The organism is Streptomyces sp. NPDC059256 (genome assembly GCF_042753785.1).
GTDB lineage: Bacteria > Actinomycetota > Actinomycetes > Streptomycetales > Streptomycetaceae > Streptomyces.
Genome location: NZ_JBHYZO010000003.1, coordinates 720,745 through 776,627 on the forward strand (window position 1 = coordinate 720,745; position 55,883 = coordinate 776,627).

The following is a 55,883-nucleotide window of genomic DNA, read 5'->3' on the forward strand; positions in this document are numbered from 1 at the left end:
CGTGCCCTGGCTCGTGGCGGGAACGCTGGTGGAGGTCTTCACGCTCTGTGCGTCGATCACACATGCCGAAGGCTCGGCAGTGCGGCCCTCCCGCTCGCGCACCAGCTTCCGCAGGAGGCCGTTGAGCTGGGCGAAGACGCCGTCACGCTGCCACTTGGCGAAGTAGCCGTAGACGCTGTTCCAGTGCGGGAAGTCGTGCGGCAGGTAGCGCCACTGGACGCCGGTGCGGTCCACGTACAGGATCGCGTTCATGATCTCGCGCAGGTCGAGATCGGCGGGCCGGCCGAAGCCCAGCGCCCGACCGTGGCGCTCGTAGCGCCACGCGGACAGCACCGGCTCGATCAACTCCCAGCGGGCATCGGACAGATCACTCGGATACGCACGACGGTCAACCATGAACTGGGCATACCGCCAGTTTGGGGCGTGCGCCCAGGCGTGCGTTCGCTCGCATGGAAGCACGGAACAGACCCGGGCGTCCTGGAATGAGACAGGCGCAAGCCGCTCTCTGCCCCAGGTGCCACACCACTCGTCACCACATCCACGACCAACCCGACTACTTCACCAGCACCAGATCGCCGGATGATAGAAAAGCGTCTATATAGCAATCATTAAGGTGAAAACGACCTCATAGAGGTCGTTTCTTATGGTGTGATCGTTCGTTGAACCGTGCATGACGGATCTCATCGAGCGGCTGGTGCCGGACGAGTTGTGGGTGCTGTTCCGGCGGGTGGTGCCACCGACGGTGGTGATACGTCCGCAGGGCGGTGGCCGGCGTCGGGCGGGTGACCGCGAAGCCCTGGCGGCGATCATCTTCGTGGCGACCTCGGGCTGCACCTGGCGGCAACTGCCGCCAGTATTCGGCCAGAGCTGGCAGACGGTCTACCGCCGGTTCGCCCAGTGGAGCCGGGACAGAGTCTGGGCGAAGCTCTACCGCGTGATCCTCGACGAACTCGGAGCGAGAGGTGAGCTGGACTGGTCGCGGTGCGCAATCGACTCGGTCGGCCTGCGGGCCGCAAAAGGGGGCCACTGACGGGACCGAATCCGACCGACCGTGGCAAGCTGGGATCGAAAATCCACCTGATCTGCGACCGGAACGGGCTGCCGCTGTCCCTGGGCATCTCCGGCGCGAACATGCACGACAGCCAGGGCCTGGAGCCGCTCGTGCGCGGCATCCCACCCATCCGCTCCCGCCGGGGCCCGCGGCGCCGGCGGCCGGCGAAACTGCACGCCGACAAGGGCTACGACTACGACCACCTGCGCCGATGGCTCCGTCAGCGGGGTATCCGTCCTCGCATCGCCCGCAGGGGCGTCGAGTCCTCGCAGCGGCTGGGCCGGCATCGGTGGGTGGTCGAGAGAACCGTGTCCTGGCTGGCCGGTTGCCGACGGCTCCACCGCCGCTACGAACGCAAGGCCGAACACTTCCTCGCCTTCGTCGGCATAGCCGCAACCCTCATCAGCCACCGCCGACTCGCCCGCCTGGATGCGCAAGGGCATTCAGTGTGAGGTTCCAACGCTGCTGGTCCAGACGCGCAAGGGCGTGATCTCAGGCTCTGGCATGGCCTGCTCCAAGCGGCTCTCCGCGTCGTCCAGGTCCGCCCAGGCGACGACGCCGGGCATGCTGTCGGCCAGAAACCCCTCGACGACCGGACCAAGATGGTCGGAAACCACATAGGTGCCGTTGAAGGGCAACTCATCCGGAGGGACAGAGCCGGTCGAGCACCGGAGCTGCCCGGCCTGCCTGTCGTGCCACACATAGAACGTCGCTACTCCGGAAAAGCCCAGCTCGCGAATGCGTTCCCGGATGCCGGCAGCAGTCTGCTCGAAGGCAGCGGCCACCTCGACAGAGGACAACGACCGCCGGTCCTCGTCCTCTGCATCCAGCGACCAGGTGTTGGTCTCCCACTCCACCCGCCGGTCACCCGGCTCCAACACCAACGGCTCTTCGGCCACCTCAGCGATCCATGTCAACAGCACTGAAGCAGTATCCCCGCATGGAGTGACCCAAGCACCACCATAAGAAACGACCTCTTATGCCCCACGGGCCTATCCAGTTGTGGGCGCGCGACGGCGGCGGCAGCGCCGAGCGGGCCGAAGGCAGGAGCGCGGGCGCAGCCAGAGCCGGGAAGCGCGCCCGGCGGAGCGGAGCGCAGCCGGGTGCCTTGAACCCGTAGAGAAAGTTTGAATCATGTGTGGCGCCTGGGCCGTCGACGGTTCTTGATCCGGGCTCTGTTCGCGGGTGGTGTAGAACCCTGGGTATGGGGAGTGAACGACAGGAGCGGCTGAATGCCCTGGGGGCTCGGCTTCGGGCTCTGCGGGCTGATGCCGGTATGACAGGTGCGGTGTTGGCTGGGCGGGCAGGGGTTGGTCAGCCGACCGTGTCCAAGGTGGAGAACGGCCGGATGGTGCCGAGTGTCGATGTCCTCGACCGGCTGTCGCGTGCTCTCGAACTCGATGGGACCACAAGCGGCGAAGTGCGTGAATTGCTGGATGCCGTCGAACGCGCGTCGGCCACCGCTCTCGATGGTTCAACCTCGCCACTCGACGAAGCGATTCGTGGCTCACGCCTGGTGCGGTCGTTCCAGTGCGTCGTTCTACCAAGTCTTCTTCAAAGTGCCGAGTACGCACGACATGTATTTGCGAGCCGGCCCAATCTTGATGCTGAGGCTGTCGGCCGTGCGGTCGCCGACCGAGTCGAACGCCAGAGTCTGTTGTACGAGCCGGGTCGCGAGTCCGTGTTCGTGCTGACCGAAGGGGTGCTGCGGACATGGCCAGGCACTCCGGCGCTGATGCTCGCGCAGTTTGATCGGCTCCTCGCAGTCGAGAGTCTGACGACCGTTCGGCTCGGCGTCATCCCCTGGGACCGACCGGTTCCGGTGCTCCCACCGCACGGGTTCACTCTCTGCGATGCGGGCGCGGTCGTTGTGGAGGAGTTCCGAGGGGAGCACGTCACCTCGACCCCGGACGAAGTTCGGAGCTGCGAGGGACAGTTCGCCCAGTTGCAAGCCGCTGCCCTCTTCGATGGTGACGCACGTCAGCTTCTGTTGCGGGTGATGGAGGAGTTTCGACAGATGGACAACCCGATCACCCCTTAGAGGAATAATTCCTCTACATGCCTGGATGGTCGCCGCATCTAGGCATACTCTGCGCCTCGTGCTGTCTAGCCCCCTGGACGAGGAGTGTGCTCGTGTTCGCACATTGGTTCCGCGCCTTCCCTGGCCGGCCTGAGCAAGTGGCCGAAGCGCGTCGATTCGTCGCAGCCTTACTTCAAGGCTGGGGTTCCGTCGACGACGCCGTCCTCGTGGTCAGCGAGCTGGCCGCCAATGCCGTCAACCACACGGTGAGCGGGGCGGAAGGGGGGAGATTCCTCGTCTCCGTGAACTTCAGCCCCGACCATGTCCGGATCGCGGTTGAGGACCAGGGCGCCCCGTCCATCCCGCGCTTGAAGGAAGCCAGCATGAGGGATGAGGGCGGTAGGGGCCTGGTGCTGGTCTCCGCGTACGCGAAGGACTGGGGCGTGGAGCCGTCTCCTCACGGCACGGCGGTCTGGGCCGATTTCGTCCGGGACCCTTCATGACCGAGTCGCCGTCCATGGGTTCCTGGCGTCGGCGAGTGGGCCGGTCTTGAGTCCTCGGGGCGTACCTCGCTACAGATCGGGCCTCTACGTCGTCTGCGCTCACTCCGGCGCCCGCCTACACCCCATTCCGTCTAGGGCCCTAGACTCGCCTGTGAGGCTGAGAGGTGAGGCGATGTCCGACGAACTGCGGCGCATCATGGCGATCGATGACCCCTATCGGTTGCTGCGTGAGGTCACGACCCGCCTTGCCGAAGCTCAGCAGGAGGTCACAGAGCTTGCCCGGCTCCGTCGGCGCGTGGTCCAGGATCTTCACGCGCAAGGGCTGTCGTATGCACAGATCGCGACGGAAGCCGGTCTGAGCCGTGGTCGCATCCACCAGATTCGGCACACCGGGCCAGCGCCTGAGGGTGCCTTCCTTGGCACTGGCCCGGTCAGGATCGCCACGCCACTGCGGCGAGACGATGATCGCGGTCGCACGGTTGTCGCCGTGGACGATGTGACATCGGGCAAGGGGCTTGAGGATCTGGCCCGGTCCTTCGGCTTCGATGTGGTCTCCGAGCATGTTCCCGTTGATGGCGGCATCGATCTCGACCGGGACGGCCTTGTCGTCGTCTGCGGACCCCGGATGTCTCAGGCCATGTGGGACACCTATGCCAAGGACCCCGTTCTGCGCTGGGAGCGGGCGGAAGACGGGCCGTGGACCATCGTCGACAGCCGTACCGGCAAGGTGCACCGCTCGGGGCAGGACAGTCACCCGTCCGGGCCCTATGACGTGGGGTATCTCGGGCGCCTGCCACGCCCTGACGGTCAAGGCTCCCTGCTAGCCATTGCCGGCATCCACACTCAGGGTTCACTCGGCGTCGTCCAACTGCTGGCGTCTGACCTGAGCGCGCTGTGGGGGCAGGTCGGTGAGCGCCGGTTCTCCACGCTCGTGGGTGTCGAGTACGACCCCGAGACGAGTGAACCGCGGTCCGTTGAACTGCTCTGCCCGCTCTACCAGCATGAGGAGAGCGAGGGGTGAGGATCACCCTCGGTTCGGAGCCAGGTGTTCCGGACCGGGAGAACGAGGATTTCGCCGCCGCGGTGTTCGGTGCGGCGGTTCTCCTCGACGGGGCGGGCGTGACCGAGGGAACTCCCATCGGCTGTACGCACGGGGTCGCCTGGTTCTCCGGGACGCTGGGCGCCCTCCTCCTCCGCTCGATCGCAGCGACTCCGCGACGGTCCCTCGTCAACTGCCTGGCGGACTGCCTGCGGGAGGTCCGGGCCATGCATGAGGGGACCTGCGACCTCTCCCATGCCGCGAGTCCTTCCAGTACGGTCCTCGCCGTCCGGCGCTATAGGGGCTTCTTCGAGTACCTGGTCCTGGGTGACTCGTCCATCGTCCTTGCGGACGGTGAGGGTGATTGCACCGCCGTCACCGATCGTCGCCTCGACGAAGTGGGCGCACCGTTCCGCAGGCTGATGGACACTCTCCCGACCGGCGGGCAGGAACATACTCGGGCTCTGGCCGCCTACAGACAAGAACTCAGCCGGTACCGCAACCGGCCGGGTGGATTCTGGATCGCCGGCACCGATCCGGAAGCGGCACAACACGCGCTGACCGGGGCCGTGCCCGTCGAAGAGATCGCGTCCGTGACGCTGCTGAGCGATGGGGCGAGTCGATTGGTTGACCGCTTCCAACTCATCGACTGGGCTGAACTCGTGACCCTTCTCGATACCGAGGGACCGCACTCACTGATCGGTCGGGTACGGGAAGTGGAAGGCCAGGACCCCGAGGGGCGGCGCTGGCCGCGCGGAAAGACTCAGGACGACGCAACCATCCTGCACTGGTCCGTCCGCTAGCGCTCAACATCGTTCGTATACCCCCCTAGACAGTTACCCTTGGCTTCCTTTACCTTGGACGTATACCCCCCTAGACAGATCAGGCGGGCCACCTCTCTGCTGTCTAGGGGGGTATACGGATGCGATCAACAGACCTGAGAGGCACAAAACATGCGCGTCATCCCCGTGGACACCTCGACCGCGACACTCCTCGTCACCAAGCTCCCCGAAGTCAAGGTGAAGGACCGTCAGACCGGTGAGGTCGCCGTGGACCCGCAGACCAACCAGCGGCTCATGGTGGTCGAGTTGGTCTTCATCGCTCAAGGCGGCTCGGACATGATCAAGGTGACGGTTCCTGAGCCGGGCATCGGGGACGGGCTGGCCATGGGGGCTCCCGTCATCCTGTCCGGACTGGTGGCCCGTCCCTGGGAAAGCGAGTTCGCCGGACGGGCCCGGCACGGCATCGCCTTCCGGGCAGACGCATTGATGGTGAGCGCTCCCGCTCCGGTGCAGGGCTGATCGCCGTGTCCACAACGGCCATGTACACACTGATCAGCGGCGTGGCAGTGCTCGGCGCGTTACTGGTCGCTCGCCGTCGCTTCCCGGTTTTCTTCTGGTGGCTCGTCGGATATCCGGTCACCGCAGTTCGGGTGACCGTCTCCTACCGGGCCACCATGGACGCCTGCGGGCTGACGGTTCCCGCCTCCGCCATGCGTCGGGCGACCGCTCGCATGGTGGGGCGACAAGCGGCACCGGTCGCACCTCGTCATTCCCTCCCGCGGCCGACCGGCTCGGGTCTGGTGATGCGGCTCCGACTGGCGGCCGGCCAGTCTCCGGAGGACTTCACCGCCTCGGCCGACCGGCTGCGCCACGCCTGGGCGGCCCATGCCGTCCATATCCGTCCCATCAAACCAGGATGGCTCGAACTCCGGCTCGTCGGCTGGGACGTACTCGCCGACGTGGACCCCGTGAACCGGACGCGTCCCGAACATCTGCGCTTGCCCCTGGCACTACGGGAAGACGGTGACTGGCACGTTCGGGACTTCCGCACCGTCCCACATGAACTGATCCTCGGCGCCACACAGTCCGGGAAATCCGTCTACCTGCGCAACCTGCTCTGCGGACTGGCGCGGCAACGCGTCGCGCTGGTCGGCATCGACTGCAAATGGGGCGTGGAACTGGCCCCGTTCTCAGCGCGGTTGTCGGCTCTCGCGGACACTCCCGACGCTGCGAACGACCTGCTCGACGCGCTGGTAGAGGAGATGGAGGGCCGCTTTCGTTCGATCGGCTCCGCACGCTCGGACCCTGCGAACGCCATACTCACCTCGGACGTCTGGGGGCTGCCCGAAGAACTGCGTCCGGTACCGATCGTGGTCGTCGTGGACGAAGTCGCGGAACTGTTCCTCGCCGCGGGCAAGGAGGACGAGAAACGACGGGACGCGATGGTCACCAAGCTGATCCGGCTGGCCCAACTCGGCCGGGCCGCCGGGATGTATCTGGAGGTGTGCGGGCAACGCTTCGGCTCCGAACTCGGCAAGGGCGCCACCATGCTCCGTGCCCAACTGACCGGCCGGTTCTGCCACCGCGTCAACGACGAGTCGTCCGCCAACATGGCTCTCGCCGACATCGCTGCCGAAGCGGCTCTCGCCGCGACCACCCTTCCCGCTGAGCGCCCCGGTGTGGCCATCGTCGGCGACTCCTCCGGCGGTTGGGCCCGTGTCCGCTCGCCCTACCTGTCCCTTGACGACGCTGCGGCCGTCTGCCGCGAAACGTCCACCCTGGCCCCCTACCTCCCTGGCCTCGCGCCCTTCCGCCCTGTGACCTGGTGACACCTCCCCGGTCCGTTCCGGCGACCCGCTAACCGCGCTTTCTCCGTAGGCATGACGACCTCACGCCATGCCCCTACCCCTCCCATGCCTGCGTCCGGAAGGAATCACTGTGTCTCGCCCCAGCGTCTCCGAAATCTCCGCGCTCTGTGCCGACCTGGCCGTCTACAGCAAGACGCAGAACCAGAGCTACGCGGAGCTGATGACCCGCAAGGCGGACCTGCTGGAACGCATCGCTGCCAGCACCCCCGACAACGTCGAAACGGCCGAAGTCGCACGCATCGCCCGTGAGAGGGCCAATGCCCTCTCGTCCACCGACTGACCGTTCCCGGAAGGAATCCCGTGCCCAAGCGAGCGCGCTCGGTCCGCGTGGACGCCGTACTCGTACAAGCGGTCATCGCCGGTTCCCTGTCCTTCTCCCATCTGCACGACCTCGCCGCGGCGGCCGGACAGAGCGGTTGGAAAGCCTGGGCCTATCCGGTGAGTGTGGACCTGCTCCTCGTCGCTGCGTGGCGCCGGATGCGAGAGCTTCAGCGAGCCGGCCAACCGGCCAGTGGGCCACGCCTCTGGTTCCTGATCGCGCTGGCGGCATCGCTGGGCGCCAACGTCGCCACCGCCGGGCTGCTCGATCTGAACGACGTACCCGCGTCACTGAGTGTGGTGGTCGCCGGATGGCCTGCCGTCGCCTTCTTCGGCGGAACGCTCCTCGCCCACACCTCGGCTCCGGCTCCGGAAGAGGAGACACCCACCCAATCCCTGAACGGCTCCGACGACCAGAAGGACCCGCTACCCGCTCTGTCCACAGTCGAAGAGACAACCGACGTGGCCGCTCCCCCTGCTCCCGTGTCCGCCTCCACGGTCCCGCTGCCTCCCGCCCTGATCGAACAGGCCCTGCGCCTGGCAGCGGAACAGAGGGCGGCCACCGGCCGACCCGCAGATCCCGACTCCGTACGGCTACGGCTCGGCCTGCCTCCCTCCATGACGGCGAGCGTCGCCGCCCATCTGTGAAAGGACCTGCCGCCATGCTCCCGCGCTTCCGCAACATCGTCCGCGTAGGGCCCGTGCGTGTCGCCTCGCATGTCGTACGCGGACGCAATCGGCACATGGCCGTCTGTGCTGCCCCGGGCTGCGACTTCTCCGCCGAATACGCCAACCGCGCTGCCGCCGAACTCGCGGCACGTACCCACCGCTGCTCTCCCCGCTGACCGAACGGAGACCGACATGTCCGTGTCCCTTCCGCTCGTCGTCCTGCTGGCCGTCTTCGCCTGCTTCGCCGTCCGGTTCCTCGGCGTCCGCCTCTGGGTCGTGGCCGCCCTGGTCCTCTTCGGCTTCCTGCTCTCCGAGACCGTCTTCGCCCCTCTGCTCCAAAACGTCGCGGAACTCGGCGTGAGCGTCGTCAACGACCGCTGACCGCCCTGGCCGTCCGGATCGCCACCACGCGTCTTCCCGCTGCCCCGGACGGCCCTTCCACCTCACCCGACCTCCAAGGAGGACGTTCCCCATGCCCTCAAGGGCTCCCACAGTGGCCATCCGACAACTGGCCTCCCTCGCGCGATTCGCTGACCTGGGCGCCTACGCACGACAGGTCCAGCGCCTGGGCGGCTGCGAGAGACCTGTACGGATGGAGGGGCATCGCCTCGACGTCCACGCCACCACAGGTGAGGTCGTCCGTGAGATCGCCAACCGCGATCTTCCAGCGGGGCAGCTGCTCATCCGCTGCGGCAACCGCCGTGCGACCCGCTGCACCGCCTGCGCCGAGGTGTACCGCAAGGACACCTACCAGCTGATCACCGCCGGGCTCACTGGTGGAAAGGGGATCAGCACTGAAGTCGCCAGGCACTCGCGAGTGTTCGTCACCTTCACCGCACCGTCGTTCGGCCCCGTGCACAACCGTCCCCAGGGCGGGCGCTGCCGTTGTGGCCGTGCGCACAGTGAGGATGATCCTGCCCTCGGCTGCCCGCTCGACCCACACCGGTACGACTACCGGGGCGCCGTGCTCTGGAACGCCCATGCCGGGGCGCTGTGGGCACGCTTCACCACCTATCTGAGGCAGCGGCTCGCCATAGGCGCCGGGATCAACCGCTCGGCACTGCGGCAGTCGGTCAGGGTCTCCTACGCGAAGGTGGCCGAGTACCAGCGGCGCGGGGCCGTGCACTTCCACGCCGTGATCCGACTCGACGGCCCGGACGGCGCAGAGACGGCCCCTCCGTCCTGGGCGACCACCTCGCTCCTCACCGACGCGATCCGCTCCGCTGCCCGGCTCGCCGAGGTACCCGGCCCTTTCCTCGACGGCCGCTCAGACACCTTCCGCTTCGGCGTCCAGCTCGACATCCGCCCGATCCGCTCGGCCGACTTCTCCGGCACCTCCGACCTGACCAGCCGTGCCGTGGCCGCGTACATCGCGAAGTACGCGACCAAGGGTGCCGAAAGCGCTACTGGAACCGTTGACCGCCCGATTCGCAACCCGATCACCGACCTCATCGGTACCGGAGTCACCGACCACGCCAAACAGCTGATCCTCACCTGCTGGCGCCTGGGGGCCCGTCCGGAGCTGGACGAACTGCGCCTGCGCAAATGGGCGCACATGCTCGGCTTCCGCGGTCACTTCGCCACCAAGTCTCGCGCCTACTCCACAACCCTCGGCGCCCTGCGCCAAGCACGCTCGGACCACAACGACGTGCTCACCCGAGAACGCGCTGAACAAGCCGGCTGCCCGCTGCCCGATCCGGACACGGTCCTCGTCCTCGCCCACTGGCGATTCGCCGGAACAGGACTCACCGCTGCCGAACGGCTCCTCTCACACGGAACCACCTCGTCCCCACCCAACCCTGGCGCTGATGGAAGAACACCTCATGCCTGAAGACGAGTTGCTAACCGTTCCCGACGTCATGGCCCGGCTCAAGCTCGGCCGGTCCACCGTCTACGACCTGATCCGCTCCCGCCGCCTGCCCTCGCTCACCATCGGTCGCTGCCGCCGCATCCCGGCACGCGCCATCCGCGACTACATCAGCAACGAACTGGAGGCGGCGGCCTGATGGCACAGCAACGCAAGCGCAACCCCAACGGCGCGGGCACCATCACCAAGCGCAAGGACGGCCGCTATCAGGCAGCCGTCTACGTCCTCCAGCCGGACGGCACCCGCGCACGCAAGTTCGCCTACGGCAAGACCTGGGCGGAATGCGACACCAAGCGCCGGGAACTCCTCGCCAAGGTCGACAGCGGCATCCCCGTACCCACCAACTCGGCCAAGCTCGCCGAATGGCTGCCGTACTGGCTCGACAACATCATCAAGCCTCGCCGCAAGCGGACCACCTACGCCAAGTACGAGACGCACGTCCGCCTCTACCTGGCGCCGCTGCTCGGCACCAAGCGATTGGAGTCCCTGAGCGTCGCAGACGTCAGGCGCTTCCTCGTGCAGCTGGAGAAGCTGACCACCGCGGCGACCGCCAAGGAGTCGCACCGGGTGCTGCGCACCGCTCTGACCGCTGCCTGCCGGGAGGAGTTGGTGATGCGCAATGTCGCGACGCTGGTCGAACCGCCCACGGTTCAGGCGCGGGATCTCTCACCGTGGTCGCTGGACGAGACGCTCGACTTCCTCACCGTCGCGCGTACCGATCCGCTCTACGCTGCCTTCGTCCTCGCCATCGCCCTCGGATTCCGGCGCGGTGAGATCGTCGGCCTGCGCTGGGAGAACCTCGACCTCGGCAAGCGGGAGATCCGGGTGCGCACCCAACGGCAGCGCGTGCGCGGTGAGGTGTACGAGGACGATCCCAAGGGGCGCCGCCGGAAGCAGACCCTGCCGCTCCCGGCGATCTGTGTCACTCCCCTGCGCTGGCAACGGCTGCGCCAGGCGGCCATGCGCGAGAAGGCCGGGCAGGCATGGAAGGAAACCGGATACGTCTTCACCACCCGGACCGGCCGGCCCGTCGAGCCGCGCAATCTGTACCGGTCCTTCACCCGCGTCGCCAAGAACGCCGGGCTCCGTGTGATCCGGCTGCACGACACCAGGCACGGCTGCGCGACACTCCTCACCGCGGCCGGGGTCGCTCCCCGGGTCGTGATGGAGATCCTCGGCCACAGCCAGATCGCCGTCACCATGAACATCTACACCCACGTCGTCCAGGACACCCAGCGGGAAGCGGTCAGCCACATGGACCGGCTGCTCAGGAGGCGTCCCCGGTCGTAGGTGACCACGGACGTTGATGTCAGATACGGATGTCAAAGGCCCCCAGCCATGATCGGCTGGGGGCCTTCTCCCTGGTGGGCGCGGACGGTTTCGAACCGCCGACATCTGCTTTGTAAGAGCAGCGCTCTACCCCTGAGCTACGCACCCGTGGATGAGGCAACAGCGTACATGGCGAAGGGGCCCGTCCCGCAAACGCCGGCAGCGAGGCCCGGCGGGGTGCCTGGTTCGACCGGTGGGCGGCAGGTGTGGTGGTGGGGGGCTATCCCCACCTCGGAAACGGTAGGCGGCCGGATCGTCGAGGGGTTCCGGGCTGCCTAGCGTGGGAGGACATCGGGCGGACCGGAACGAACAGCCCGACACATCAGTCAGAGCAGCAGGGGGAACGATCACCATGGCCGCACGCTCGACGCGCATCACCACCATCGCCGCCCGTCGGCGGTCCCGGATCGGACGCGGGCTCGTGGTGCTCGCGGGAGGTGGCGGGTTGTTGTTCGCTCTGGTCGGCTGTGGGAGCGCCGACGCGGAAGCGGCTCCCGTGGAGCGCAAGTCGTTCCCCCTGGACGGGGAGTCCTTGACCATCGACAGTGACAACTCCTCCATCAAGGTCGTCGCCGACGATGTCAAGGATGTCGAGGTCACCCGACAGGTCGACGGATGGGTCTTCATCGGCAGTGGGCCGGAACCCTCCTGGAAGATGGTGGACGGGCGGCTCACCCTGCGGCTGAACTGCGACGCCGTGGCCAGCGACTGCCAGGCGCAGCACACGATCAAGGTTCCGCGGGGGGTCGCCGTCACCGTCGAGGACGACAACGGTGGTGTCACCGCCAGTGGATTCACCACACCGCTGAAGATCAAGTCGGACAACGGTGACATCACCGTGCGTGATTCGTCCGGTGATCTGGCGCTCAAAACCGACAACGGCAAGGTGTCCACCCAGGGCGTCTCCGGCAAGCGGATCAAGGCCGAGTCGGACAACGGCGCCGTCAGGATCGCCCTGAAGGACGGGGCCGTACCGGAGCGGCTGGAGACCGTGTGCGACAACGGGGACATCGACATCAGGCTCCAGCGCGCCGGAGCCCCGTACGCCGTGGAGGCCAAGTCAGACAACGGCTCCACCCGGGTGGACGTGCCCACTGACGCGGAGAGTGCCCGGGTGGTGAACGCGCGCAGCGACAATGGCTCGGTCAAGATCCGACTGGCCGGATGATCGAAGTCGAGTGGCGTTCGCGAACCATCTGACCCGTGTGTTCGTCATTACCTGGTGGGACAATGAACCAGGTACGGCGACGCAGCACGGGAGAGGGATGTGACGGCGACACAGACGCAGCCGCAGGGAAGAGCGCGTGCGAATGCCGTCCGGGGTGTCCTCGATCTCATCGGGTTGGTGTGGTTGCCGCTGCCGCTCGCGGTCGCCGTGCTGACCGGTTCGTTCACCGGCGGTGGACAGCGTCGTTGGTTCGGTGGGCGCGCCGAGAGCCAGCGGGCCGAGGCCCAGGCGGCGAAGGACGCCGCGGCAGCCGCCTTCTACGACCTGGACACGGCACAGCGCGACCTTCGGATCTCGATCGAGACGATCACAGCGGTGGACGACTCGCCCGCGGCGCAGCGGGCGGTCGCGGAGTTCACGGCGCTCGGTGGACGGATCGACGAGGCGAGCCATCAGTACATCGGCGCCGTCGACGCGCATGATCTCGACCGGGACGATCTGGAGGCCGCCGTCGCCTCCCGGGCTCGTGGTGGGCTCAACCGGGCCAAGGACGAGCTGGTGCGGGTCAAGGCCGAGCTGGATCGGTTCGCCGCCGGGCTGGGCCCGCTGCTGGACAAGGCCGAGACACAGCTCGCACGGCTCGTTCCGGCCGTGGAGCGGGCGAGGTCAGCGCTGCTGGCTGCGAGCAATGCCCTGGATGCGGTGCGTGAATCGGGGTTCCGGGCGCCTGACCTGGCCGGTCGGCTGGCCAGCCTGGCGCCGGAGCTCACCAAGCTCAACCAGGGCGCGGGGCAGCACGGTGTCGCGGAGACCATCCACCGGGCGGATCGAGTGCTGCGTGACGCCGAGTCCGTACGGGCGGAGGCCGAGCGGCTTCCCGAGCGAGCCGCGGAGATCGACAAGCGTCTGGTCTCGTTGCGGACGAGGGCCCAGGCCCTGACCACGCGGGCCGAGTCCGTCGAGCCGGTTCTGAGCGAGTTGCGGCGACGGTTCTCCGCGGAGTGCTGGCAGGACCTCCAGCCCGTCCCCGATCAGGCCGCGCGGAACATCCACCAGGCCGAGGAGAAGCTCAGCGAGGCCGCAAAGGCCCGGGACGAGCAGCGCTGGCCGGATGCCACGGCGTTGCTCAGTACCGTCCGTGCCCTGCTGAACACCACTGACGAGGCGGTTTCCGCTGCTGGTGAGCGGCTTCAGCGGCTCAATGCGGTCGCCGAGGATCCGCAGCAGGAGATCGATCGGACGCGCTTCGCCGTGCGGGACGCCCAGCGGCTCGCGATGGCCGGTCGCAACACCCCGGACGTCCGTCATGCGCGCCCGCTCGACGAGGCCGTGGCCCGGCTCCAGCGGGCCGTCGATTCGCTCTCGGGCCGGCACCCCGACTACTGGCACTTCCTGACCGAGACGGAGGCGGTGCGGCGGACCGCTGCTCGGGTCGTCGAGCAGATCCGTGAGGAGCGCGGCTCCGGGACCGGCTGAGCCGGGTCGCAGTTGTCCGGGGCGGGGCGCTGGCGGATGCTTGGGGGTACGGGTACGTACTCAAGGAGGCCGGACATGGCCGCACACGTACTGCATCGCAAGGATTCCCGTTCGCGCCGGGTCCGGTTCGACGAGCACCTTCCGGTGGACCACCGGCTGAGCCGCGTCTACCGTGTGGGCGCCGGGCTGATGGGTCTGTTGTTGCTGGTCTTCGGCATTCTGGGCTTGATCGACAAGATCGGCTTCTTCGACACCCAGGGCAACACGGTCGCCGGGTTGAACACCAATGGTGCGTTGAGCGTGCTGTCGATCTGTGTCGGAGTGCTGCTGTTCGTCGGCATGGTCATCGGCGGCAATTTCGCCTCGACGCTGAACATGGTGCTCGGCATTGCGTTCATCGGGAGCGGTTTCATCAATCTGGCGCTGTTGGACACCAGCTTCAACCCGTTGGCGTTCGAGATCCAGAACGTGCTGTTCAGTTTTGTCGTCGGTGTGCTGCTGATGTTCTTCGGCATGTACGGGAGGGTCAGTTCGACGCTGCCGCACGACAATCCCTACTGGCGGGCCAGACATCCCGAGCAGCGCGGACCCAGCGCGGACATGGCAGCGACCACGCCCGATGCCGCAGACGCCCTGGCCCGGTCGAGAACCGGAGGGGGCCATGGACCGACCGCGTAGCCTGAGCACATGCCTCGTTACGATTTCCGCTGCCGCAGTTGCGGCGACACCTTCGAAGTGAACCGGCCCATGGCCCAGTCCTCCGACCCGGCGAGTTGTCCTGCCGGGCACGAGGACACCGTGAAGTTGCTGTCGACCGTCGCCGTGGGAGGGACTTCCTCGGCACCGGCACCGCAGTCGGGCGGCGGCGGTGGCGGTGGGTGCTGCGGCGGGGGTTGCTGCGGCTGACCAGCGCCTCCTCCGCCCCGTACGGCCCGTCGAAAAGCATCACCCGGCACCATCGGCGCGTAGGGTCCGCGCCGATGTGTCGAGGTGCCCGCTGAAGCCGATGCCCGTCGGCGCGTGACCCGCTGCCCGGTCCCCGCGTTCACCGTGGCATGACCGATCTTTCCGAAGTCCTTGAAGAACTCGTCCAAGAGCCGGGGGAGCCGCTGCCGCTGCTCACCTTCGGTGAGGCTCGTGCCGTCGTCGTGCTCCTCGGGCTGCTTGCTCAGGCCGGGACGGACGAGGGCGGTGTGGCTGCGGAGTTGCGGGATCGGATCGCCAGACGGATCGGGTGAGGGAGGGCTGGCTCAGTTGCTGCGCGAGTCCGTGGCGACCACCCAGACCGTCGCCAGGGCCAGCGCTGCCCAGAGCACCCAGAGCCAGATCGGGGTGGTGACCAGGAGTGTGGTGCCGGCGAGGGCGATCAGGCTGGCCAGTGTGCACAGGACGAGTCGGTTCGTCGTTGCCGTCATCGGTGGTCCTCCGGGGTGAGGCGGGTCGGGTGCTCGTGCGGCCGGGTGCATCGGGAGGAGTTTCCCAGGAGTGCCGGCCCGGCGCAGTGGTCCGCGGGAGACGGCGTCGGGTCGCCCCTGTGGGGGTACGCGCTGCCATCGGGAAATCGCGTCCGGCTCCGGCGCCGCGCTGTTCGGCTTCGCGCTGTTCACCGTGTCCCTGCGCCAGGTGTAGAGCTGTCAGGCTCTCTGCGAGCCTGACACCCGGAAGAAGAACCGGGCGCGCCTCAGCGGGACTTCAAGAAGCGCGGCACCACCACCGTGACGAGGGCGACGACACCGCCGCTCGTGGCCATCCACAGATCATCCGTCAGTAGGTATCCGATGCCCGTGCAGACGAGTGCGATAACGACCCCACCGAGGTAGTCGGCCATATCGGGCTCCTTGGGACCGGTGGCGATGGTGAAGCCCCGTGGCCTCACCGATGGATGCTCTCAGGTGGACACGGGGTGCTGGGGCGGAGGGTTCCCCGCCGTGGACGGTTGGTTGGTGTCGGGCGGCGGCCACCTCGCAGTGCCGGTGCCTTCCCAGAGCGACCGGGGCCTAGAGTCCTGTCGAACGTTCTCGTTCCGGGGTGGGGAGGGGCACTTCGATCGTGCTGTCGTACGGGAGCGAGGGGAGTTGGGGGTGATCGGTCGTGGTCGCCTTCGGGCGGGGGCCGTCACGGGCCTTGTGTTGGTGCTCTACGGCGGGGTCTGGTTCCTCGGCGGACTCTCCGTCGCCGACCTCGCGCGCCACCCGGTCGGCTCGCTCTATCTGACGCCCGACACCGAGCCCTCCAACGGGACTCCGGGGCTGCTCTGGGCCTCCTTCGTCGCTCTGTTCCTCGGTCCGATGGTCCATGGGTGGGCGCGGTCGGCGCTCGCGCGCGGGTGGGGTGGGACGGCAGCCTCGGTGGTGCCGTTGGCCGTCTTCGGTACGAGTGTCGGTACCGGGTTCTGTCTCGGGGCCGGTGCGCTGTGGGTCCTGGCACCCGACCCGGGCACTGACGTCGACGGCGCGGGCCGTCGTGGTGCGCCCTGGGGGCTGGGGGAGTGGGCGGCATGGACCGCGCAGTGGTGGGCACCTCTGGTGGTGCTCGCGTTCGTCGTCGTACGGATCCTCGTCATCGTGGCGGCCTCGGCCCGTGACGCCCATCGGGAGGCCCGTGCGCACGAGGTCATGGCGAGCGGAGTGTGCACGACCGGGCGGGTCATCGAGGTTTCGGAGACGGGGACGGAGGGGGGCAAGCCGCGGATTCGGTTTGCCGTCGTGTTCACGGACCGTGGTGGTGCGGAGCGCAGGGTCATCCGCTACGAGTCGTTCGACCGGACAGAGGTTCCGCAGGTGGGGGAGGGTGTCACCGTCTGGTTCGACCCTGAGGACCCGGATGATCACGATGTGATCAGCGTGGCCGCCGCCGCGGTGGGCGATGGGCGGTCACCCGCCCGGGAGAAGTAGCCGGGGAGCGGACCGAGTGCGGCAAGGCGGTGAACGCCCCACGGGTGCGATCCCGTGATCGTATGGTTTTCACTGGCGTGCTGTGGCCTGGCCGGGTGCGCCGAAGACCGGGCCCGGCTCCACGGTCGGGCCGACGAGCGGTGAGGAACGAGGGCGGATCTCCGATGACCACCGGATGTGTGAGCGTGTCACCTGCGGCGCCGGGTCGGCTTCGATGAGCGGCCCCTGGGCGCCGGATGCGCCGGGTGTGCTGCGGCTGCCCTCCGGGAGGACCATCCGCGGGCGTGGTCTGCGACGGCCGTTGCCCGACGGGGACACCCCGGATTTCGCCGTGTACCTGCTGGGGCGGCAGCCACCCGAGGTGGCCTGGCGGTCCCGCTGGCTGCCGTGGCCCGACTTCCGGCTGCCACGCGACCGCGAGCTGGCCCGAGAGCTCTTCGCGGAGCTGTGGGAGCGGGCTGCGCACGAGCGGGTGGAGGTCGCCTGCGAGGGTGGTCGGGGGCGGACCGGGACCGCGCTCGCCTGTGTGGCCGTGCTCGACGGTTGTCCCCCCGATGAGGCGGTCGCCTTCGTACGCGCAGGCTATGACCGACATGCAGTGGAAACACCGTGGCAGCGTAGATATGTAAGGAATTTCCCTGTGCTACCCCACGCATCGAGTCCCAGAGAGGCAGACTGAAAGCATGTGCCGCAGTATCAAGACCCTCCGCCCACCGGTCCTGCCCGACGAGGCGACCGAGGACGATGTGCGCGCCGCCGCACTCCAGTACGTCCGCAAGGTGTCCGGCTTCCGGGCGCCGGCCGAGCACAACCGCGAGGTTTTCGACCGGGCCGTCGACGAGATAGCCGAAGCGACGCAGAAGCTGCTCGACGGGTTGGAGATCAGAGGGGCTAAGCCGTCTCGGGAGCGGGCTGCCGTGCCGGACGCCGCATGACGAACGCCGCGAGTGCGCCGGCTCCGAACAGTGCGAGCACGGAGATCGCCGCGCCGACCCAACTGGCGCCCAGCCACTGGCCGCCGAAGTAGCCGAGGCCCACGCTGTAGCCGGCCCAGGCGACACCCGCCAGCGCCGACCAGGGCAGGAACTCCTTCACCTTGCGGTGTGCCGTGCCGGCCGCGAGGGAGACCACCGAGCGTCCTGCGGGTGCGAAGCGGGCGATCACGACGAGTGCGCCGCCACCGCGGTTGAGGGCGGTACCGAGTTTGGCCTGCGCCTTGGTGAGCCGTCGTGACTTGGCGATGGCCCGGTCGAAGCGGTCACCGCCGCGGCGCGCGAGCCGGTAGGCGACCAGATCGCCGACCACGGACGCCGTGGCCGCGCAGAGGATCAGGATCAGGAGCGAGGGCACCTCGTGCGGCACCTTTTCGGCTGCTCCGGCGACCTTGGTGGCCGTGGTGGAGCCGGCCGCTGCGGCTGCGGTGGCCGCGGCGATCACCAGTACTCCGCTCGGGAGCACCGGGAGGAACACATCGAGCAGTACGGACAAACCGATGATCGCGTAGATCCAAGGGCTGCCGGTCAGGAACCCCAGACTTTCCAGCACCTTGTCTCTCCCCGATTCCCCGTTTAGTGAGCCTGCCGCTACGTACTGTGGTCGTTGGTGCGCGGCAGTAACAGCTGTACAGCGTACGCGGGAAGTCCCCCTTTTGATCACTCGGGGCCCAACGTTGTTGTGATCATCACTTTCTGTCCGGATTCAGACCCGTGGGCATGATGTCAGCAGCGCCTAAAGCCTCACTTGAAGAGGCCGTAGGCGCTGCTGAATTCGGTGGTGCGAAGGCGGATTCAGGTGGGGGGCACCGCCCTGGCCGCTCGGCCTTGTTGTGGCCGAGTTTGTGGTCCTCCCTTAGGCGGTGGCTGCTTTCCGCTGGTGCTCGCCGTCCTGGTCCCGCGAGGTCACGCGTGCATCACCGCGCGAACCGAGCAGTTTGTCCACGGCGAACGCGCCGGGGCCCGTGAAGACCAGCAGGAGGAAGGCCCAGCAGAAGAAGGCCGACGCCTCACCGGAGTTCTCCAGCGGGAACAGGCCCTCGGGCTGGTGGACCTTGAAGTACGCGTATGCCATCGAGCCCGAGCAGATGAAAGCGGCGCTGCGGGTCAGTGCGCCGATGAGCACCAGTCCACCGCCGACGAGTTGGATCACCGCCGCGTACCAGCCGGGCCAGGTGCCGGCTTCGATGGTGCCTCCGCCGTGCGCCCCGCCGAGTACGCCGAAGAGGGAGGCGGCGCCGTGGCAGGCGAACAGCAGTCCTATGACGATGCGGAACAGGCCCAGTGCGTACGGCTGGGACTGATCGAGCTTGGTGCTCAGTGAGTTCTGAGTCATGGGGGGACTCCGTGTGTGGGGGGACAGGAACCTATCGACCCAAGTAAGGCAGTCCTAAAATGTACTTGCAAGTTCAACATTCGATTTTCGGATGTTTCTCATGCAACTCTCATTCGCGTGGACGCCGAGCGCTCGACGGTCCCAACTCCCTTTCGTCCACGGTCAGTAGGCGAGCGGCACCGCGGGCGTCCGTGTCCCGTGCGGTCGGCTGCCCCGTCCGGGCCTGTTCCAATCGCAACCGTGCCGAGCGTCCGCGCAGTGTCAGGGTCATCAACTGATTCCCGAACCAGGGCCCGCCCGACCGGGACCAGTGCACCGGCGGTCTCCCGGTCCGGCCGTGGCGGGCCAGCACGTGTCCCAGCCGCCGCCCCAAGCGGCTCCAACCGAAGTGGAACCCCAGCTGGATCATCCTGGGGATGGAGTTGTGCACGGGGGAGCAGGTCAGTTGGTACACCCGGGCGTCCGGATCGCCCGCACCGCGCCAGTCCGGCTCCGCCACATACGCGTGGTGCACATCCCCGGAGAGCACGCAGATCGTCGCCGGGGCGTGGTCGCCCGTGCCGACCTCGGCCACCAGGGCGGTCAGTTCGTCGAAGGAGCGCGGGAAGGCCGCCCAGTGCTCCAGGTCCGCCCCTCGCCGCAGCCGCTCGCCGAAGCGTGCCCAACGTGCCCCGCGTTCGCCCCGGCACAGGGCCGCGTTCCAGCTCTCCGTGTCATGGATGAGGGGCGGCAGCAGCCAGGGTAGCGAGGTGCCGATGAGGAGGTGGTCGTACGGCCCTACGGCCGCCGGCGGCACCGCCGTCGGTCGCTCCGTGGTCAGTCGCTCCGTGGTCGTGGCCGCGCCCGCCGCCTCGCGCAGTCCGTCCAGCGCCTGGTCCCTGACCCAGCGGGCCTCATCCGGGTCGAGCATGGCCCGATGCTGTTCTTCGAGGACCCGAGCCGCCCGGGTGTCCACCATGAGCAGCCGCGTCCGGTCGAAGTCACGGCGGTAGCTCCAGCGGGTGGAGAGCGGATCGTCGTCCGCCCGTACCGCGAACTCGCGCAGCGCGGCGGTGCCGTCGGCCGCCGATGTGACGGCGGCGAACAACTCGTCCGCCTCCAGTTCCTTCGGTGGGAGATTGCCGAGGTGCTGGTAGACCCAGTACGACATCAGTCCGCTGACGACCCGTTCCCGCCACCACGGGAGGGTGCGCATCTCCGCCAGCCAGGCGGCGCTGGTGTTCCAGTCGTCGATCAGATCGTGATCGTCGAAGATCATGCAGCTGGGGACGGTGGAGAGCAGCCAGCGCACCTCCGGGTCGAGCCACGACTCGTCGTACAGCCGGGTGTACTCCTCGTAGTCGGCGACTTCGGCGCCGGGAGCCTCGTCGAGGTCGCGCCGCTCGGCGAGCCAGGCGCGGGTCGCCTCGGACGTCTCGTCCGCGTACACCTGATCGCCGAGGAGGAGCAGGACATCCGGGCGCGGTCCGCTCGGGTCGGCGGCGATCCGGGCGGCCAGGGTGTCGAGTGCGTCCGGACCCACGGGGTCGTGCTCGTCCGCGGGCGCCGCGGCCCAGCGGCAGGACCCGAACGAGACGGTGACACCGGCCGAGGACTCCGGGGGCGTGGTGATGGTCGACGGGGGGAAGGGCGAGTCCTCCAGCGGCCAGACCCGCGCGCCGTCCAGCAGGACTTCGTACGGGGTGCTGGTGCCGGGTGTCAGTCCGCGGATCGTCACCAGCGCGTAGTGGTGGCCGGCGATCGCGAAGGTGGGGCCGGAGCCCTGGGAGCCGTCCGCGCCGATGACCTCGACCGTGCACGCGCGGTCGGTCTCGACCCAGACCGTCGCACGGTCCTTGGTCTCCCAGTCGACGTACCGCAGCAGTGGTCCCAGTCGAAGCCCCGCCGGATCGGCCATGGCTGTCCTCCTCCGTCGCCCCGTACGGTACGGAACGACGGAGGGATACGGACAGGGGTTCGGCCGTGCACGCCTTCGATGTCCACCGGGTGACGCACAGCCGTGATGCGGTGTCGGGATCAGCAGCCGCCCAGGACCGACTGGAGCGCGCTCTTCTCGGCCGTGTCCACGCTCATGCCGTACGCGTGCTTCACCTGGACCCACATCCGCACATAGACACAGCGGTACGCGGTGCGCGGCGGTAGCCATTCGGCCGGGTCCTTGTCGCCCTTCGCCTGGTTGACGTTGTCGGTGACCGCGATCAGCTGGGGGCCGCTGAGGTCATTGGCGAACGACTGTCGGCGGGCCGTGGTCCAACTGCTGGCGCCGGATCGCCATGCCTCGGCGAGCGGCACGATGTGGTCGATGTCCACGTCGGAGGCCGCCGTCCAGGTCGCCCCGTCGAACTCCGAGTACCAGGTGCCGCTGACGGCGGCGCAGCTGGCGTTCTGCACCACGTTGCGGCCGTCGCGCTTGAGGACGACCTCGCGGGTGTTGCAGCTGCCCGACTGGGTGATCCAGTGCGGGAACCGGTCCCGGCTGTAGCCGCTGGAGCTGCCTTCGGCGCGCACGGTGAGCTGGCCGAGGTAGGTGCGGGCGGTGGTGGCGTTCACCGGTGTGGGCGGGGCGGCCTGGGCCGGGGGCGCGGTCGTCAGGAGACTCGCGAGGGCGAGCGCCCCCACCGAGCCGAGCAGTGCCGCGCGGGAGGGGCGGCGTGAGCGACGCGCGTAGAAGAAGGACATGCGAACTCCCTTGGGCATGGGGGGCCTCGACCGGAGGGTGCGGCCGGGTGGGGCGTCCGGTTGGAGCGGGGGCGGACGTCCGCACTTCAGCCTGACGACATGCTCACGTCAAATCAAGGGTTGATGCACCGCCACCAGTGGTGAGCCGGCGTAAGGTTGGCGCGTGCTGCTGCCGGTCAATGTCACCTTCGGGGCTGTTCTGGCCGTACTGCTCGCAGTGGCGGCGACCGTCGCCGCACTCGCCCATCTCGGACGCTCGCGCGACATCGTCATCGCCGGAGTCCGGGCAGCCGCCCAACTCGCCGTCGTCTCCCTGGTCATCGGTGCGGTCGTGCGCTCGCTGCCTCTGCTGCTCGCCTTCGTCGCGCTGATGTACGCCGTCGCCGTACGCACCGCGGGGCGGCGCATCACCCCCAACGCCACCTGGTGGTGGGCCGCACTGCCGATCGGGGCCGGGGTCTTCCCCGTGGTGGGAGCCCTGCTGCTGACCGGACTCGTACCACTGAAGGGCATCGCGCTCATTCCCGTCGCGGGCATCCTGATCGGCGGCGCGCTCACGGCGACGGTGCTGGCGGGGCGAAGGGCGCTGGATGAGCTCAGCCTGCGCCACGGCGAGGTCGAGGCGGGGATGGCGCTGGGGCTGCTCGACCGGGACGCCCGTCTGGAGGTCGCCAGGACACCCGCCGCGGACGCGCTGCTACCGGGACTCGACCAGACGCGGACCGTGGGGCTCGTCACACTTCCCGGTGCTTTCGTGGGAATGCTCCTGGGCGGCGCATCGCCGCTGCTTGCAGGTGTCGTACAGCTGTTCGTCCTGGTGGGGCTGATGGCGGTGCAATCGGTCGCGGTCGCGGTGGTGCTGGAGCTGGTCGCCCGGGGAGCGGTCCACCGGGAGGCACAGGAGTGAGCTCACCGAGGGCCGTGACGTACCCTGGGGAGAGCAGAAGGGGAGTAGCTCTTCGCCGGAACGTCGACATACTGCCGGGCCCTGGGCCTGGCCGGCGCCCGGAGGCGGTTCCCGGTCCATCGGTCCGGTATCCGCCAGCGAGACCTTCGGCCGCAGTGTCCTACCGACGCTGCCGTGCCGAAGCGACCCCTGGAGCGGTACAGGTCTCTCGGCGCGGGCAGCCCGACCGATAGAGGAACCATCCGTGATCAGCTTCACCATCATGGCGATCACGTTCGGCGTCGTATTCCTGGCCGAACTCCCCGACAAGACCGCCCTCGCCGGACTGATGCTCGGTACGCGCTACCGGGCCTCCTACGTCTTCGTCGGTGTCGCCGCCGCCTTCGCCGTGCACGTGGCACTGGCCATCGCCGCGGGCTCCGTCCTCACCCTGCTGCCCCAACGCCTGGTGCAGGCCGTCGTCGGCATCCTGTTCCTCGCGGGAGCGCTGATCCTGCTCCTGAAGAAGAACGACGACGAGGAGGAGAGCATCAAGGCCCCCGCCGACCAGTCGTTCTGGAAGGTGTCCGGGGCCGGATTCATGCTGATCCTGGTCGCCGAGTTCGGCGATCTCACCCAGATCATGACGGCCAACCTGGCCGCCCGCTACGACGACCCCGTGTCGGTGGGCCTGGGTGCGGTGCTGGCGCTCTGGGCGGTGGCGGGCATCGGCATCCTGGGCGGGCGGACCCTGATGAAGTACGTACCGCTGCGGTTGATCACCAAGGTCGCGGCCTGTCTGATGCTGGCACTGGCCGGATTCAGTCTCTATGAGGCGCTCATGGGGTGACACCCCTTGCCGCCACCACGTCTGCTGTTGGGTAGCGCGCTGATCGGTTGGCCATCGGGTTGGCGTTGTTCCTGGTCAGCCGTTCTGTGGTTGGCAGGGATGTTGCGCGACAGCTGTCACGGACGGTGATGCTCTCATGGTGACCGTCGACGATTTGATGACGTTGGCGTCGTTCGCCGCGAGTGTCTTCTTCCTCCTCGTTGGTCACAACCTTGCCGCTGCTCCTTCCGGTCTCCGGAACTGTCCGGCGGCCTGCGCCCGCTACGCGAAAAGGCCGACGAAGCATGAAACCGGACAGGCGGGTCGTCAGCGGCTCTGGACGCTGACGACCCGTTTCTCTGCCCGGGATGGGGCTCTCCCGCAGCCTTCGTGGGTGACCGGGCAGGGGCCCGGTCCTGAACACGGGGGTCACTGTGGCACTTTGACCCACCATCCCGGCACGATCTATTTCACAATCGCTCAATCGTGCAACGCGTGCACGCTTTTGCCCGGTGAAAGGGGTATCCATCCCGGCCGTTTCTGGAGTGGACTGGGGATTGCCCGATCGGCTCCGACGCACGGTGCAGGCTCAGGAACACCGTGCATCGGCCGGGTCGGGTGCTGTCCCCGCGCGCCTGATTCACCCGCTGCCCGGCGCGGCTGCGGTCGCCGGCGCAGACGGGATCACCAGCAGCGGGGCGGGGCGCCGGCCCGGTACCGCAGAAACTGGCCGGGCCCGGTGCGCCCTGCCCTTTCAGCTCAACGGACCCAACTGTGCCCGCGAAGGAGGAGACACGATGACGCCCACTCCATGATCCGTACCTACAGCATGACGTGGTATGAGCCGGCGATGGCGTTGCCGTCCGACTGAGCGAGGCTGCCAACTGCGCGTACCTGCTGATGCGCGGCATGGACGAGAGCGAGGACCATCCCGGTCTCGACGGCGCCACCTGGGCGCGGCTGCTGGAGCGGGTCGCCGGCCTCTGGCCCAGCCGGTAGACACCGGCCGATTTCACCGCTTTCCGGGGCCACGAGGCCGTTCTTCCGGAGGCGACCCTCCGGCTCGCGCAGTGGTCCGCGCTCCCACCGCCCCAGATCGGGCCGCGGGTGGTGCAGACCTTCATCGCCATGGCCGAGCGCATGGCCGACTGGGCCGTCATCGTCCGCACCGGGGCCGACCTGGTCCGCGCCTCCGCCGCCTCACGACGCGCGCCGCATCCCGCACCCTGCCGTCAAGGGACCAACCCGAACGGCACCCGCAACCCAAAAGACACACGGACGGGTCGGCCGGCCGATGTACGGCCGCGCCCGGAAAACAAGGAGGTGACCTTGTGGAGTCACAGTTCGACACGGTCGTAGCTGCCTACGAGCACAGCATGGAGGAGATGCCGTTCCGCACACACATCGAGCAGTGGAGCTTCTTGAACGCGCTCGGCGACACCCGCGGACTCAGCGTGCTGGACCTGGGCTGTGGCAGCGGGCTGTACGTCCGCAAACTGCGCCGCGACGGCGCGGCCCGCGTCGTGGGGATCGACGAGTCGGCGGCGATGGTGGACTACGCCCGGCGCCGCGAGGAGCGCGAACACCTGGGCGTGGAGTATCTCGCCGTGAACGCCTCCGACCCCGCGGCCGGCACAGTGCCCGGCATCGACGGAGCATTCGACCTGGTCACGGCCGTGTACGTGCTGCCCTACGCGCCGACGTTCGAGGCACTGCAGGGACTGTGCGCCACCGCCCGGCGGGCGCTGCGCCCGCAGGGCGGCCGTCTGGTGACGGCCGTCCTGAACCCCGGCTTTTCCACCGACCCCGAGTGGTACCGCCACTACGGGATGGTCCTGACCGCCGGCGAACCGCAGCGCGAGGGAGGCCCGGGCCACCTGAAGGCATGGGTGGGACAGGAGGTCCTGGACGTCGACTTCTTCTGCTGGTCGGCCGACGCGCACGAGCGAGCCCTGCGCGCGGCGGGCTTCGACCACATCTCCTGGACCCGCCCGGAGGTGTCCGAAGAAGGCCGCAAGGAGCTCGGGGACGAGTTCTGGGCCAACTACCTGGCCTGCCCGCACGCACTGATCCTCCAGGCGGAGGCCCGCCCGAGCGCCGGGATTACCGCACCCGATCCGCAGTGAAGGAAGCACACCCGATGTCGTCACCCTTCGTGATCCAACCCTGCTCGCCGCAGAGCGCGAGCCTCGTGGAGCGGGGAGAGAACGTCCTGCTGGGCCTGTCGCCGTGGAACGGCTACTACAAGCCCCGCACCATCGAGGCCCTCATCGGCTGGGCCAGCACCCACTTCAAGACCGTCGACGTGTTCCTCCCCGGCTACGAGGCGGCCCTCACCCTCACCGCGGCGGGACTCCCGGCGCTCAACGCGGTGCACCGAACCCGGCGGGCCGTGGGGCAGCTACGCGCCCCCGCCCGCCGCGCCCTGGAGAACGCGGGCGTCGCCGACCCCCTGCGGCATCTGCACACCTGGACGCAACTGGCCAACCGGCCCGCGTACGCGGCCGGCCGGGCCCGTGCCGAGCACGCCTACCGCACCGACCCGGCGGTGCGGCGCGCCTGCCGGGCCACAGCCCACGGCGCGGTACGGCACGCCTCGGGCATCGAGCCCACCGAGGAGCAGATCGACCTGGCGGTCAGCTACGCGATCGCCGAACTCCCCCTGATCGTCGACGGGCCGGCAGTGTTCGGGACGGACACCTCGGTCTTTGTCTACCACCGCCCGATGGACCTCATCGAGCCCCTGATCACCGGTGAGGCCGCAAGCCTGCATCCCGCACCGGGACAGGGCTACGCGATCGTCACCCCCGTCGTCGAGCACGGGGCCGGCCAATACCAGGAAGGAGCAGATTCGTGACCACGACCTCCGCCCCCGCACTGCCGCTGCAGTACCCCTTTCCGCCGGGTGAGATGGGCACCCCGCCCCCGATCCTGGACTGGGCCCGCAAGCACAGGCCGGTCTGCCCGGTGCGGTTGCCGTCCGGCGCGACCGTGTGGATGGTCACCCGCAAGGACGACATCACCCGCGTCCTCACCGACCCCAGGTTCTCCCGCAACCTCGTCTACGACGGCGCCCCCCGTTTCGTCGGCGAGGACTTCACCTCCATGGACGGAGGGATCTTCAACCTCGACCCGCCCGACCACACCCGCGTCCGACACGTCATCAGCCGCTTCTACACCCGAACCGGGGTCGAGGCATACCGGCCGCTCGTCGAACGGCACGCCGCACGGCTGCTGGACGCCATGGCCGACGGCCCCAACCCGGCCGACCTCGTCCCCGCCTACGCCGCCCCCCTGCCGCTGCACGTCAGCTCCGACATCCTGCGGGTACCCGTCGAGCAGCGCGAGACATACCAGTCCTTCTTCCGCACCCAGACCAACCTCGCCGTCAGCCCCGAAGAGGTCGCCACGGCCACCAAGGCCGTCGCCGCTTTCACCGGCGACGTCATCGACGCCAAACGCCGCCACGCGGCCCCCGGACCGGCGCAGGGGCCGATCGAGGCACTCATCCACGCCGCGGCCGACGGAGAGATCAGCGAGACCGAACTCCACGGCACCGTGGCGTACCTGTTCGTCACCGGATCCGAGCCCCTGGTCTCCCCGCTCGGCACCGGGGTCTTCACCCTGCTGGTCAACCATCGTGAGCTCAAGGACTGCCTCAACGATCCCGCCCTGTGGCCGCGAGCCGTGGAGGAGGTCCTGCGCTACCACCACAACGGGGTCCTCGGCCTGCCGCGGGTCGCCACCGAGGACGTTCACCTGCACGGTGTGACCATCGGCCAGGGCGACGGTGTGTGCACCCCCATGCTCGGTGCGACCTGGGACCCCGCCCACTACCGCAACCCGTCCAAGTTCAACATCCACCGCAAGACCGACGGCACCGCGACCTTCGGCGCCGGCCCCCACTTCTGCCTCGGAGCCGCCCTGACCCGCATGTTCCTCCAGACCGCTTACCAGGCCCTGTTCACGCGCTTCCCCAGCCTGCTGCTCGCCGTCCCCGAACATGACGTCCCCTGGGAACTCGACCTGTTCTTCACCAAGCCCGCCACCCTGCCCGTCGCCTGGGACTCCCAGCCCTAGCGACAGCAACGGGGCCCGGACGGCGGACGCCGCGCCGGACGTGCCCAAGGCGACAGGGGATCCTCGGAAGTCGTCCCCCAGGGGCGGCGGACGCGGCGGCCTGTCGATGGACAAGCTCTGCTCGGCGCGGGCGGTGTTACCGAGCAATTTGAACGCCATGTGCAGCAGCTGGATGTGCCGTTCCAGGCGCCGCTGAGCGCCGAACAGCAGCCCGGCGACGAACAGGTCCGGTAGCCCCCGAAAGCTGATCAAGGTGCCGTTATGAACCGAAGGCACGGTGCGACACCTGGAGCCGAGGTCGACGCGAGGGTCCTTCTTCCGCGCTTCGTTCCAACTCCACCGATGCCCCGCACAGAACCCACCCGATCTTTGCTCTGCCGATGACAGGCCACCACGCCGCAACGCTCCAACGCGCCTTTCGGCTCGACGCGCGGGTGCGCCACGAACGCCGCCAGAAGAAACCATCACGCCGTGATCGGCCTCGCCGACGAGTCGGCTGCTCGTTGTGGTGCGCTGCGACGCAGCCCACCGCATCCGCAGTCCCACCGCGGCGGAACGCCTGCCGCAGTTCCGTCCTTGGCACTACCCGAGCGCGTCCAGGAGTTCGCGCTCACGTGCGGCGCTCAGCCCCGCGCGCCGCTCCCTGTCCAGGCCCTGTTCCTGCTCCCAGCGCAAAGTGTCGGCCAACAACTCCGCTCGGGGCCGATGCCGCAACCCGGCCCGCTCCGCCGCGGCTCCACTCCGCGCCGACCAGCCTTCCCAACCCTGCGTGACCAGCCACAACGGCAAGGACTGCGGCCCCATGTACTCGGCCACCCCCTGCGCCAGCAGCCAGGCGGGGTCGGCGGTGACCACCTGGCCGCCCTGTCGGCTGTGGCCCCCTGCGGCACGGGACAACTCGATCCATTCGCCGAAGGGCAGGATCGGACCGACCGCGTCGAAGACGCCGGTCGTCCTGGCCTCCGCGGCAGCCAGCAGCCAGGCCGCCAGGTCCCTTACATCGACCACCTGGGTCGGCAGATCGGGTGTGTGCGGCACCAGCATCGGCCCGCGCGGGTCCCGGGCTGCACGGGCCGCCCAGTAGCCGGACCGGCCGCTGTGATCGCCGGGGCCGCCGATCAGTCCGGCGCGCGCCACGAGCAACCGATCGCCCACCGCACCGGTCGAGGCCCGTTCGCAGGCGACCTTCGCCTCGCCGTACGCCTCCCGGCCCACGGAGTTCAGCTCGGTGGGGGCCAGGAGCGCCGCGGACTCGTCGGCGCCCGGGACGGCGTGCGAGGCATAGGCGCTGATCGAGGAGACGTACGTCCAGTGCCGTGCCCGGTCCGCCAGGGAGGCGAGTGCATCGCGGACGAACCCGGGCTGCCACGACACCTCGACGACCGCATCCCAGGTGCGGTCCAGCAGGGGTCGGTACGCCGAAGGGTCACACCGATCGGCGCCGATCAGGGTGGCGCCCTCGGCGACGGGGCCGCTTTCACCGCGGGCCAGGCACGTCACCCGATGTCCGCGCGCAAGTGCCTGCCGGGACAACTCCCGCCCCACCCACGCCGTACCGCCCAATACGAGGATCTCCATCGCGCCAGTCAAACAGCGCCCACATCGGACGGGAAAGGGAATCTGCCGCCAGCAGAGTCGGCGTACTCCTCCACCGCCACTCCGGGTGATCCAGCCGCCAACGGACGATCAGGTTCCGGTGTGCTGGCCGAAATTCGCCTGTGACGTGCAGGTTTCCGTACAGCCACAGTGCGCCGCGTGAGGCAACCGCCCACCAACGTTCCCCGTCCTCCGACAACGAGGACCGCAGGCGTTCCTGGGGTCCTCGGGCACGACCGATGAGGAGGAGGACCACCTTGAACCGTGTCTCGCGCAGGGTGACGGCCGCGCTTGCGGTGATCGCTCTTGCGGTGGGGGTACCGGGACTGGCGCATGCCGCACCGGGGACGACACAACCGCAACGACCCACCGATCTCATATCCCCGGCACCACCGGGCAGCCCGGGGCAACTCCCCGACGGTTGGCGGATAACCGGCACGGGCACCGAGAGGCAATTGGTCTGGACGTCGTCCAAACCGGTGCCGGTGGGGAACGCCCGTATCGAGTTCTATGCCGGGGACCGCCTCCTCGGCATTCCTGTTCCGACGAAGGACCAGCGCAGCTTCCAGCTCGACCTGGAGGGAATCCGGATCGGAGCGTCCGAGGAGCTCAAGGTCCTCGCCGCCGGCCGGCGCCTCGACGCAGCCGCAACGCCCGAGAGCCCCGGCGCCCGCCGCTCCACCGCCCCGACGAAGCCGGCCGCGCCCCTCCCGGCGAACCCGGTCGACCCCGGTGTCCCCGGCACGTACCGCACCACGAGTGGTGAGTACGCCCTCAACTCGGTACGGCTGCCCGGCTACGCCAACCCGATCGAGATGCGCGCCACGGTGGTCTCACCTACCGACGCCCCCGGTCGCAGGCCGCTCGCCCTCTTCCTCCACGGCCGCCATTTCACCTGCTACGACGCCAAGGGCGAGATCAGCATGTCCTGGCCGTGCGAGACCGGCTTCAAGGCGGTGCCGAGCTATCGCGGCTATCTCCACGACCAGAAACTCCTGGCCTCCCAGGGCTATGTCACCGTGTCCATCTCCGCCAACGGCATCAACGCACAGGATGCGATGGCGAACGACGCCGGCGCCCAGGCCCGCTCCTCGCTGGTGCGGTTGCACCTCGCCCGCTGGGCCCAGTGGGGCACCGACGAGGGCAAGGCGCCGGCCGCCGTACGGGCCGCTGCGCCCGCCGATCTCAACCGGGTGCTGCTCGTCGGTCACTCCCGGGGCGGCGAAGGCGTCAACCGGGCCGCGCTCGACAGCCGGTTCAAGCCGCCGGCCGCGGAGGACGGATACCGGGGCCCGGTGCGCTGGCGCATCCGGGGCACGGTCCTCATCGGCCCCACGATCTTCGGCCAGAACCCGGCGCCCGATGTGCCCTCCATGACGATCCTGCCCGGCTGTGACGGCGATGTGTCCAACCTCCAGGGCCAGATGTACGCGGACGGCACCCGCGGCACCGGCCGGGGAACCTCCCTGCACAGCTCGGTCTACGTCATCGGCGCCAACCACAACTACTTCAACACCGAGTGGACGCCCGGCCAGGCCGAGGCGCCTGCCGACGACGACTTCTACCCTCCGGAGCCCGGTGAGAAGCCGGATGCCGTGTGCGCGCTGGGCACCTCGGCCCACCGGTTGACGGCGACCCAGCAGCAGGCCGCGGGCTCCACCTACATCGCCGCGGCGGCCCGGCTGTTCGTCGCGGGTGACGACCGGGTCCGTCCGCTGCTGGACGGCTCCAACCGGCGCGCTCCCTCGGCTGACCCCGCCCGGGTGCTCACGCACGCGGTCGGCGGCCATCGTGCGCCCGTCATCCTGCCGGACGCATCGGTCGCCGTCACCGGTGGTCGACTGTGCAACCAGGTCGACCACCGGGTGAAGACGACCTGCCTCAGCGAGCGTGAGCCCGGCGGCTCGCCGCACTTCGTGGGATTCGTGTCCTCGCCTGAGCCTGGCCGCCAGTCCATCGCCCTGAACTGGACGAAGGCGGGCTCACCGGTCCGGATGACTCCCGCACGGCCGGTTTCCGTCGCCGGTGCCGAGTCGCTGGCCCTGCGCCTGATCGTGCCGCCCAACACCACCGGCACCAAGGTCGACATCACGGTGACCGACACCGCAGGTCGCAAGGCGACCCTCGGGCGGGCCACCGTCGACGGGCTGCCGGGCACGAACCGGACCTTCGCGCACTGGGGTCGTGAGGTCCGCGTACCGCTGACCGCGGCGGTGAAGGCCGGACTGAACCTCAAGCAGTTGAAGACCCTGGAGCTCACCCCGCGCTCCGCTTCCGGGCGGGCCTGGCTGGTGGATGCCTGGGGCTGGCGCCCGGGCACCCCTGCGGTCGAGCCCGTCGCACTGCCGCGGGTGGACCTCGGTGAGCTGCGGGTCAAGGAGGGCAACTCGGGCGAGCGGACCTATCTGATTCCGGCGAAGGTCTCCGGCAAGGGCAGCGGTCAGGTCCGACTGTTCATCAGGGACCTGCTGACCGACAAGGTCACCACCAAGACGGTCACGGTCAAGGCCGGCACCAACTCGATCAACGTCCCCGTCAAGGTGAAGGGCAACACCCGCTATGGGTTCGACAGCTGGCACACGGTGGCGGCCAAGGCGGTGCGGGGCGCCGCCATCGGTTCCTACTCCGGGGGCCTGACCGTGCTGGACGACGACCCGATGCCCAAGATCACGGTCACACCCGTCGCGAACCGGGTGACCGAGGGCGGAGTGCTGAAGTGGCGGGTCTCCCTCTCCGAGGTCGCCGACGCCGATGTGGTGACCGGATTCTCCTTCCAGCCGGTGGCCAGCGGACCGACGCTGTCCACGCTCGACGTCGACCCCGGGTGGATCGACAAGCATTTCGGACGGTTGCCCACTCCGGAGCGGTCGTTGTTCAACGTCGCGGACGATCCGTGGCTGACGGCCGACATTCCCCCGGGGAAGAAGACCGCCGAGGTCACGGTGCCCACCATCACGGACACGGTGACCGAAGCGGAGGAGGCCATGCGGCTCAGGTTCTTCCACTACGACCGCGACTGGAACCAGAAGCCCGGTGCGTACTACATCGGCAAGGTGAAGGACGCCTCGTAGCGTCGGATGTGAGTCGGAAATGAGCAGCAAGGCCGAGGACCGGGGCTGACCCGGGGATCGAGCCGCACAGTGCCCCGGGTCCGAACGGACCCGGGGCACTGTGCGTGACCGACGGTGGTCCCCACGGACGGCAGGCCGCCTGCCCCAGGGCGGCTGCTTCCCGTGCGACCGATGGACGTCGACGTGGAGCCAGTCGGCGCCTTCGACAGCCAACCCCCGTGCGACCGATGACCGGAGCGGGGTCTCGTCTCAGCCCGTGGCGCGGATGTCGACGAGGGTGATCAGACCGTCCTGGACCGTCACCCCGAGCTCAGTGAGGTCAGTGACCTGGAGGTCGGGGCCCAGCGCCTTGGCGCGTTCGCCCACGCCCACCACCTGCATGCCCGCCGCCCGAGCGGCGAGGATTCCCGCCTCGGAGTCCTCGAAGACCACGCACTCCGCCGCACTGAAACCCAACTCCGCCGCGCCCTTCACAAAGCCCTCCGGATCGGGCTTGCTGGCGCTCACGTCCTCGGCGGTCACCCGAACGTCCGGCATCGGCAGCGCGGCGGCGGCCATCCTGGCTTCGGCCAGTGGCCGGTCCGCGGACGTCACCAGGGCGTGCGGTGCTCTGGCGATCGCGGTGAGGAACGCCAGGGCCCCCGGTACCGGTATGACACCGTCCATGTCGGCGGTCTCGCGCTCCAGCATCACCGCGTTCTCGGCGTGGTTCTCGGCCATCGGACGGTCCGGAAGCAGTTCCGCCATGGTGGCGTGGCCCTGCCTGCCGTGGACGACCTTCAGTGTCTGCTCGGGGTCCAGACCGTGCTCCTGCGCCCACAGCCGCCAGTGGCGCTCCACCACCGCATCCGAGTTCACGAGGGTGCCGTCCATGTCGAGCAGCAGGGCCCGGGCGGTCAGGGTGGTGGTGCGTGCCGGCATTCGGTGTACTCCGTGCTCCGTAGCGGTGATGGGGATGGGTGAGATGGCGCGACTCGGCGTCCCCGGTGGGTGAGTGGCCGAAGTCGATTTTGTTTATTCATGATACAAAGCGGCACTCCCGTCCGCCACCCCCGGCCCAACCCCGCAGGCCAGATGCGCTCACAGCCACCACGATGGGAAGGACGCGGACCCTGAGGAGAACGCATGGCTCAGGAAGTGAGCACCACACCCACGAGCCCGGCGCCCGGTGAAGGCCAGAACCGCCGGCAGGTGCTGGTCGCCATCGGCGCGCTCCTGCTCGGTCTGCTGCTGGCCGCGCTCGACCAGACCATCGTCTCCACCGCCCTGCCCACGATCGTCAGCGAACTCGGCGGCCTCGACCACCTCTCCTGGGTGGTCACCGCCTATATGCTCGCCTCCACCGCTGCCACCCCGCTGTGGGGCAAGCTGGGCGACCAGTACGGCCGCAAGAAGCTGTTCCAGTCGGCCATCGTCATCTTCCTCATCGGCTCTGCGCTCTGCGGCGTGGCCCAGAACATGGCCCAGCTCATCGGCTTCCGGGCACTCCAGGGCCTGGGCGGCGGCGGGCTGATAGTCCTCTCGATGGCGATCGTCGGCGACATCGTCTCGCCACGCGAACGCGGCAAGTACCAAGGACTGTTCGGAGCGGTCTTCGGCACCACCAGCGTGCTCGGCCCCCTGCTCGGCGGATTCTTCACCGAGCACCTCAGCTGGCGCTGGGTCTTCTACATCAATCTGCCCATCGGAGTGGTGGCACTGTGCGTCATCGCCACCGTGCTCCACATCCCCGCGCGCCCCACCCGGCACACCATCGACTACCTGGGCACCTTCCTCATCGCCTCGGTCGCCACCTGTCTGGTCCTCGTCGCCTCACTCGGCGGCACCACCTGGGGCTGGGGCTCACCGCAGATCATCTCGCTCGCCGTACTCGGAGCCGTACTCCTCGTCCTGTTCGTCCAGGTGGAGCGCCGGGCCGTGGAGCCCGTGCTCCCGCTGAAGCTGTTCCACATCCGCACCTTCAGCCTGGTCGCGGTCATCAGCTTCGTGGTGGGCTTCGCCATGTTCGGCGCGATGACCTACCTGCCGACGTTCCTCCAGATCGTGCAGGGCGTCACCCCCACCATGTCCGGCGTCCACATGCTCCCCATGGTGCTGGGACTGCTGATCGCCTCCACCACCTCCGGGCAGATCGTCAGCCGCACCGGACGCTGGAAGGTCTTCCCCATCGCCGGCACCGGCATCACCGCGATCGGCCTGCTGCTGTTGCACCGGCTCACCGAGTTCAGCTCCACCTGGGAGATGAGCGCGTACTTCTTCGTCTTCGGCACCGGCCTCGGCCTGGTCATGCAGGTACTGGTCCTGGTGGTGCAGAACTCCGTCCCCTACGAGGACCTGGGGGTGGCCACCTCCGGTGCCACCTTCTTCCGCTCCATCGGCGCGTCCTTCGGTGTGGCCATCTTCGGCACGATCTTCACCAGCAGGCTCGAACGCAACCTCACCGCAGCCCTGCGCGGCCAGGACGTACCACCGGGCGCACGGGCCGGTGACCTGGCCGCCGACCCCCGCACCATCACCGAACTCCCCGCCGGGTTGCGCGCATCGGCGCTGCACGCCTTCGCGTCCTCCATCACGGACGTCTTCCTCTACGCGGTGCCGGTCGTCCTCGTCGCCTTCATCACCGCCTGGTTCCTCAAGGAGGACCGGCTGCGCGGCTCGGTCACCGCCCCCGAACCCAGCCAGACCCTCGCCTCCAACCCCGTACAGCGCTCATCCCACGAGGAGGTCGCCCGGGCCCTGTCCGTGCTCGGCTCCCGGGAGGGCAGACGCCATGTGTACGAGAAGATCACCCAACGCGCGGGCTATGACCTGTTGCCCGCATCCAGTTGGCTGCTGCTGCGCATCCGCCGTCACGGAACCGTCGAACCTGGCGTACTCGCCGACACCACCCCCGTACCGCTGACCGTGATCACCGATGCCTCCCGCCAGTTGGAGGAACGGGAACTCGCCCACCGCGAGGGCGTACAACTGCTGCTCACCGAGAAGGGGTTGGAGACGGCCGTACGTCTGGCGAAGGCACGGGAAGAGTCCTTGGCCGACTTGCTGGGGGACTGGTGGGGGCCCGATCGCCCCACCGACCTGGTGCAACTGGTCGAGGAGTTGAACGCCGAACTCTGCGGATCGGACGAGGAACGCCCCCACGGCCCGGGCCCGAGGGGCGACCACCGCGCACCCTGAGCACACGGGCGACTCACAGCTCCTTGCCGTACCAGACGTCCATGTAGGGGCCGGTGCAGTACGCGGGTATCTCCCGGTAGCCCTGCCGGAGGTAGAGGCGTCGCGCCTCGACGAGGTCGAGCCGGGTGTTGAGCACCATGCGCCGCGCCCCGAGCGCGCGGGCCTCCTCCTCCAACGCCGCCAGCAGCAGCCGCCCACCCTGCCGGCCGCGGTACGCGGGCCGCAGATAGACCCGGGTGAGCTCGGCCCGCTCGGCATCCAGCATCAGCACACCGCCACAGGCCGCCGCGACCCGCCCCAACCGTCCCACCACGAACTGCCCGGTGGGCGGGACGAGCAGTTCGACACCGTCTCCGCTGAGCCCTTCGGCCATCTCCGCAGGGGTCGCCGGCCGCTTCCAGTAGCGACCTGCGACCTCTGCGTAGTAGTCGTGGCGCAGGCTGCTGGCGACGGGCGAGTCAAAAGCTTCGGCGGTGAAGGACCAAGACGTCATGCCCTTCTGTACCCCGTTGCCCGGGCCGCTGGCCAGCGATTTTCACCCCGGTGTGCGGGCGACAGATGGCAGGGACGAGGCCGCGCTGCCCGCAGCCTGCGCCGGTGACTAGCACTCGGCGCCCGAAGACCGCGGGGCTGCCGTCTGGACGACCTCGAAGGACCACACGGTCGACCCGGTGGCGGCCGGCTTGCGAGCCTCGCCCTCCGTCCCTCCCTGGCCGTGTGCACTGCGCATCGAACCCGACATCCACGCCTCGAAGTCCGCCTCACTGCGCCACCGGGTGTAGACGAGGTACTGGTCGGTGCCCTCGACCGGGCGCAGCAACTCGAACCACTCAAAACCATCGGCGCTCTCCACGGCACCGGCCCGGGCCGCGAACCGCTTCTCCAGCACCTCACGCTGCTCGGCGGGGACGGTCAGAACGTTGATCTTTACGACGCTGGGCACAGGACACCTCTCAAGAAGTACAGGCCGGGCACCGCACCTGGCCTTCGATCACCTGGGTGCAGTCTGCTACATGCCTCGGTCAAGGCACTGTGAGGGTGCAGGGCGGGCCGTCTATGGCGCAGCTCACGATGCGGCGATCGTCCCGAAGCGGCGGGCCCACGGGCCTCGGGCACCCATCAGTGGCCGATCCACACCGCTGAAACCGTCGACCGTTGGGTTCCGTCTGCCCAGGGCGGGGCCCTTCCGCGCCCTGCCCCCCGACCGAGGCGAGGCCCCACCCGTGTTTACCGCGATCTTCCAGAATCACTACGGCTACTTAGCCACCCTCGTGCTCATGGCCTTGCTCCTGGGGGGTGCCGCATGGTGGATCCCCCGTCGGTTGGGCAAGCCCCGCGCCGGGTGGTGGGCCGGGCTTGTGGCCACGATCACCGGCGTGCTCGGTGTCACCTTCATGGGCAGCGGCAGGGCCAGCGGCCAGTGCGTCATCAACCATGACTTCACCCAGCCCTTCCAGGCGACGCAGGGGCTGTGGAACCTCGCCATGACGGTTCCCCTCGGGCTCTTCGCCCTGCTGGCCTCGCGCCGACCGTTGCCCGTGCTCGTGGGCGTCGTGGCGCTGCCCTTGGCCATCGAGTTCACCCAGGCTGAGGTGAGCGGTCTGGGGCGGGTGTGCGACAGCTCGGACGCGCAGATGAACATCCTGGGCGGCCTGGTGGGACTGGCGGTCGCCGCCTTCTTCATCGTCAGGCGGACGCCGCTCGACTGGCACGCTGGTACGAAGGCGTCGCTGATCGCCTCCGCGGTGCTGCTGGCGCTGGGGGCCGGTGTGGCCCGCCCGATGCTGACCTTCTCGCACGTGGACGGCACGGGTCTGTCGGCTGCGGACTCCGGTCAAGTGCGGGCCGTGGAGCAGGTGGTGGAAGAGGCGTTCGGCGATCGGTACGAGCTGGGCCGGGTGCAGGACCAGCCGTGTGTGGGGGCGCCGTGCAGGAACGTCGTATTCGTTCTGCTCAGCCGGGACAAACGGCACCCGAAGGCGTTCAGCAACGGCACTCTGTCGTGGCCGGACAAGAAGCACTTGAACGTGCTCCTGAAGGACAGCGACCGTCCCAGCGTCATGGGGTACCCCGTCCCGGGGGCGAAGGCGCCGTCCAATGAACGGGAGGCGTACGGCATCGCGCAGTCGTACATGCGCGAGCGCTACCCGTGGGGTGCGGACGCGGTCGAGTACAAGACATACCCGGTGGGCGGTAAGGCGGAGTTGGGGTGGATGACCAGTTGGCGCTGGGTCCATGACGATGTGCTGATGCCGAGGATGCTGGATGTACAGGTCGACAGGACCGGGCACGTCTCGCAGGTGGATGTGACGCTCGGCCCCAAGCGGTTGACGCTCGACAAGGCGAAGCTGAGCGCGGAGCAGGCTGAGAAGGCGGCGCGGGCCGCGATGATCGCCCGGCTCGGCCCCCGTGGAGAAGGTATCGAGGACGATCTACGGGGCGAGGCGTTCACGCTCAAGGCGGTCGAGCGGAAGGGCGCCTGGCGCCCCGAGTGGTTGGTCAATCTGTCGATCGGTGCGTCCGTGCCCGACCCCGACCCCGATGCGTCACAGACGGCGGAACTGTGGCGCGTGGACGCTGTGACAGGGCAGGTGTACGACGGTGCCGATGTCGCGGTGAAGGCTGGTTGAGTAGGCCGGACGCCTCAGGCCGGAGCACCGGAAGGAGGCCGCTCCGGACTAACGTCCGGCTGCCGCCGTCCGGTCGGGACCCGAGAGTCTGTGGGCATCCCGCATCCGGGCCCGCAGTTCCGGCAGGGCCGGGTGCCCTGGGCCGGCTGCTTCGGTGAGATCGTCGACGAGAGCGGCCAGTTCGATCGCCGCCTCCCTATGGCGCCCGGCCCGGAACAGCAGTTCCGCGAGGTGGCTGCGGGTGGCGAGCGTGTCCTCACCCCGCGGTCCCTGCATGCGCTGCCAGCTCAGCCGTGCCTCGCGGACCAGCTCGATCGCCGACCCAAGATCGCCGGTCTCCTGCCTCGCGACCGCCAGATTGCGGTACCGGAGCAGGGTCCTCGCGTCCTGGGGGCCGAAGATCCCCGACAGGCCGTGCAGCGCCCGTTCGTACCAGGGGATCGCCGCGGCCGGGTCGCCCGCCTCGTGGTGGGCGTTCGCGAGGTTGTCCGCCCAGACGAACCACTCCAGATGGTCGGGCCCGTACAGCTGCTCGGTCTCCCGCAGCATTCCGGCTGCCAACTCGATCGACTCCCCCTGGAGTCCCGCCCGGTACGAAGCCCAGAACAGGGCGGCCCTCCGCGCGCGCCGATCCTCGTCCCCCAGCGGCAGACGGCGCTCGTCCGCCCGGACGGTCTGCTTCAGCAGGGCGATCGCCCGGTGCGCCTCACCGGTCGCGAGCAGTGCCTCGGCCAGCCGAAAGCGGGTGGTGCAGGACTCCGGGGCTTCGGTGCCCAAGACGGACTCCCGCCCGGCCAGCGCCTGTGCGAGCGTCTGCTGCGCCTCGTGGGGACGGTTCGCGTCCAGTAGCGCCGAGCCGAGGTCATGGCAGGTGGACAGGGTGTCCTCATGATGGCTGCCGAACACCAGACGACGACGTGAGTGGAGTTCCCGGTACTGCTCGATGGCCTTGCGCAACAGCGGCCCATCGGGCTCTCCCGCCAGACCGGCAGCGTGGACGAGGGCGGCCAGGACTCCTTTGCGGCGCAGTGCTTCGGGGTCGTACGGCCCTCGTTCCCGCTCGGCGGCTGCCACGGACCGCACATGGCCACCGAGGAGTTCGGGGGTGAGGGTGAGGGGTTCGTCATCGTCGCGGCCGGGCGCCGCCGGTGTGCTCATCCCGATGTCTGTCTGTGGGGTGGGGTGCTTCGGTACTCCACCGCCGCACGGGTGAGGAGCAGCAGATCGCGCTGGTCGGACGGCAGCGACTGTACGGCGCCCCAGGACGGTTCGAGTTCGGCGGTGGTGAGCGCGGCCAGCGGCCGTTCCCAGACGGCGGCCGGGTGCAGCAGGTCGTGCACGGCGAGCGACGCACCCCTGCTCCTGCGCCGGAAGCCGCCCCCGGTGGCATAGGCGAGACGCCGGCCGTCTGACGAGGCAGCGACGGCCAGCGGGGGGCGATCGCTCGGTCGTGGTAGGCCCCGTGGTGCCAAGGTCGCGGTGTCGTAGCAGTGGGCGCGTCGCTCGCGCGGCGCCCAACCCCCGACCGTGCGCCAGGACGGTACGGCGAACAGGTGCCGCAGTCGGGGCGCGTTCTCCGCCGCGGCGACCATCAGCAGCCTCCCGTCCACCACCTGCCACAGGAAGACGCTGCCGCGATCCCCCACGGAGACCAGTTCATCGCTGGAGACGAACACCAGCTCCTCCACATTTCCATGGTCGGGGGGCGCTGTCCCGCGGGCCAGCGCCGTGGTCAGGGCCGAGTCGGTGAGCACCACCAACGGGCCGTCCGCAAAGGCCAGTCGGGTCCCGGTCGGGTCCGCGGCCACCACATCGCCGCGGCCCAGCCCGAACGGCTCTAGGGCGACCCTGCGCAGGGGCGCGCCGGGATGACCCAGCAGCGCCCCGGAGCGCGAACGCAGACCGATCACATAGCCGGCGTCGATCGCCACGGCGCGCGCTCCGTCCAGGAGCGGTCCGCTGCCCAGCCGTTCGGTGCGGCCGGCCCCGTACTGCACGAGTTCCCACGGCCCGTACCCGGGGGCCTGCACCGCCCTGGACCGGGATCGTCCGGACCAGGGGGTGCGGATCGCCACCACCTCGCCGGACGGCAGCGTGCTGAACGAGCCGTGGCCGGCCGGGCCCTCGTACAGCAGGGTGCGCCGTCCCGTGCCGGTGTCGAGCAGGTGCAGGCGTTCGGTGCCGGCGTCCGGGGCGGTGAGCAGGGTCAACAGCGGGCCCGTCGGAGCGAAGGAGAGCTGGCGGGCGCTGTGGATCGGATCGTGGGTGCTCACGACGGCCCTTTGGCCGAGTGACTGCGCCGCCTCGGCCAGTGAGCGGGACCGGGCGGTGCGCAGCGCGGTGGCGAGCGGTTGCGCTGCCGGGTCCTGCGGTTTCCAGCGCCGGGGGAGTCGGCGGGTGATGCGGGCCGCGTCGCCGACGGGCACGGCGAGGGCGAGTTCCCACAGGCCGGAGCGGTCGCGTCGGCGGCGCAGCTGCCGTGCCAGCCGATCGATCTCGCCCCGGCTGCCCCAGGCGACCCTGTCCCGTGCGGTGAGGGCCCGCAGGTCGTGGAGGGCCTTGGCCACATACGGCAGCCACTGCGCGGGGTCTGACTCGGCGAGTCTTCGGTGGTGTTCCAGTGCCTCCGTCAAAAGGGGCTCGGCGTCCGCCGTGCGTCGGGCCTTCGCGAGCAGTGAGCCGAGTTCGTGTACGGCGGTCGCGAGTTCGGGCCGTAGCTGCGGCCGGGTGGCGGCCAGGGGCCGGTAGAGGCCGACCGCCTCTTCGATGACCTCCGCGGCCTCCGTGATGCGCCCGACCTGACGCAACCGTCCGCCGAGGGTGATCAGGGCGGTGGCCAGTCGGGGCGTACGGGCCTTCAGGTCGAAGGGCAGCAGTTGCCGCAGACTGCCCACGGTGTGTTCGGCGGCGTCCAGGGCTTCCTGGTGCTTGCCGAGCTCCGCGAGCAGCAGGGCGCGTTGATGGGTGAGGTCCGCGTGTTGGGGTGCCGCCTTCACGAAGGCGAGGAGGTCGATTTCGCGCAGTGACGCATAAACGCCCTCCGCTTCCTCGGTCACCGCCAGGGCCCGCCCCAACTGGCCGCCGCGCTGAAGCACATCGCCGAGCCCGGCGAGGGCCGCAGCCAGTTGGGGCAGCAGCGCGGGGTCGTCGACGGCGAGCGTCCGGTAACGCCGTACGGAGTCCTCGCAGCGGGCGATCGCCTCGGCGGGTCGGGGCACCCGGGCCAGCAGCTCTCCGCTCTGGAGGAGCACCGCCGCCAGCATGGTGCCGTACGCGGGGTCGGCCGCGGCCAGTTTGCGGAAGCGGGTGACCGCCTCCTCGGCGGCGGTCAGGGCGTCCGTGGTGCGACCCGCCCGTCCGCGGCTGAAGCTGAGACCGGCGATCAATGCCGCTTCCTCCACTTCGTCCGGGGCCTCGGACAGGAGTTGCTCGACGGCGCGCTCGGTGAAGTCGGCCGTTGCATCGACGAGGGCGTCATCGGTCGGCTTCAGCAGGGTTTCCAGGCCGACGGACCGCACCACGTCCGGATCGAGCCGTTCCATGGCCGCGAGTGAGGTCAGTACGGCACTGCCGGCCCTGACGGCCAGTTCCGGATCGCGGCGCAGCAGGGGGAACAGCACCTTGTCCCCGATGTGCGGCCAGCGTTCGGCCGCGGCCGTCAGGAAGGAGAGCGCGCGGGGTGTGTAGGGCGGTGGCTGCCCGGCCCGACGTCGAAGCACGATGTGCACGGCCGTGACCGTCCACAGGTCGGTGGGATGGCCGGTGACGGGGCTGCCGGGTAAGGAGAGGGCGAGGAAGTCCTCGGCCAGTCGGTCCGGGAGCAGTGGGTGCAGTACATGGGTGTCGCCCGGCACGGACGGCGGGTAGCAGGCGGCGTGGTCGGCGAGGACGATTTCGGCGGGCTCGGTGAACAGCAGTTCCGGCAGCAGGCCGCCGGCTCGTTCCCTGCGTACGGGACCGGTGAGCACGGCGGTGAACACGGCCCTCGCCATGGTGGTCGTGGAGATGCCGTGCCCTTCCTCCGCTGCGCGGTTCTCGTGGCGCTGGGCCCAGTTCTCGTGCTCCCGGTCCAAGAGATAGGTGGTGAGCCCGATCAGGTCGTCGGGGGTACCGCGGTGGTGGGCACGGGCGTCCACGGCGACGAGCGCCGCCATATGGACGCTCAGCGTCAGCCCGAAGTCCGGATGGTCGAGTCCGAGGGGCGGGGGAATCGCGTCCGGGTCGGGAAGGGCCGGGTAGTGCCGGGCGAAGCCGCTGCGGGCCGCTCGGAACATGGCCGCCCGGTCGTCACCTTCGGCCCGGAGCGGGTGGAGCAGTTGGTCCGATGTGGCTGCCGGCCTACCGGTGCGGTCCCGTCGGGCCAGTTTGGCGCGGAGCGCGGGCCAGGCGTCGGCCGAGCGGGCGATCAGCAGCACCCGTACGGGTACGTCCGCCTCCAGCAGGGCGTTCGTCAGCAACCAGTTCAGATGGGACAGGGGCCAGCGGTCCGCGTAGTCCACCAGGAGCAGAACACCGGGGCGGCCGGAGACACGGAGGTCCTGGCTGCCGGCCTCCGGCGGCTCGGTGTCCGCGGCATGGACGGCGTCGACCACCAGCCAACCCCGGGCGCCACGAAGGCCGGCGAGCTCATGGGCGAGCCGGGTCTTGCCCTGGCCCCCCGCGCCATGGAGCCAGCGCACGCGCAGTCCGGGCGGTCCGTCGCACCAGTCGTCGAGTGCGGTCAGCGCCTCCTGGCGGCCGGTGAACTCGACGACCGCCGCATCGGCGCCGAGCATCCGACTGGGTGGCTCCCGGAGCCAGGCGGAGTCCTGTGCGGGGTTCGGCGGTCGATGGACATGGAGCAGATAGACGGGCATTCCATCGCCGAAGACATGGATGTCGGCGCCGATCGCCCCGTAGGCGAAGCCGCCTGCGGCGTGGACTTCCTGGTGGAGAGCGTCTGGAAGTCGTGGTTCCGGGCTCACCTGTGGGTCGCGCCGCCGTCCGTGGACGGCAGCCGGGGGCTCTGGTGGTAGACGACGTTCCCGCCCTGCACGGCGAACTGGGTGGAACCGTCCCGCGCGGTGTTGGTCTGCTGCCAGGTCGTGCTGGTGCTCGGACGCTCGTCGCGGAGGCGATCGACCAGCTCCCGCAGCGGCCCTTCGGCCTCCGGATGCTGTTCGAGCAGCCGGGTCAGGCGCAGGGTCCACAACAGGGCCAACTCCTCGCGCACCCGGTCGGCACGACCCTGTTCGGCCAAGGCGGTCACCGTGTCGGCGTCGTTGTCCAACTGGGTCTCGATCGTCGCCGGCCGGTCGGGGGCGTCCCGCCCGAACAACTGCACGACACCGGCCCGGGCTCCGCTCCAGACATCGGTGGCCATCGCTCCCACCAGCGCCGTCCCTCCGGCACCGGCGAGAGCCGTGAGCGCCTCCGCCAACATGTTCCATCCCCCATCGACAAGCCAACGCCGACCGTGTCGGCGGGTCGGTCCAGCGTAGGACGCACCCGGGGGCGGGGGGCGGAGCTGGCCCGCTCAATGGGCGCCAGTACATGGGAAGTTGCGTTCGATGCTTCCACCAGGCGAGTGGCACAGGACGAATCGTGCTTCCGCGGCGCCGGGGCATGTGGGGCAGGCAGGAAGACGCGGGCTGCCGGGCCGGCTGCCGCAGTGCCTGGAACGAGGGCCGCCGCGGGAAGCGAGCGGGAAGGCCGGGCGAAGGGTCGGCTCGGCTCTGGGGCGCGGGCCGTCCTGCACCTGTGCCGTAGCCGCCGAAACGCCGCCGGAACGCTGCCGGAACGCCGCCCGATGCAGAACCCGCCGTCCTCCGCCCGGTCCGCGGCAGTGGCCCCGTCCCGCTGGCAGTGGTTCGGAGATCCTCATCCGGCCCACGCTCCCCTGCGCCGGGGAGGGGCACTACCTAGTGTGGATCGTGCCACTCTCCGACCACCATGGATGCGAGGACGTCGTGCCCGCTCTCCCCTGGGTGAAGCCCCATCCGGCCCGACCCGGCACCGTCGCCTACGTCATGGCCTCGCGCTTCGAAGTACGTTCGCTGAAGGACGTGCCGCGCTTCCTCCTCAAGACCGTGGCCGCCTGGCAACAGGTGCGCAAAGCGCCAGGCGCGCTCGGCGTCTCCCTGGACGCCCACCCGTTCCAGCGGGTCTTCTGCACCCTCTCCGCCTGGGAGGACCGCGATGCGCTCTACACCTTTGCGCAGACCGAACCACACCGCGGCGTGATGAGCGCCATCCGGCCGGTGATGCGGACGTCGACGTTCACCTTCTGGGAGGCCCCGGTGGCTGATCTGCCCATCGACTGGGCCGACGCCAGAAGACGACTCGACGAGCAGGCGGCATCCGACGCCCGCTCCTAGCCGTACTGATCACGAGCATGGCCGGCAGGCCGCCCGGGCGTTCCCGACCCTCCCCGCGCCGGGCGCTCTACGATCACCCCTCATGGCACGGATCACGGGACTGCGGACCCACGGCGGCGCGATACGAGACCTGGCGGAACGCTGGCTCGAACGGCTCAGCTCCCCGAAGGACGGAGACTTCGTCTGTTCGCCCGCCGGGCTCTGGCTGGCCCTCGCGGCCATCGCATCGGGCGCCCGGGGCAGGACCGCCGACGAACTCGCCCAACTGCTCGGCGTCGCCGGTGCTCCGGCGGGCGCCGCGGTCACCGATGCCGCCGCCGCACTGGCCGCGACCGACTCGCTGGCCACGGCCACCCAGGTGTGGAGCACCGTGCCGCTCCGCGAGGACTTCCGTGCCGCACTGCCCGACATCGGCTTCTCCACCACCCTCGACCCTGCCCGGATCAACGCCTGGGTACGGGAGGCCACCGACGGAGCCATCGAGCGACTGCCCGCCCCCATCGATCCGTCCACCGTTCTCGCCCTGGTCAACGCACTGGTCCTCACAGCGCGCTGGGCGACTCCCTTCCACACCGCCCGCACCCGGCCGTGCACCTTCCGCGATGCGCGCGGACAACTCCACACCGTCCCGACGATGCATCGGGAGCTGCGGCGCGAAGAAGCATGGACGGTCGAGGGCTCGTACGTCGTGGAACTCGCCTGCGCCCCCGTACACGGCGGTGAACCAGCCCGGATCCGACTCGTCCTGGGCGCCGAAGGCAGATCCGCGGCCGAGGTGCTGCCCGCGGCCTGGGCCCGAGAGGCCGAGACCACCCCGGTGGCCGGCGATCAGCTGCTCCTCGCGCTGCCCCGGTTCGCCCTGCGCACCACCCACGACGTCACCAAGGACCTGGCGGCGCTCGGGGTGCACGAGGCGACCTCCTCGACCGCGGACTTCTCCGCTCTCTCTCCGGAGCCGCTCATGATCAGCCAGGTCGTTCAGGAGTCGATCGTCGAGGCTGCCGAACTCGGGGTGCGGGCCGCGGCGGTCACCGCCGTACTCATGGCACGGTCGGCAGCGCCGCGCCCTACTCGCGACATCGTCACGATCGCCTTCGACCGCCCCTTCGGCATCGCGGTGATGGACGGCAGCGGCGAGGTCCCGCTGTTCGCGGGGTGGCAGTCGGGCGCTCCGAAGGGTCCTGAGGGGTCGCCGTCCGAAGGGCCCTGAGCCGACCGGGGCCCTGACCTCGCGGCTCGGTGGGTCACACGGCCCGAGGCCAGGGACGGCGATGACCGGGCCCGAGAAGAAGAACGCTGAGGACAAGAACGCCGAAGACAAGGACCCTGAGGACAAGAACGCCCAAGATAAGGACCCTGAGGAGGAGGACCGCGAGTGAAGGCCGCCTCGGGCGCCGCCACGGCCTGCTAGGAGACGACCCGCGCCAGCAGGAACCCGTCGTACCCCTTCACCCCGACGGTCTGCACCGCCGTCGCGTCCAGCCGTGGCTCCCGAGCCACCAGCTCGTACATCTCCCGTGTGCCGACCACCGAAGGGTCGGTGCTGTCCCGTTCCACCACGGCCCCGCCCCGCACGGTGTTGTCGACGATGATCAGGCTGCCGGGCCGGGAGAGCTTGAGCGCCCACTCCATGTAGTGGGGGTTGTTCTTCTTGTCCGCGTCGATGAAGAACAGGTCGAAGGGGCCCGCGCCGGGCTCGGCGGCCAGCTTCGGCAGTGTCTCCAGCGCCGCACCCGTGCGTACCTCCGCGATGTGGTCGAGTCCGGCACGGGCCAGGTTCCCCCGCGCCACCTCGGCGTGCTCCGGGCTGTACTCCAGCGAGATCAGCCGACCCCCGTCGGGCAGCGCCCGCGCCAGCCAGATCGTGCTGTAGCCGCCCAGGGTGCCGATTTCCAGGATCGTGCGCGCGCCCATCGAGGCGGCCAGCAGATGCAACAGCTTGCCCTGGTTGCCCGCCACCGCGATCGACGGCAACCCCGCCGACTCGCTCGACGTGAGCGCGGTCGTCAACGCGTCGTCATCCGGTGCCAGGAGATCGGTGAGATAGCGGTCCACCGCCTCCCACCGCGCCTGGGCGGCCTGCTCGGCGGTGTCGTGTGCGTGCTGTGATCCCTCGGGCAACTTTTCCGTCATGGTCAACAACCTAAGGGTTGTCCCGTGATCCACCGATGGGCGCGCGACGACGGCTGCGGGACTCTCAGCGGCCCGCACAGCAGGCGGCGCCCCAGATCGCGCTGCCGGCCTACGGGATGCGCCCGACTCGGTACGAGTGGGTCTTCCGGTGCGCGAGAGATGGCGGCCGGCGCGTACACGGGTCGGCCGAGTGCGGGAGGGCCTTAGCGGAGACGGGGATTCCAGGCCCGTATCAGAGCCGACCTGGCAAACCGTGCGTCCGACGTCTTGTATGTTCCCCCGCATACCTCTTTCGCGCCCGACCTGGCGCCCGCCGACGGATATCCGAGCAAATCGGGATGACTGTCAGGCAAAGAGGGGGTTGCCGCAGTCTCTTGGGACGGGCAATGCGAGGCTCTCTGAGCCAGATGACCACGATGGTAACGGAACGTAGGGGAGGCGCGGCGCGACGTGGCGAACGCGGAGCACAGCGTGCGCGGGAGTGCAACGACGGACTCAAGATTGGGCGCGGCCAGGCTCGCCCTATGGCTTGTGGCCGCCGTCCTCGCCATACGACAGACAGCGATGGTCCTCCGTCAACCCCCTGGTGAGCGGTTCCTGGACCTGGAGACCTGGGTCGGTCCCGACGGCGGGCTCCATCTGGACGGCTCGCTGTACACGGACGACCGGTTCACCGGCACCCCGTTCGCGGGGCTGCTGTTCAACCCCCTCACCCGGACCGCCGAGCAGGCGCTCGGCATCGCCTGGACCCTCGGCACCCTCCTGCTGGTCGCTGGCATAGGACTGCTGGTGGCGCGCTCGCTGCCCGCTCCGGTGTCCCGGCGCAGCAGCCTCCTCGCAGCCCCCCTCGCCATCGTGCTGCTGCTGATCTCGCTCCCGGTGCGCAACAGCTTCCACCTCGGGCAGATCAGTGTCATTCCGGTGCTGCTGGTGCTGCTGGGCGTGCTCGCCGTCCGCGAGGAGCGCGCGGCGGGGCTGCTCATCGGAGTCGCCGCCGCCCTGCAACCCACGGTGCTGCTGTTCGCGCCGCTGTTGTGGTTCACCGGGCGCAGACGCGCGGCGATCACCTCCGGCTCCACCTTCGCGGTGTGCACCGTGCTGGCCTGGGCCGCCCTGCCGAGCGACTCCACCACGTACTGGTTCGACCATGTCGTCGGCACCGGACTGGGCAGCCACCCCGACGGGCTGGCCAACCAGTCGCTGCACGGCGCACTGCTGCGTTTCGGTCTCGAAGGGCCGCTGGAGATAGGGCTCTATCTGGTCCTGGCCGCCGCTGTGGCGTGGTTCGGACTGCGCAGGGCCGTGCGGTACGCGCAGGACGGACAGTTGCTGCTCGCCGTGGCGGTGGTCGGATGCGTCGCCATCGCCGTGGCGCCCACCACCTGGCAGCACCAGTTGGTGTGGCTGCTGCTCGCGGCCGTCGGCCGGGTGGGCAAGCGGGCGTCCGACCGGATGCTGTGGCCCGTGCTGATCGTGCTGACGGTCACCCTGCCCAGCAAGATGCTGCTGCCGAACATGGTGGTGCTGGAGCCGATCCGCCACAACGCCGTACTGATCGCGGCACTCGCGGCTGCCTGTGCGGTCCCCTTCCTGGCGCGGACCTCTCCGCACTTCGGGCGTCCCGTTCCCACCGAGTACGTCACCCCGGCGCCCTCGCGCTGGAGCCGCATCCCCCTGCTGCCGTTCTGGCGTCGCGTGGTGACCCGGCCCAATCTGCTGCTGGAGCTGATGGTCATCAGGGCCGGGTACTCGATCTACTCCAGGATCAGACTGGAGGCCACCGGCAGTGTGGACGAGGCCAGGGAACACGGCCGGCAGATCCACTCCATCGAGCAGGCGCTCGGCTTCGACATCGAGCACTGGTTCAACCACGCAGTGGTGGACGTGGAGTGGCTGGAGGCGTTCTTCAACTTCTACTACACCTCGTTCCACTTCCCCATCCCGTTGATCATCCTCGCCCTGCTCTACATCCGCCGCCCTGGGGACTACCGCTGGGCGCGTTCCGCCCTCGCCTTCGCGACCCTGCTCGCGCTCGTGGGCTTCTGGTTCTACCCGCTCTCGCCGCCACGGCTGATGCCGGGCATGGGCTTCATCGACACCGTCCACAAGACGGCGGACCTGAGCAAGCCCGAGTTCGGTGCGATGACCGCGGTCACCAACCAGTACGCGGCGATGCCGTCGCTCCACTTCGGCTGGTCGCTGTGGTGCGGTGTGGTCGCCGTGATGCTGGCACCGAAGCTGTGGATGAAGCTGCTCGGACTGATCCACCCGTTCATCACGCTCTGCGTGATCGTCGGTACGGCGAACCACTGGATCCTCGATGCGGTCGGCGGCGCGGTGGTGGTGGGCGTCGGCTTCGCGCTCACCTATGTGCTCTCCGGTCGGCGCAAGCTGCTGCCCGTGGCACCGGTGGTGCTGCCGAGTGCGCGCGAACCGGAACCCGAGCGGGCGTCCGTTCCCGTTGCCCGTGGGCGGGGGAGTGCGGCACCGGAGCCGGCCATGGCCGGCGGGGGTCACGAGGACCCGGAAGGCGAAGCGCGCGCCGAGCCCGCGGTCCCGAAGTAGCAGGGCCTGGCAGGGCCCCCGGGGGCCAGGAGAACCCGGCCCCCGGGGTGGATCGCCGCTCCTGCCAGCATCTGACGACGGCCCGTTTCCCGCCACCGGAGACGGGCCGCGGTCGTGCCGGGCCCGATCCCGCTCAGCGCCCGAGCCTCGCTCAGGGGCTGTGAACGGCTCTGGGCCCGAGTCTCGCTCAGGGGCCGTGAACGGGGCTCTGGGCCCGGAGAGACGACTGAGCGCACGCCCGGAAGGACGTGCGCTCAGCGGTCAGGCCGGGTCAGGGGGCAGGTCAGTACCAGCCCTGGACCTGCCAGGAGGACCAGGCACCGCAGGCGCTGCCGTAGCGGTCCTTCATGTAGTCAAGGCCCCACTCGATCTGGGTGGCGGGGTTGGTGCGCCAGTCGGAACCGGCGGTGGCCATCTTGGTGCCCGGCAGGGCCTGCACCAGGCCGTAGGCACCGCTGGACGGGTTGGACGCGTCGGTGTCCCAGTTGCTCTCCCGCTCAACGATCTTGCTGAAGCACTGGAACTGCGCCTCGTCGTTGATCATCTTCTTGGCGATCGTCTTCGCGGACGCGACCTCGGCCGCGGCGGGCGCAGCAGTGGGAGCAGCCGATGCGGTGGGAGCGTTGACACCCATCACCATCGCGGCGGACGTGACCGCCAGGGCGGAGCCCACCAGGGCGGTCTTCGGGCGAATGGCGATGCGGCTGAGGATGGAGCGGGTCACTAACGGCACCTAACGTCGGGTACGGGGGCTGTCGCCCGGCGCCCGACCCGTCCGTACGACGGAGGAGGAAGCCGGTGGATGCGAGCCCTCCCGACGGAGCGGGAGGGCAGCGCACTGAGCGACCGGACCAGTGTTAGCGGCCCGCGGAAGCGGTGGCAACGAGCCCCGGTACTAGTCCGCCTCGCAACCGGCTCCCGGCACAGCGCTGCCACTTCTCCCGTATGCCCTGGTCACCGCGGTACACCGGAGCCGCACGGGATCTCCTAGGCCCTTTCGTAGAGGACCTAGGCCCTGTGGGGCGGCTCACGGTCGACGCTCCCCTGAGAGGCGTCAAATGTGACCTGCGCCTCGAACGCGGCACGTCGTGTCGCCCGCCGCAGCGCCTTCAGGATCGCCGGCCCGAGGGTGAGGGTGAGGACGAGGGTGATCACCGCCCGGCCCAGGTCCCAGCCCATCGACGTCAGCAGGCAGTAGGTCAGGAACCGCACCAGGTTCTCGGACAGCGGGTCCCCCGGGTGGAACGAGATGTTCGACGACACCCCCTGGAGGTACGTCCAGCCCTGGAGGTTCATGACCGTGCCGTAGGCGAAGGCGGCCACCGTCCCGTAGAGACCGAGCATCAGCACCTCGGCGCGGCCCCGGATGCGGTCCGGCCCCGGCAGCAGCCCCACACCCATCGTGAACCAGCCCATCGCCAGCATCTGGAACGGCATCCAGGGTCCGACCCCGCCGGTGAGCAGTGCGGACGCGAACATCGTCACCGCGCCCAGGACGAAACCGAACCCGGGGCCCAGCACCCGACCGCTGAGCACCATCAGAAAGAACATGGGTTCCAGGCCGGCCGTGCCCGCGCCCAGAGGACGCAGTGCCGCCCCCACCGCTGCCAACACCCCGAGCATGGCCACCGCCTTGGCGTCCATGCCCGTATCGGCGATCGTGGCCACCACGACGGCCACCAGCAGCGGCAACAGCGCGGCGAACAGCCAGGGGGCATCGGCGGCGTGGTCATGGAGGCCGGAGCGCTCATCGGCGAGCAGCGGCCAGCCGAAGGCCACCACTCCCACCGCGCTGATGAGCACCAGGGCGGCGATCGACCGGGGGCCGAGCCGTACGGGCCGCGCGGACCGCTGTGCGTCCACGGCCCTCACCCGTGGTCCCGCGAACGCCGGGCCAGTGCCCGTTCGACCTCGGACACGGTCAGCCACTGCTGGGGCGCGAGGACCTTCGCCGTCTGCGGTGCGAACGCCGGCGACGACACCACCACCTCGGCGGTCGGCCCGTCCGCGACGATCTCGCCGTCGGCCATGATGAGGACGCGGTCGGCGAGTTCCGCTGCCAACTCCACATCGTGCGTCGCCAGCACCACCGCATGGCCGTCCCCGGCGAGAGACTTCAAGATCGTGGCCAGCCGTGCCTTGGCCGCGTAGTCCAGACCGCGGGTCGGCTCGTCCAACAGCAGCAGGGGCGGCCGGCCCGTGAGCACGATCGCCAGCGCCAGTGCCAGCCGCTGGCCTTCGGAGAGGTCCCGTGGATGGGTGTCGTCGGCCACGCCCGGCAGGAGTTCGCTCACCAGGGCACGGCAGGCTCCGGGGTCCGCGCCCGCGTCGGCGTCAGCCGCCGCGCACTCGGCGGCCACGGTGTCCGCGTACAGCAGGTCCCGCGGCTCCTGGGGGACGAGCCCGACGCGACGGATCAGTTCGGCGGGAGCCGCCCGGTGCGGGGTGAGCCCGCCGACGTCCACGCTTCCCGAGGCCGGAACCACCATGCCCACGAGCGTGCCGAGCAGGGTGGACTTGCCGGCGCCGTTGCGGCCCATCAGGGCCACGGTCTCCCCGCGGGTGAAGCTCAGGTCGATGCCGCGCAGTGTCTCCGCGCGTCCCCGTCGCACGCTGAGCCCCCTGATGCGAGCGGCCTCCGTCGCGATGGGCGCGCGGTCGGCGGTGGGTGCAGGGTCGGCCGTGGCTGCGGCGCGGTTCACACCGGGTCCTTCGGACAACTGCTCGCGCAGGGCTGTGGCCCGGCGGCGTGCGTCCCGCACCGACAGCGGCAGCGGCGACCAGTGTGCGAGCCGCCCGAGCGCAACCACCGGCGGGTACACCGGGGAAACGGCCATCACATCCGCGGGCGCGCCCATGGTCGGGGCGGCGCCCGGTTCGGGCAGCAGGATCACCTGGTCCGCGTACTGGACCACCCGCTCCAGCCGGTGTTCGGCCATCAGCACGGTGGTGCCCAGGTCATGGACGAGCCGTTGCAGCACGGCCAGCACTTCTTCCGCGGCTGCCGGATCGAGCGCCGAGGTCGGCTCGTCCAGCACCAGCACCTTCGGGTGGGTGGTGAGCACCGAACCGATGGCGACGCGCTGCTGTTGGCCGCCGGAGAGAGTGGCGATGGGACGGTCGCGCAGTTCCGCGAGCCCCAGCAGGTCCAACGTCTCCTCGACGCGGCGGCGCATCACGGAGGGCGCGATGCCGAGGGACTCCATGCCGTAGGCGAGTTCGTCCTCGACGGTGTCGGTGACGAAGTGGGCCAGCGGATCCTGTCCCACGGTACCGACGAGGTCGGCGAGTTCCCGCGGCTTGTGGGTCCGGGTGTCGCGGCCGTCGACGGTCACCCGACCGCGCAGGGTGCCGCCCGTGAAGTGCGGCACCAATCCGCACACCGTCCCGAGCAGGGTCGACTTGCCCACGCCCGACGGGCCGACGAGCAGCACCAACTCACCCTCGGGGACGATGAGGTCGACATGGGCGACGGTCGGCGCCCCGGCGTCGGCGTACGTCACCGACACCTGCTCGAAGCGAATCACCAGGACTCCTTGGGGGCCGGGGCCAGGGACGGTACGGGCGCGATGAAGGCGGGCAGCAACCCGATGAGGATCGACAGGGCCGGCCACAGCGGCAGCGCGGGGGCGACCAGCGGCACGACCGAGGGGTGCAGGGCGTCGGGCGAGTGGGACCCGGCCCAGATCATCAGTACGGCGACCGCGGCACCGGAGGCGGCGACCCACCAGGACCGCGGACCGAACCGGTCGGGCCGGTAGCGGGTGCGCACCGAGCGGCGACCGCCGAGCCGTAGCCCGGCGACAGCGGCGAGGAGCCCCGCGCCCAGCAGCGGCATCGCGTACGAACCGCCCTCCGCCGCCAGCAGGGCGTAGGAGCCGGCGCACACCCCCAACAGACCGCCGAGCGTCAGCGCCGTGGTGGTGTGGCGCACCGCGGGCGGCACCTGAGCACTGCGTCCGTAGCCACGCGCGTCCATGGAGGCTGCGACGGCGATGGAACGCTCCAGGGCGCCTTCCAACACGGGCAGCCCGATCTGGGCGACGGCCCTGATGCCGCCGGAACGTCGACCGCGCAGCCGTCTGGCGGTCCGCAGCCGGCCGATGTCGGTGACCAGGTTGGGTGCGAACGTCATGGCGACGACGACGGCGACACCGACCTCGTACAGCGCGCCCGGCAGGGACTTGAGGAGACGGGCCGGGTTGGCGAGGGCGTTGGCCGCCCCGACGCAGATCAGCAGGGTGGCGAGCTTCGCACCGTCGTACAGGGCGAAGACCACCTGTTCCGCGGTGATCCGTCCACCGATGCGGATGCCCTGCGCCCAGTCGGGGAGCGGAACTTCGGGCAGGTCGAGCAGGGTGTGGGAGCCGGGGATGGGGGAGCCGAGGGCGACCGAGAACAGGACGCGCACGGCGATGACGAACAATCCGAGCTTGACGAAAGCCGCATAGGAGCGGGCCCAGGGGGCGTCCGTGCGCCGGGCGGCGACGACATAGCCGGCGACGGCCACCAGCAGCCCGAGGAGCAGGGGATTGGTGGTGCGGGACGCGGCGGTGGCGAGTCCGAGGGCCCACAGCCACCAGGCACCGGGGTGCAGTGCGTTGCGCCGGTCAGCCTCGGGCGCCCGCAGCCGTGTCCACCGGGTGCCGCGCCCGACGGGCCCGGAGGGATTCGGGTCCGCGGTCGAGTGTTCCGTCGGCTGTTCACCGCGGGCGGGGGTCCGGGTGGCGAGCCGCGGGTGCGGGCGGGTGTGGCCTTCGCCCGGTGGCCGGTTCGCCGGTGTCCCGGTGGCAGGCGGGTGGTCGTCCGGTGGCCGGTTCGTGGGTGATTCCTTCATCGCCTACGACGACGGGACTGCCACAGCGCCGCCCCTCCCAGCGCCAGAATCGCCGCCACACCTGCGAGAACTCCCACTGAGGGGCCGCCGTCGGTGCTTTCGTCGCTACCACCGTCCGTCGAGGATGGGGCGGCGGCCGTGGGCCGGTCACCCGCGACCTGTTCGCCGCAGCCCGTGCGCGGATAGCCCGAGATCGCGCACAGCAGTGCCTGGCTGTTGTAGCGCAGCGGCTTGGCGACGGATGCCAGGGCATCGGCTGCCGTGGCGGTCTTCGGCAGCTGGGCACAGGCGGTACGCAGTGGCGGCGGGCGTTCCCCGGTCGGTGCGTCCTTCAGTGTGCCCGGGTCGATGACCAGGGCCAGGCGCTTGGCGTCCGGCTTAGCGGGGGTCGTGGCACAGATGGTCGCGAAGTCGGGTTCCTGACGCGGCCGAGCCGAGTCCGAACTGTCCTCGCTCACCGAGAACCGGTAGCCGGTCACCGAACCGTCCGCAGGTCGGGCGCTCGCCGGTCCCTCGGTGGCGTACGTCCAGGTGGTGCCGTCGCCGAGCCAGAACGACCAGTAGCGGTATCCCGCGGCCTGGGCGGGCCCCGCTCCGAGCACGGTCAGCGCCGCCCCGAGCGCGAGGACGAGCGCGAGGACCCGGCCGCGCATCAGCTCTGGTTCTTGCGACGGCCGCTGAACAGGATGCCCACACCCACACTGGCGGCGAAGAACGCGCCGACGATCCACCAGACGGCGATCCCCGAATCGTCCTTCTCCTCCTTCTGGGGCTTCTGGGGCTCGGGGCCGAGCGCGGTCAACTCGGCGACCAGGTCCTTGCCGCCGAAGTCCGCGGGATCGGTGTCCGCGGCGTTCGCAGCGAAGATCAACTGTGCGTACGCGGCCGGACCGGACTCCTTGGCCCAGCCCGCCGAGTCCGCCTCCAGCCAGGCCAGCGACTTCTTCGCCTGATCGCCGAGGCCCTGGACCTGGAGGGCGACCACGGCGTCGGCGGTGTTGCCGAAGTCGGGCTTCTCCGCCGGGTCGTCGGAGCCCGGCATCGGGGGAGTGGTGAGGTAGCCGGTCTTGGCGAGTGCGGTGGCGAGATAGGTGCCGCCGTTGTGCGCGGCGCCCTCGATGGTGGTGGTGGGTTTGCAGGCGGTGCCCTGCGCATCGGTGTTCTTGGCGTTCTCGGGCTCGGCTGCGAGGCCCTTGCCGTGCGCTCCGATCACGGCGGCGGCGGTCGAGTCGCCCACCAGTCCGGGCATCGCCGGCTGGTACACGAACGCCCCGCCGTTGGTTCCGCCACACGGCTGGGCGAAGGTGAGCAGTGCGTCGTACGGGGACTTCCCGCCCTTGGACTTCACGTCCGCCGGCTTCTCGCCGGCCGCCGCGAGTGCACCGATCACCACGGCGGTGGAGTTGGCGTCACTCGCACCCCCGGGGTTGTAGCTCCAACCGCCGTCCGCGTTCTGCACCGACTTCAACCAGGCGACGGACTTCTCCACGGTCTTGTCCTGGCCGCCGACGGCGGTGAGCGCCTGGATTGCCGCGGCGGTCGCATTGGAGTCCAGCGGCAGCTTGGCCCCGCAGTCGGCCTTGGTGTCGGCGCGGTAGGAGGGGAACGCGCCGCTGTCGCACTGCTGGCCGGTCAGCCAGTCCACCGCGGCGGTGGCGGGCTTGACGTCCTCGGTGTCCAGTGCGAGCAGGGCGAGCGACTGGCGCCAGACGCCGTCGTACGCCGGGTCGCC

At 69.6% G+C, this 55,883-nt stretch carries 55 protein-coding genes and 1 tRNA gene (2 of these 56 only partly in view); 33 read left to right on the forward strand and 23 right to left on the reverse strand.

Annotated features, from left to right (window positions below; translation table 11 throughout):
* A protein-coding gene (locus ACFXJL_RS11060; RefSeq protein WP_384691178.1) for an IS5 family transposase crosses the window boundary here: on the reverse strand, positions 1 to 396 show its 5' end (the start). It extends 474 nt beyond the left edge of the window; the window shows 396 of its 870 coding nt (coding positions 1–396); its start codon is at positions 394 to 396; its stop codon lies beyond the left edge, outside the window.
* Positions 397 to 670: 274 nt separating this feature from the next.
* Between ACFXJL_RS11060 and ACFXJL_RS11065 the strand changes: the two genes are divergently transcribed.
* Positions 671 to 1,503, forward strand: a protein-coding gene (locus ACFXJL_RS11065; RefSeq protein ID WP_384691181.1) for an IS5 family transposase whose coding sequence is annotated in 2 segments (ribosomal slippage) — positions 671 to 1,007 and positions 1,007 to 1,503 — 834 coding nt in all. Because the reading frame shifts where the segments join, the coding sequence is not laid out codon by codon here.
* Here ACFXJL_RS11065 and ACFXJL_RS11070 read toward each other — a convergent pair.
* Positions 1,495 to 1,950, reverse strand: coding sequence for a hypothetical protein (locus tag ACFXJL_RS11070; protein ID WP_384691184.1), 456 nt, complete (start codon positions 1,948 to 1,950; stop codon positions 1,495 to 1,497). The two genes, ACFXJL_RS11065 and ACFXJL_RS11070, sit on opposite strands and share 9 nt — an antisense overlap.
* Before the next feature lie 305 nt (positions 1,951 to 2,255).
* Here ACFXJL_RS11070 and ACFXJL_RS11075 point away from each other — a divergent pair, with 305 nt between their 5' ends.
* From ACFXJL_RS11075 to ACFXJL_RS11135, 13 genes are all read left to right on the forward strand, one after another.
* Positions 2,256 to 3,092, forward strand: coding sequence for a helix-turn-helix domain-containing protein (locus ACFXJL_RS11075; protein ID WP_384691392.1), 837 nt, complete (start codon positions 2,256 to 2,258; stop codon positions 3,090 to 3,092).
* Between the two features lie 92 nt (positions 3,093 to 3,184).
* Complete coding sequence (locus ACFXJL_RS11080) at positions 3,185 to 3,574, forward strand: ATP-binding protein (protein ID WP_384691186.1); 390 nt, start codon at positions 3,185 to 3,187, stop codon at positions 3,572 to 3,574.
* A gap of 172 nt (positions 3,575 to 3,746) precedes the next feature.
* Positions 3,747 to 4,595 (forward strand): sigma-70 family RNA polymerase sigma factor, encoded by an 849-nt coding sequence (locus ACFXJL_RS11085; protein WP_384691189.1) that lies wholly within the window; start codon positions 3,747 to 3,749, stop codon positions 4,593 to 4,595.
* Positions 4,592 to 5,416 (forward strand): protein phosphatase 2C domain-containing protein, encoded by an 825-nt coding sequence (locus ACFXJL_RS11090; RefSeq protein ID WP_384691191.1) that lies wholly within the window; start codon positions 4,592 to 4,594, stop codon positions 5,414 to 5,416. Before ACFXJL_RS11085 ends, ACFXJL_RS11090 begins: the two co-directional genes overlap by 4 nt.
* A gap of 150 nt (positions 5,417 to 5,566) precedes the next feature.
* Complete coding sequence (locus ACFXJL_RS11095) at positions 5,567 to 5,914, forward strand: hypothetical protein (RefSeq protein ID WP_384691194.1); 348 nt, start codon at positions 5,567 to 5,569, stop codon at positions 5,912 to 5,914.
* A 20-nt stretch (positions 5,915 to 5,934) separates the two neighbouring features.
* The gene (locus ACFXJL_RS11100; RefSeq protein ID WP_384691197.1) at positions 5,935 to 7,224 is read left to right on the forward strand and encodes an FtsK/SpoIIIE domain-containing protein; all 1,290 of its coding nucleotides are present in this window, start codon (positions 5,935 to 5,937) and stop codon (positions 7,222 to 7,224) included.
* Between the two features lie 109 nt (positions 7,225 to 7,333).
* Positions 7,334 to 7,543, forward strand: coding sequence for a hypothetical protein (locus tag ACFXJL_RS11105; RefSeq protein ID WP_384691199.1), 210 nt, complete (start codon positions 7,334 to 7,336; stop codon positions 7,541 to 7,543).
* 20 nt (positions 7,544 to 7,563) lie between these two features.
* Positions 7,564 to 8,229, forward strand: a complete 666-nt coding sequence (locus tag ACFXJL_RS11110; protein WP_384691202.1) for a DUF2637 domain-containing protein — start codon at positions 7,564 to 7,566, stop codon at positions 8,227 to 8,229.
* A 14-nt stretch (positions 8,230 to 8,243) separates the two neighbouring features.
* Positions 8,244 to 8,426, forward strand: a complete 183-nt coding sequence (locus ACFXJL_RS11115) for a mobile element transfer protein (protein ID WP_384635708.1) — start codon at positions 8,244 to 8,246, stop codon at positions 8,424 to 8,426.
* A gap of 16 nt (positions 8,427 to 8,442) precedes the next feature.
* Positions 8,443 to 8,631, forward strand: coding sequence for a hypothetical protein (locus ACFXJL_RS11120; RefSeq protein WP_384691205.1), 189 nt, complete (start codon positions 8,443 to 8,445; stop codon positions 8,629 to 8,631).
* Positions 8,632 to 8,722: 91 nt separating this feature from the next.
* Positions 8,723 to 10,081 (forward strand): replication initiator, encoded by a 1,359-nt coding sequence (locus tag ACFXJL_RS11125; RefSeq protein WP_384691211.1) that lies wholly within the window; start codon positions 8,723 to 8,725, stop codon positions 10,079 to 10,081.
* Complete coding sequence (locus ACFXJL_RS11130; RefSeq protein WP_384691214.1) at positions 10,074 to 10,256, forward strand: helix-turn-helix domain-containing protein; 183 nt, start codon at positions 10,074 to 10,076, stop codon at positions 10,254 to 10,256. The genes ACFXJL_RS11125 and ACFXJL_RS11130 overlap by 8 nt, the downstream gene beginning before the upstream one ends.
* Entirely contained in the window at positions 10,256 to 11,407 is a 1,152-nt protein-coding gene (locus ACFXJL_RS11135) for a tyrosine-type recombinase/integrase (protein WP_384691217.1), read from the forward strand. The genes ACFXJL_RS11130 and ACFXJL_RS11135 overlap by 1 nt, the downstream gene beginning before the upstream one ends.
* 72 nt (positions 11,408 to 11,479) lie before the next feature.
* Here the strand turns inward: ACFXJL_RS11135 and ACFXJL_RS11140 are convergent.
* A tRNA-Val gene (locus ACFXJL_RS11140) sits at positions 11,480 to 11,554 on the reverse strand.
* A gap of 244 nt (positions 11,555 to 11,798) precedes the next feature.
* Between ACFXJL_RS11140 and ACFXJL_RS11145 the strand changes: the two genes are divergently transcribed.
* The 5 genes from ACFXJL_RS11145 (at position 11,799) to ACFXJL_RS11165 (ending at position 15,328) form a co-directional block, all read left to right on the forward strand.
* Positions 11,799 to 12,614: a DUF4097 family beta strand repeat-containing protein gene (locus ACFXJL_RS11145; protein ID WP_384691220.1), complete on the forward strand. Its 816-nt coding sequence runs from the start codon at positions 11,799 to 11,801 to the stop codon at positions 12,612 to 12,614.
* A 99-nt stretch (positions 12,615 to 12,713) separates the two neighbouring features.
* A complete protein-coding gene (locus ACFXJL_RS11150; RefSeq protein WP_358882194.1) occupies positions 12,714 to 14,090 on the forward strand; it encodes a hypothetical protein in 1,377 nt (458 codons plus the stop codon).
* 75 nt (positions 14,091 to 14,165) lie between these two features.
* Positions 14,166 to 14,768: a DUF4383 domain-containing protein gene (locus tag ACFXJL_RS11155; protein ID WP_384640765.1), complete on the forward strand. Its 603-nt coding sequence runs from the start codon at positions 14,166 to 14,168 to the stop codon at positions 14,766 to 14,768.
* 9 nt (positions 14,769 to 14,777) lie between these two features.
* On the forward strand, positions 14,778 to 14,996 hold the full coding sequence (locus tag ACFXJL_RS11160) for a zinc ribbon domain-containing protein (protein WP_358882192.1): 219 nt from the start codon (positions 14,778 to 14,780) through the stop codon (positions 14,994 to 14,996).
* A gap of 149 nt (positions 14,997 to 15,145) precedes the next feature.
* Positions 15,146 to 15,328, forward strand: a complete 183-nt coding sequence (locus ACFXJL_RS11165; RefSeq protein WP_384691224.1) for a hypothetical protein — start codon at positions 15,146 to 15,148, stop codon at positions 15,326 to 15,328.
* 12 nt (positions 15,329 to 15,340) lie between these two features.
* Here ACFXJL_RS11165 and ACFXJL_RS11170 read toward each other — a convergent pair whose 3' ends face one another.
* Positions 15,341 to 15,505 (reverse strand): hypothetical protein, encoded by a 165-nt coding sequence (locus ACFXJL_RS11170; RefSeq protein WP_358882190.1) that lies wholly within the window; start codon positions 15,503 to 15,505, stop codon positions 15,341 to 15,343.
* 266 nt (positions 15,506 to 15,771) lie between these two features.
* Positions 15,772 to 15,966, reverse strand: a complete 195-nt coding sequence (locus ACFXJL_RS11175) for a hypothetical protein (protein WP_358882189.1) — start codon at positions 15,964 to 15,966, stop codon at positions 15,772 to 15,774.
* 205 nt (positions 15,967 to 16,171) lie between these two features.
* On the opposite strand from ACFXJL_RS11175, the gene ACFXJL_RS11180 reads away from it, so the two are divergent.
* The 3 genes from ACFXJL_RS11180 (at position 16,172) to ACFXJL_RS11190 (ending at position 17,919) form a co-directional block, all read left to right on the forward strand.
* The gene (locus tag ACFXJL_RS11180; RefSeq protein ID WP_384691228.1) at positions 16,172 to 16,984 is read left to right on the forward strand and encodes a DUF3592 domain-containing protein; all 813 of its coding nucleotides are present in this window, start codon (positions 16,172 to 16,174) and stop codon (positions 16,982 to 16,984) included.
* A gap of 214 nt (positions 16,985 to 17,198) precedes the next feature.
* Complete coding sequence (locus ACFXJL_RS11185) at positions 17,199 to 17,663, forward strand: protein phosphatase (protein WP_358882187.1); 465 nt, start codon at positions 17,199 to 17,201, stop codon at positions 17,661 to 17,663.
* A gap of 4 nt (positions 17,664 to 17,667) precedes the next feature.
* Positions 17,668 to 17,919: a DUF2277 domain-containing protein gene (locus ACFXJL_RS11190; RefSeq protein ID WP_358882186.1), complete on the forward strand. Its 252-nt coding sequence runs from the start codon at positions 17,668 to 17,670 to the stop codon at positions 17,917 to 17,919.
* Here ACFXJL_RS11190 and ACFXJL_RS11195 read toward each other — a convergent pair.
* The 4 genes from ACFXJL_RS11195 to ACFXJL_RS11210 all read right to left on the reverse strand — a co-directional run bounded on the left by ACFXJL_RS11195 (position 17,876) and on the right by ACFXJL_RS11210 (position 21,991).
* Positions 17,876 to 18,529, reverse strand: coding sequence for a VTT domain-containing protein (locus ACFXJL_RS11195; RefSeq protein ID WP_358882185.1), 654 nt, complete (start codon positions 18,527 to 18,529; stop codon positions 17,876 to 17,878). The genes ACFXJL_RS11190 and ACFXJL_RS11195 overlap by 44 nt on opposite strands.
* Positions 18,530 to 18,832: 303 nt before the next feature.
* Positions 18,833 to 19,312, reverse strand: coding sequence for a DoxX family protein (locus tag ACFXJL_RS11200; RefSeq protein WP_384640752.1), 480 nt, complete (start codon positions 19,310 to 19,312; stop codon positions 18,833 to 18,835).
* Positions 19,313 to 19,421: 109 nt separating this feature from the next.
* A complete protein-coding gene (locus ACFXJL_RS11205) occupies positions 19,422 to 21,209 on the reverse strand; it encodes an alkaline phosphatase D family protein (protein WP_384691233.1) in 1,788 nt (595 codons plus the stop codon).
* A gap of 119 nt (positions 21,210 to 21,328) precedes the next feature.
* Positions 21,329 to 21,991, reverse strand: a complete 663-nt coding sequence (locus ACFXJL_RS11210; protein ID WP_384691236.1) for an HNH endonuclease family protein — start codon at positions 21,989 to 21,991, stop codon at positions 21,329 to 21,331.
* A gap of 163 nt (positions 21,992 to 22,154) precedes the next feature.
* Between ACFXJL_RS11210 and ACFXJL_RS11215 the strand changes: the two genes are divergently transcribed.
* The 5 genes from ACFXJL_RS11215 to ACFXJL_RS11235 all read left to right on the forward strand — a co-directional run bounded on the left by ACFXJL_RS11215 (position 22,155) and on the right by ACFXJL_RS11235 (position 27,786).
* Positions 22,155 to 22,898 (forward strand): ABC transporter permease, encoded by a 744-nt coding sequence (locus tag ACFXJL_RS11215; RefSeq protein ID WP_384691239.1) that lies wholly within the window; start codon positions 22,155 to 22,157, stop codon positions 22,896 to 22,898.
* A 244-nt stretch (positions 22,899 to 23,142) separates the two neighbouring features.
* A complete protein-coding gene (locus tag ACFXJL_RS11220) occupies positions 23,143 to 23,727 on the forward strand; it encodes a TMEM165/GDT1 family protein (RefSeq protein WP_358882181.1) in 585 nt (194 codons plus the stop codon).
* A gap of 1,310 nt (positions 23,728 to 25,037) precedes the next feature.
* Positions 25,038 to 25,832 carry a class I SAM-dependent methyltransferase gene (locus tag ACFXJL_RS11225; protein WP_384691242.1) on the forward strand — a complete coding sequence of 265 codons (795 nt, stop codon included), beginning with the start codon at positions 25,038 to 25,040 and terminating at the stop codon, positions 25,830 to 25,832.
* 14 nt (positions 25,833 to 25,846) lie between these two features.
* Complete coding sequence (locus tag ACFXJL_RS11230; RefSeq protein ID WP_384691245.1) at positions 25,847 to 26,563, forward strand: tRNA-dependent cyclodipeptide synthase; 717 nt, start codon at positions 25,847 to 25,849, stop codon at positions 26,561 to 26,563.
* Complete coding sequence (locus ACFXJL_RS11235) at positions 26,560 to 27,786, forward strand: cytochrome P450 (protein WP_384691248.1); 1,227 nt, start codon at positions 26,560 to 26,562, stop codon at positions 27,784 to 27,786. The genes ACFXJL_RS11230 and ACFXJL_RS11235 overlap by 4 nt, the downstream gene beginning before the upstream one ends.
* Positions 27,787 to 28,368: 582 nt before the next feature.
* Here ACFXJL_RS11235 and ACFXJL_RS11240 read toward each other — a convergent pair.
* Positions 28,369 to 29,364, reverse strand: coding sequence for an NAD-dependent epimerase/dehydratase family protein (locus ACFXJL_RS11240; protein ID WP_384691251.1), 996 nt, complete (start codon positions 29,362 to 29,364; stop codon positions 28,369 to 28,371).
* 275 nt (positions 29,365 to 29,639) lie between these two features.
* Between ACFXJL_RS11240 and ACFXJL_RS11245 the strand changes: the two genes are divergently transcribed.
* Positions 29,640 to 32,453, forward strand: coding sequence for a hypothetical protein (locus ACFXJL_RS11245; protein ID WP_384691254.1), 2,814 nt, complete (start codon positions 29,640 to 29,642; stop codon positions 32,451 to 32,453).
* A 249-nt stretch (positions 32,454 to 32,702) separates the two neighbouring features.
* On the opposite strand, the gene ACFXJL_RS11250 is transcribed toward ACFXJL_RS11245, so the two are convergent.
* Positions 32,703 to 33,374: an HAD-IA family hydrolase gene (locus tag ACFXJL_RS11250; RefSeq protein WP_384691258.1), complete on the reverse strand. Its 672-nt coding sequence runs from the start codon at positions 33,372 to 33,374 to the stop codon at positions 32,703 to 32,705.
* A 204-nt stretch (positions 33,375 to 33,578) separates the two neighbouring features.
* Here ACFXJL_RS11250 and ACFXJL_RS11255 point away from each other — a divergent pair, with 204 nt between their 5' ends.
* Complete coding sequence (locus ACFXJL_RS11255; RefSeq protein ID WP_384691261.1) at positions 33,579 to 35,630, forward strand: DHA2 family efflux MFS transporter permease subunit; 2,052 nt, start codon at positions 33,579 to 33,581, stop codon at positions 35,628 to 35,630.
* A 13-nt stretch (positions 35,631 to 35,643) separates the two neighbouring features.
* Here the strand turns inward: ACFXJL_RS11255 and ACFXJL_RS11260 are convergent, their stop codons facing one another.
* Both ACFXJL_RS11260 and ACFXJL_RS11265 read right to left on the reverse strand, forming a co-directional pair.
* The gene (locus ACFXJL_RS11260; RefSeq protein WP_358882147.1) at positions 35,644 to 36,123 is read right to left on the reverse strand and encodes a GNAT family N-acetyltransferase; all 480 of its coding nucleotides are present in this window, start codon (positions 36,121 to 36,123) and stop codon (positions 35,644 to 35,646) included.
* A gap of 108 nt (positions 36,124 to 36,231) precedes the next feature.
* Positions 36,232 to 36,573, reverse strand: a complete 342-nt coding sequence (locus ACFXJL_RS11265; RefSeq protein WP_358882146.1) for an antibiotic biosynthesis monooxygenase — start codon at positions 36,571 to 36,573, stop codon at positions 36,232 to 36,234.
* Between the two features lie 334 nt (positions 36,574 to 36,907).
* Between ACFXJL_RS11265 and ACFXJL_RS11270 the strand changes: the two genes are divergently transcribed.
* Complete coding sequence (locus ACFXJL_RS11270; protein WP_384691266.1) at positions 36,908 to 38,260, forward strand: VanZ family protein; 1,353 nt, start codon at positions 36,908 to 36,910, stop codon at positions 38,258 to 38,260.
* Between the two features lie 48 nt (positions 38,261 to 38,308).
* On the opposite strand, the gene ACFXJL_RS11275 is transcribed toward ACFXJL_RS11270, so the two are convergent.
* From ACFXJL_RS11275 to ACFXJL_RS11285, 3 genes are read right to left on the reverse strand one after another with little or no spacing between them, the layout of a single operon-like run.
* A complete protein-coding gene (locus tag ACFXJL_RS11275) occupies positions 38,309 to 39,418 on the reverse strand; it encodes a tetratricopeptide repeat protein (RefSeq protein WP_384691269.1) in 1,110 nt (369 codons plus the stop codon).
* A complete protein-coding gene (locus tag ACFXJL_RS11280) occupies positions 39,415 to 43,224 on the reverse strand; it encodes a hypothetical protein (protein WP_384691272.1) in 3,810 nt (1,269 codons plus the stop codon). The genes ACFXJL_RS11275 and ACFXJL_RS11280 overlap by 4 nt, the downstream gene beginning before the upstream one ends.
* Positions 43,221 to 43,682 (reverse strand): hypothetical protein, encoded by a 462-nt coding sequence (locus ACFXJL_RS11285; RefSeq protein WP_384691275.1) that lies wholly within the window; start codon positions 43,680 to 43,682, stop codon positions 43,221 to 43,223. The genes ACFXJL_RS11280 and ACFXJL_RS11285 overlap by 4 nt, the downstream gene beginning before the upstream one ends.
* A gap of 526 nt (positions 43,683 to 44,208) precedes the next feature.
* Between ACFXJL_RS11285 and ACFXJL_RS11290 the strand changes: the two genes are divergently transcribed.
* Positions 44,209 to 44,616: a DUF3291 domain-containing protein gene (locus ACFXJL_RS11290; RefSeq protein WP_384691278.1), complete on the forward strand. Its 408-nt coding sequence runs from the start codon at positions 44,209 to 44,211 to the stop codon at positions 44,614 to 44,616.
* 82 nt (positions 44,617 to 44,698) lie between these two features.
* On the forward strand, positions 44,699 to 45,826 hold the full coding sequence (locus tag ACFXJL_RS11295; RefSeq protein ID WP_384691281.1) for a serpin family protein: 1,128 nt from the start codon (positions 44,699 to 44,701) through the stop codon (positions 45,824 to 45,826).
* Positions 45,827 to 46,023: 197 nt separating this feature from the next.
* Here the strand turns inward: ACFXJL_RS11295 and ACFXJL_RS11300 are convergent, their stop codons facing one another.
* Positions 46,024 to 46,749, reverse strand: a complete 726-nt coding sequence (locus ACFXJL_RS11300) for an O-methyltransferase (protein WP_384691284.1) — start codon at positions 46,747 to 46,749, stop codon at positions 46,024 to 46,026.
* A 450-nt stretch (positions 46,750 to 47,199) separates the two neighbouring features.
* On the opposite strand from ACFXJL_RS11300, the gene ACFXJL_RS11305 reads away from it, so the two are divergent.
* Complete coding sequence (locus tag ACFXJL_RS11305; protein ID WP_384691287.1) at positions 47,200 to 49,314, forward strand: bifunctional glycosyltransferase 87/phosphatase PAP2 family protein; 2,115 nt, start codon at positions 47,200 to 47,202, stop codon at positions 49,312 to 49,314.
* A gap of 283 nt (positions 49,315 to 49,597) precedes the next feature.
* On the opposite strand, the gene ACFXJL_RS11310 is transcribed toward ACFXJL_RS11305, so the two are convergent.
* The 6 genes from ACFXJL_RS11310 to ACFXJL_RS11335 form a co-directional block, all read right to left on the reverse strand.
* Complete coding sequence (locus ACFXJL_RS11310; protein WP_358882135.1) at positions 49,598 to 50,038, reverse strand: transglycosylase SLT domain-containing protein; 441 nt, start codon at positions 50,036 to 50,038, stop codon at positions 49,598 to 49,600.
* A gap of 284 nt (positions 50,039 to 50,322) precedes the next feature.
* Complete coding sequence (locus tag ACFXJL_RS11315) at positions 50,323 to 51,177, reverse strand: ECF transporter S component (RefSeq protein ID WP_384691290.1); 855 nt, start codon at positions 51,175 to 51,177, stop codon at positions 50,323 to 50,325.
* Positions 51,178 to 51,182: 5 nt separating this feature from the next.
* On the reverse strand, positions 51,183 to 52,841 hold the full coding sequence (locus ACFXJL_RS11320; protein WP_384691293.1) for an ABC transporter ATP-binding protein: 1,659 nt from the start codon (positions 52,839 to 52,841) through the stop codon (positions 51,183 to 51,185).
* Positions 52,838 to 54,151, reverse strand: a complete 1,314-nt coding sequence (locus tag ACFXJL_RS11325; protein WP_384691296.1) for a CbiQ family ECF transporter T component — start codon at positions 54,149 to 54,151, stop codon at positions 52,838 to 52,840. The genes ACFXJL_RS11320 and ACFXJL_RS11325 overlap by 4 nt, the downstream gene beginning before the upstream one ends.
* A complete protein-coding gene (locus ACFXJL_RS11330; RefSeq protein ID WP_384691299.1) occupies positions 54,148 to 54,804 on the reverse strand; it encodes an SCO2322 family protein in 657 nt (218 codons plus the stop codon). The genes ACFXJL_RS11325 and ACFXJL_RS11330 overlap by 4 nt, the downstream gene beginning before the upstream one ends.
* Positions 54,804 to 55,883 carry the 3' portion of a prenyltransferase/squalene oxidase repeat-containing protein gene (locus ACFXJL_RS11335; protein WP_384691302.1) on the reverse strand. 147 nt of this gene lie beyond the right edge of the window, so the window shows 1,080 of its 1,227 coding nt (coding positions 148–1,227); the start codon falls outside the window, past its right edge — the gene reads right to left on this strand; the stop codon is at positions 54,804 to 54,806. Before ACFXJL_RS11335 ends, ACFXJL_RS11330 begins: the two co-directional genes overlap by 1 nt.

Excerpts from the sequence above, each read along its gene's own strand:
- ACFXJL_RS11075 (WP_384691392.1), top strand. The coding sequence starts at position 2,256 with ATGGGGAGTGAACGACAGGAGCGGCTGAATGCCCTGGGGGCTCGGCTT.
- ACFXJL_RS11085 (WP_384691189.1), top strand. The coding sequence starts at position 3,747 with ATGTCCGACGAACTGCGGCGCATCATGGCGATCGATGACCCCTATCGG.
- ACFXJL_RS11095 (WP_384691194.1), top strand. The coding sequence starts at position 5,567 with ATGCGCGTCATCCCCGTGGACACCTCGACCGCGACACTCCTCGTCACC.
- ACFXJL_RS11100 (WP_384691197.1), top strand. The coding sequence starts at position 5,935 with ATGTACACACTGATCAGCGGCGTGGCAGTGCTCGGCGCGTTACTGGTC.
- ACFXJL_RS11115 (WP_384635708.1), top strand. The coding sequence starts at position 8,244 with ATGCTCCCGCGCTTCCGCAACATCGTCCGCGTAGGGCCCGTGCGTGTC.
- ACFXJL_RS11120 (WP_384691205.1), top strand. The coding sequence starts at position 8,443 with ATGTCCGTGTCCCTTCCGCTCGTCGTCCTGCTGGCCGTCTTCGCCTGC.
- ACFXJL_RS11125 (WP_384691211.1), top strand. The coding sequence starts at position 8,723 with ATGCCCTCAAGGGCTCCCACAGTGGCCATCCGACAACTGGCCTCCCTC.
- ACFXJL_RS11130 (WP_384691214.1), top strand. The coding sequence starts at position 10,074 with ATGCCTGAAGACGAGTTGCTAACCGTTCCCGACGTCATGGCCCGGCTC.
- ACFXJL_RS11135 (WP_384691217.1), top strand. The coding sequence starts at position 10,256 with ATGGCACAGCAACGCAAGCGCAACCCCAACGGCGCGGGCACCATCACC.
- ACFXJL_RS11145 (WP_384691220.1), top strand. The coding sequence starts at position 11,799 with ATGGCCGCACGCTCGACGCGCATCACCACCATCGCCGCCCGTCGGCGG.
- ACFXJL_RS11155 (WP_384640765.1), top strand. The coding sequence starts at position 14,166 with ATGGCCGCACACGTACTGCATCGCAAGGATTCCCGTTCGCGCCGGGTC.
- ACFXJL_RS11160 (WP_358882192.1), top strand. The coding sequence starts at position 14,778 with ATGCCTCGTTACGATTTCCGCTGCCGCAGTTGCGGCGACACCTTCGAA.
- ACFXJL_RS11165 (WP_384691224.1), top strand. The coding sequence starts at position 15,146 with ATGACCGATCTTTCCGAAGTCCTTGAAGAACTCGTCCAAGAGCCGGGG.
- ACFXJL_RS11170 (WP_358882190.1), bottom strand. The coding sequence starts at position 15,505 with ATGACGGCAACGACGAACCGACTCGTCCTGTGCACACTGGCCAGCCTG.
- ACFXJL_RS11185 (WP_358882187.1), top strand. The coding sequence starts at position 17,199 with ATGAGCGGCCCCTGGGCGCCGGATGCGCCGGGTGTGCTGCGGCTGCCC.
- ACFXJL_RS11190 (WP_358882186.1), top strand. The coding sequence starts at position 17,668 with ATGTGCCGCAGTATCAAGACCCTCCGCCCACCGGTCCTGCCCGACGAG.
- ACFXJL_RS11200 (WP_384640752.1), bottom strand. The coding sequence starts at position 19,312 with ATGACTCAGAACTCACTGAGCACCAAGCTCGATCAGTCCCAGCCGTAC.
- ACFXJL_RS11205 (WP_384691233.1), bottom strand. The coding sequence starts at position 21,209 with ATGGCCGATCCGGCGGGGCTTCGACTGGGACCACTGCTGCGGTACGTC.
- ACFXJL_RS11210 (WP_384691236.1), bottom strand. The coding sequence starts at position 21,991 with ATGTCCTTCTTCTACGCGCGTCGCTCACGCCGCCCCTCCCGCGCGGCA.
- ACFXJL_RS11230 (WP_384691245.1), top strand. The coding sequence starts at position 25,847 with ATGTCGTCACCCTTCGTGATCCAACCCTGCTCGCCGCAGAGCGCGAGC.
- ACFXJL_RS11240 (WP_384691251.1), bottom strand. The coding sequence starts at position 29,364 with ATGGAGATCCTCGTATTGGGCGGTACGGCGTGGGTGGGGCGGGAGTTG.
- ACFXJL_RS11250 (WP_384691258.1), bottom strand. The coding sequence starts at position 33,374 with ATGCCGGCACGCACCACCACCCTGACCGCCCGGGCCCTGCTGCTCGAC.
- ACFXJL_RS11255 (WP_384691261.1), top strand. The coding sequence starts at position 33,579 with ATGGCTCAGGAAGTGAGCACCACACCCACGAGCCCGGCGCCCGGTGAA.
- ACFXJL_RS11260 (WP_358882147.1), bottom strand. The coding sequence starts at position 36,123 with ATGACGTCTTGGTCCTTCACCGCCGAAGCTTTTGACTCGCCCGTCGCC.
- ACFXJL_RS11270 (WP_384691266.1), top strand. The coding sequence starts at position 36,908 with ATGGCCTTGCTCCTGGGGGGTGCCGCATGGTGGATCCCCCGTCGGTTG.
- ACFXJL_RS11275 (WP_384691269.1), bottom strand. The coding sequence starts at position 39,418 with ATGAGCACACCGGCGGCGCCCGGCCGCGACGATGACGAACCCCTCACC.
- ACFXJL_RS11285 (WP_384691275.1), bottom strand. The coding sequence starts at position 43,682 with ATGTTGGCGGAGGCGCTCACGGCTCTCGCCGGTGCCGGAGGGACGGCG.
- ACFXJL_RS11295 (WP_384691281.1), top strand. The coding sequence starts at position 44,699 with ATGGCACGGATCACGGGACTGCGGACCCACGGCGGCGCGATACGAGAC.
- ACFXJL_RS11300 (WP_384691284.1), bottom strand. The coding sequence starts at position 46,749 with ATGACGGAAAAGTTGCCCGAGGGATCACAGCACGCACACGACACCGCC.
- ACFXJL_RS11325 (WP_384691296.1), bottom strand. The coding sequence starts at position 54,151 with ATGAAGGAATCACCCACGAACCGGCCACCGGACGACCACCCGCCTGCC.
- ACFXJL_RS11330 (WP_384691299.1), bottom strand. The coding sequence starts at position 54,804 with ATGCGCGGCCGGGTCCTCGCGCTCGTCCTCGCGCTCGGGGCGGCGCTG.